The 57473-nt window shown below is 67.3% G+C and carries 51 protein-coding genes and 1 pseudogene (2 of these 52 running past the window's edge); 12 read left to right on the forward strand and 40 right to left on the reverse strand.

Annotated features, from left to right (window positions below; all coding sequences use genetic code 11):
- The 15 genes from ACZK4H_RS12135 to ACZK4H_RS12205 form a co-directional block, all read right to left on the reverse strand.
- On the reverse strand, positions 1-7644 hold the 5' portion of the coding sequence (locus ACZK4H_RS12135) for a filamentous haemagglutinin family protein (protein ID WP_099603969.1). 4740 nt of this gene lie to the left of the window's left edge; 7644 of the gene's 12384 nt are visible here — the first part of the coding sequence; it begins with the start codon at positions 7642-7644; the stop codon falls past the left edge of the window.
- A 202-nt stretch (positions 7645-7846) separates the two neighbouring features.
- A complete protein-coding gene (locus ACZK4H_RS12140) occupies positions 7847-9079 on the reverse strand; it encodes a substrate-binding domain-containing protein (protein WP_099553491.1) in 1233 nt (410 codons plus the stop codon).
- Positions 9080-9350: 271 nt separating this feature from the next.
- Positions 9351-10550 carry a type II secretion system inner membrane protein GspF gene (gene gspF, locus ACZK4H_RS12145; RefSeq protein ID WP_099553488.1) on the reverse strand — a complete coding sequence of 400 codons (1200 nt, stop codon included), beginning with the start codon at positions 10548-10550 and terminating at the stop codon, positions 9351-9353.
- A gap of 7 nt (positions 10551-10557) precedes the next feature.
- The gene (gene gspE, locus ACZK4H_RS12150) at positions 10558-11991 is read right to left on the reverse strand and encodes a type II secretion system ATPase GspE (protein ID WP_099553486.1); all 1434 of its coding nucleotides are present in this window, start codon (positions 11989-11991) and stop codon (positions 10558-10560) included.
- Positions 11988-14369, reverse strand: coding sequence for a type II secretion system secretin GspD (gspD, locus tag ACZK4H_RS12155; protein ID WP_099553484.1), 2382 nt, complete (start codon positions 14367-14369; stop codon positions 11988-11990). The genes gspE and gspD overlap by 4 nt, the downstream gene beginning before the upstream one ends.
- The gene (gene gspM, locus ACZK4H_RS12160; RefSeq protein WP_099553482.1) at positions 14366-14893 is read right to left on the reverse strand and encodes a type II secretion system protein GspM; all 528 of its coding nucleotides are present in this window, start codon (positions 14891-14893) and stop codon (positions 14366-14368) included. The genes gspD and gspM overlap by 4 nt, the downstream gene beginning before the upstream one ends.
- Complete coding sequence (gene gspL / locus ACZK4H_RS12165; RefSeq protein WP_099553480.1) at positions 14890-16053, reverse strand: type II secretion system protein GspL; 1164 nt, start codon at positions 16051-16053, stop codon at positions 14890-14892. The genes gspM and gspL overlap by 4 nt, the downstream gene beginning before the upstream one ends.
- Positions 16050-16955, reverse strand: a complete 906-nt coding sequence (gene gspK, locus ACZK4H_RS12170; RefSeq protein WP_478472976.1) for a type II secretion system minor pseudopilin GspK — start codon at positions 16953-16955, stop codon at positions 16050-16052. Before gspK ends, gspL begins: the two co-directional genes overlap by 4 nt.
- Before the next feature lie 9 nt (positions 16956-16964).
- Positions 16965-17402: a type II secretion system major pseudopilin GspG gene (gspG, locus tag ACZK4H_RS12175; RefSeq protein WP_005409890.1), complete on the reverse strand. Its 438-nt coding sequence runs from the start codon at positions 17400-17402 to the stop codon at positions 16965-16967.
- A gap of 57 nt (positions 17403-17459) precedes the next feature.
- Complete coding sequence (locus tag ACZK4H_RS12180; RefSeq protein WP_239503792.1) at positions 17460-18020, reverse strand: hypothetical protein; 561 nt, start codon at positions 18018-18020, stop codon at positions 17460-17462.
- Positions 18021-18164: 144 nt separating this feature from the next.
- Entirely contained in the window at positions 18165-18716 is a 552-nt protein-coding gene (locus ACZK4H_RS12185) for a hypothetical protein (protein WP_099553474.1), read from the reverse strand.
- A gap of 58 nt (positions 18717-18774) precedes the next feature.
- A complete protein-coding gene (locus ACZK4H_RS12190) occupies positions 18775-19755 on the reverse strand; it encodes a FecR family protein (protein ID WP_099553473.1) in 981 nt (326 codons plus the stop codon).
- Between the two features lie 69 nt (positions 19756-19824).
- Positions 19825-20355 carry an RNA polymerase sigma factor gene (locus tag ACZK4H_RS12195; protein ID WP_099553513.1) on the reverse strand — a complete coding sequence of 177 codons (531 nt, stop codon included), beginning with the start codon at positions 20353-20355 and terminating at the stop codon, positions 19825-19827.
- Positions 20356-20371: 16 nt separating this feature from the next.
- Positions 20372-21052 carry an STN domain-containing protein gene (locus tag ACZK4H_RS12200; protein WP_099553470.1) on the reverse strand — a complete coding sequence of 227 codons (681 nt, stop codon included), beginning with the start codon at positions 21050-21052 and terminating at the stop codon, positions 20372-20374.
- Positions 21053-21766: 714 nt separating this feature from the next.
- Positions 21767-22231: an Lrp/AsnC family transcriptional regulator gene (locus ACZK4H_RS12205; RefSeq protein WP_099553468.1), complete on the reverse strand. Its 465-nt coding sequence runs from the start codon at positions 22229-22231 to the stop codon at positions 21767-21769.
- 127 nt (positions 22232-22358) lie between these two features.
- Between ACZK4H_RS12205 and ACZK4H_RS12210 the strand changes: the two genes are divergently transcribed.
- From ACZK4H_RS12210 to ACZK4H_RS12225, 4 genes are all read left to right on the forward strand, one after another.
- Positions 22359-23090 carry an AzlC family ABC transporter permease gene (locus ACZK4H_RS12210; RefSeq protein ID WP_099553466.1) on the forward strand — a complete coding sequence of 244 codons (732 nt, stop codon included), beginning with the start codon at positions 22359-22361 and terminating at the stop codon, positions 23088-23090.
- Positions 23087-23401 (forward strand): AzlD family protein, encoded by a 315-nt coding sequence (locus ACZK4H_RS12215; protein ID WP_099604053.1) that lies wholly within the window; start codon positions 23087-23089, stop codon positions 23399-23401. Before ACZK4H_RS12210 ends, ACZK4H_RS12215 begins: the two co-directional genes overlap by 4 nt.
- Positions 23402-23553: 152 nt before the next feature.
- On the forward strand, positions 23554-23982 hold the full coding sequence (locus ACZK4H_RS12220) for a PAS domain-containing protein (protein WP_010485321.1): 429 nt from the start codon (positions 23554-23556) through the stop codon (positions 23980-23982).
- A complete protein-coding gene (locus ACZK4H_RS12225) occupies positions 23979-25508 on the forward strand; it encodes a diflavin oxidoreductase (protein WP_099553463.1) in 1530 nt (509 codons plus the stop codon). Before ACZK4H_RS12220 ends, ACZK4H_RS12225 begins: the two co-directional genes overlap by 4 nt.
- 87 nt (positions 25509-25595) lie before the next feature.
- Here the strand turns inward: ACZK4H_RS12225 and ACZK4H_RS12230 are convergent, their stop codons facing one another.
- Positions 25596-26402, reverse strand: coding sequence for a TOBE domain-containing protein (locus ACZK4H_RS12230; RefSeq protein WP_099553461.1), 807 nt, complete (start codon positions 26400-26402; stop codon positions 25596-25598).
- 183 nt (positions 26403-26585) lie between these two features.
- On the opposite strand from ACZK4H_RS12230, the gene ACZK4H_RS12235 reads away from it, so the two are divergent.
- Genes ACZK4H_RS12235 through ACZK4H_RS12260 form a run of 6 tightly spaced genes read left to right on the forward strand, consistent with a single transcriptional unit; the run spans position 26586 to position 32736 of the window.
- Positions 26586-28571 carry a TonB-dependent receptor plug domain-containing protein gene (locus ACZK4H_RS12235; RefSeq protein WP_099553459.1) on the forward strand — a complete coding sequence of 662 codons (1986 nt, stop codon included), beginning with the start codon at positions 26586-26588 and terminating at the stop codon, positions 28569-28571.
- Positions 28572-28573: 2 nt separating this feature from the next.
- Positions 28574-29116 carry a DUF2478 domain-containing protein gene (locus ACZK4H_RS12240; RefSeq protein ID WP_158230219.1) on the forward strand — a complete coding sequence of 181 codons (543 nt, stop codon included), beginning with the start codon at positions 28574-28576 and terminating at the stop codon, positions 29114-29116.
- Positions 29113-30150 carry an ABC transporter substrate-binding protein gene (locus tag ACZK4H_RS12245; RefSeq protein WP_099553454.1) on the forward strand — a complete coding sequence of 346 codons (1038 nt, stop codon included), beginning with the start codon at positions 29113-29115 and terminating at the stop codon, positions 30148-30150. The genes ACZK4H_RS12240 and ACZK4H_RS12245 overlap by 4 nt, the downstream gene beginning before the upstream one ends.
- Positions 30151-30152: 2 nt before the next feature.
- The gene (locus ACZK4H_RS12250; RefSeq protein WP_099553451.1) at positions 30153-31166 is read left to right on the forward strand and encodes a FecCD family ABC transporter permease; all 1014 of its coding nucleotides are present in this window, start codon (positions 30153-30155) and stop codon (positions 31164-31166) included.
- The gene (locus tag ACZK4H_RS12255) at positions 31163-31939 is read left to right on the forward strand and encodes an ABC transporter ATP-binding protein (RefSeq protein WP_099553449.1); all 777 of its coding nucleotides are present in this window, start codon (positions 31163-31165) and stop codon (positions 31937-31939) included. The genes ACZK4H_RS12250 and ACZK4H_RS12255 overlap by 4 nt, the downstream gene beginning before the upstream one ends.
- Positions 31936-32736 (forward strand): class I SAM-dependent methyltransferase, encoded by an 801-nt coding sequence (locus ACZK4H_RS12260; RefSeq protein ID WP_099553447.1) that lies wholly within the window; start codon positions 31936-31938, stop codon positions 32734-32736. The genes ACZK4H_RS12255 and ACZK4H_RS12260 overlap by 4 nt, the downstream gene beginning before the upstream one ends.
- A 76-nt stretch (positions 32737-32812) precedes the next feature.
- Here the strand turns inward: ACZK4H_RS12260 and ACZK4H_RS12265 are convergent, their stop codons facing one another.
- The 19 genes from ACZK4H_RS12265 to moaA all read right to left on the reverse strand — a co-directional run bounded on the left by ACZK4H_RS12265 (position 32813) and on the right by moaA (position 52646).
- Positions 32813-33481, reverse strand: a complete 669-nt coding sequence (locus tag ACZK4H_RS12265; protein WP_099553445.1) for a sulfate/molybdate ABC transporter ATP-binding protein — start codon at positions 33479-33481, stop codon at positions 32813-32815.
- Positions 33471-34154, reverse strand: a complete 684-nt coding sequence (gene modB, locus ACZK4H_RS12270) for a molybdate ABC transporter permease subunit (protein ID WP_005413347.1) — start codon at positions 34152-34154, stop codon at positions 33471-33473. Before modB ends, ACZK4H_RS12265 begins: the two co-directional genes overlap by 11 nt.
- A 3-nt stretch (positions 34155-34157) precedes the next feature.
- Positions 34158-34901, reverse strand: coding sequence for a molybdate ABC transporter substrate-binding protein (gene modA / locus ACZK4H_RS12275; protein ID WP_099553440.1), 744 nt, complete (start codon positions 34899-34901; stop codon positions 34158-34160).
- A gap of 19 nt (positions 34902-34920) precedes the next feature.
- On the reverse strand, positions 34921-35697 hold the full coding sequence (locus tag ACZK4H_RS12280) for a helix-turn-helix domain-containing protein (RefSeq protein WP_005416832.1): 777 nt from the start codon (positions 35695-35697) through the stop codon (positions 34921-34923).
- 11 nt (positions 35698-35708) lie between these two features.
- On the reverse strand, positions 35709-36923 hold the full coding sequence (locus ACZK4H_RS12285; protein WP_099553438.1) for an oxygen-independent coproporphyrinogen III oxidase: 1215 nt from the start codon (positions 36921-36923) through the stop codon (positions 35709-35711).
- Between the two features lie 142 nt (positions 36924-37065).
- Entirely contained in the window at positions 37066-38397 is a 1332-nt protein-coding gene (locus tag ACZK4H_RS12290) for an MFS transporter (protein ID WP_012480466.1), read from the reverse strand.
- 23 nt (positions 38398-38420) lie between these two features.
- Positions 38421-39320, reverse strand: a complete 900-nt coding sequence (locus ACZK4H_RS12295; RefSeq protein WP_099553436.1) for a peptidylprolyl isomerase — start codon at positions 39318-39320, stop codon at positions 38421-38423.
- A gap of 3 nt (positions 39321-39323) precedes the next feature.
- Complete coding sequence (gene narI, locus ACZK4H_RS12300; RefSeq protein WP_099553434.1) at positions 39324-40031, reverse strand: respiratory nitrate reductase subunit gamma; 708 nt, start codon at positions 40029-40031, stop codon at positions 39324-39326.
- Entirely contained in the window at positions 40028-40708 is a 681-nt protein-coding gene (gene narJ / locus ACZK4H_RS12305; RefSeq protein ID WP_099553432.1) for a nitrate reductase molybdenum cofactor assembly chaperone, read from the reverse strand. Before narJ ends, narI begins: the two co-directional genes overlap by 4 nt.
- Complete coding sequence (gene narH, locus ACZK4H_RS12310; protein ID WP_032959969.1) at positions 40708-42252, reverse strand: nitrate reductase subunit beta; 1545 nt, start codon at positions 42250-42252, stop codon at positions 40708-40710. Before narH ends, narJ begins: the two co-directional genes overlap by 1 nt.
- Positions 42252-45995 carry a nitrate reductase subunit alpha gene (locus ACZK4H_RS12315; RefSeq protein WP_099553430.1) on the reverse strand — a complete coding sequence of 1248 codons (3744 nt, stop codon included), beginning with the start codon at positions 45993-45995 and terminating at the stop codon, positions 42252-42254. Before ACZK4H_RS12315 ends, narH begins: the two co-directional genes overlap by 1 nt.
- A gap of 72 nt (positions 45996-46067) precedes the next feature.
- Positions 46068-47486, reverse strand: coding sequence for a NarK family nitrate/nitrite MFS transporter (locus ACZK4H_RS12320; protein ID WP_099604052.1), 1419 nt, complete (start codon positions 47484-47486; stop codon positions 46068-46070).
- Between the two features lie 145 nt (positions 47487-47631).
- Positions 47632-47997 carry a DUF7009 family protein gene (locus ACZK4H_RS12325; RefSeq protein WP_099553426.1) on the reverse strand — a complete coding sequence of 122 codons (366 nt, stop codon included), beginning with the start codon at positions 47995-47997 and terminating at the stop codon, positions 47632-47634.
- Positions 47994-48536: a molybdenum cofactor guanylyltransferase gene (gene mobA / locus ACZK4H_RS12330; protein ID WP_099553424.1), complete on the reverse strand. Its 543-nt coding sequence runs from the start codon at positions 48534-48536 to the stop codon at positions 47994-47996. Before mobA ends, ACZK4H_RS12325 begins: the two co-directional genes overlap by 4 nt.
- A 108-nt stretch (positions 48537-48644) precedes the next feature.
- A complete protein-coding gene (locus tag ACZK4H_RS12335) occupies positions 48645-49145 on the reverse strand; it encodes a molybdenum cofactor biosynthesis protein MoaE (protein WP_049444673.1) in 501 nt (166 codons plus the stop codon).
- A 3-nt stretch (positions 49146-49148) separates the two neighbouring features.
- Entirely contained in the window at positions 49149-49409 is a 261-nt protein-coding gene (locus tag ACZK4H_RS12340; protein WP_099553422.1) for a MoaD/ThiS family protein, read from the reverse strand.
- Complete coding sequence (locus ACZK4H_RS12345) at positions 49409-50662, reverse strand: molybdopterin molybdotransferase MoeA (RefSeq protein WP_099553420.1); 1254 nt, start codon at positions 50660-50662, stop codon at positions 49409-49411. The genes ACZK4H_RS12340 and ACZK4H_RS12345 overlap by 1 nt, the downstream gene beginning before the upstream one ends.
- Complete coding sequence (gene moaCB / locus ACZK4H_RS12350; RefSeq protein ID WP_099553417.1) at positions 50662-51657, reverse strand: bifunctional molybdenum cofactor biosynthesis protein MoaC/MoaB; 996 nt, start codon at positions 51655-51657, stop codon at positions 50662-50664. The genes ACZK4H_RS12345 and moaCB overlap by 1 nt, the downstream gene beginning before the upstream one ends.
- Positions 51658-51665: 8 nt before the next feature.
- Positions 51666-52646 carry a GTP 3',8-cyclase MoaA gene (moaA, locus tag ACZK4H_RS12355; RefSeq protein ID WP_099553415.1) on the reverse strand — a complete coding sequence of 327 codons (981 nt, stop codon included), beginning with the start codon at positions 52644-52646 and terminating at the stop codon, positions 51666-51668.
- A 194-nt stretch (positions 52647-52840) separates the two neighbouring features.
- Here moaA and ACZK4H_RS12360 point away from each other — a divergent pair, with 194 nt between their 5' ends.
- Positions 52841-53245 (forward strand): hypothetical protein, encoded by a 405-nt coding sequence (locus tag ACZK4H_RS12360; RefSeq protein ID WP_024958877.1) that lies wholly within the window; start codon positions 52841-52843, stop codon positions 53243-53245.
- On the opposite strand, the gene ACZK4H_RS12365 is transcribed toward ACZK4H_RS12360, so the two are convergent.
- Positions 53239-53568 carry a hypothetical protein gene (locus ACZK4H_RS12365; protein WP_005416862.1) on the reverse strand — a complete coding sequence of 110 codons (330 nt, stop codon included), beginning with the start codon at positions 53566-53568 and terminating at the stop codon, positions 53239-53241. The genes ACZK4H_RS12360 and ACZK4H_RS12365 overlap by 7 nt on opposite strands.
- A gap of 573 nt (positions 53569-54141) precedes the next feature.
- Between ACZK4H_RS12365 and ACZK4H_RS12370 the strand changes: the two genes are divergently transcribed.
- On the forward strand, positions 54142-54516 hold the full coding sequence (locus ACZK4H_RS12370; protein WP_099553413.1) for a hypothetical protein: 375 nt from the start codon (positions 54142-54144) through the stop codon (positions 54514-54516).
- Positions 54517-54551: 35 nt separating this feature from the next.
- Here ACZK4H_RS12370 and ACZK4H_RS12375 read toward each other — a convergent pair whose 3' ends face one another.
- The 4 genes and pseudogenes from ACZK4H_RS12375 to ACZK4H_RS12390 form a co-directional block, all read right to left on the reverse strand.
- The gene (locus ACZK4H_RS12375) at positions 54552-54896 is read right to left on the reverse strand and encodes a DUF6984 family protein (RefSeq protein WP_239503728.1); all 345 of its coding nucleotides are present in this window, start codon (positions 54894-54896) and stop codon (positions 54552-54554) included.
- 10 nt (positions 54897-54906) lie between these two features.
- The gene (locus ACZK4H_RS12380) at positions 54907-55296 is read right to left on the reverse strand and encodes a hypothetical protein (RefSeq protein WP_099553411.1); all 390 of its coding nucleotides are present in this window, start codon (positions 55294-55296) and stop codon (positions 54907-54909) included.
- 1415 nt (positions 55297-56711) lie between these two features.
- Positions 56712-57354: pseudogene (locus tag ACZK4H_RS12385) on the reverse strand (RHS repeat-associated core domain-containing protein); the annotation flags it as partial.
- A gap of 14 nt (positions 57355-57368) precedes the next feature.
- On the reverse strand, positions 57369-57473 hold the end of the coding sequence (locus tag ACZK4H_RS12390; protein ID WP_478472978.1) for a hypothetical protein. It continues 468 nt past the right edge of the window; only the last 105 of its 573 coding nucleotides appear in the window; its start codon lies off the right edge, out of view; it ends in the stop codon at positions 57369-57371.

Genomic DNA, 57473 nt, shown 5'->3' on the forward strand with positions numbered 1-57473 from the left:
CTTGCCCAGCGCTACGCCGCTTCCCGCACGCAGATCCATGCCTGCCGCGTTGCCCAGCACCAGTTCACCCTGCGTGGAGGTCAGTTCGATCATCGCCCGGTTCGGGCTGTCGATGATCTTGCCGTAGCTGTCCACGCGCAGGCCGCTGCCATGTGCGTCCAGCGTTCCGTCCACCCGCAGCCCATCCCGTGCGGAGAGACGGATGCTGCCCACCTGTTCGCCACTGGCGTCTATACGGCCATCCACCCGCAGGCTGCCACGATCGACACTGATGTCGACATTGCGCGCCTTCACTTCATCGCCCACCCGCAGATCGCCTTCGGCAAGCTGGAAGGTACGGCCACCGGTGACGCCACCTGCAGTCAGGCGCATGTTGAGGCCGGTGAAATCCTGCAGCTGGCGCGCGCGGATGACCGCCTCGCCAGCGTCGAACGGCACCATCGTGCCACCCGCATCGTATCGGCCACTGGCGCTGCCCAGCACGCTGCCGGCCAGGTCGACGCGGCCGCCCAGCTCGCCCAGCGCCGTCACTGTCAGGCGACCACCACGGTTGTCCCGTGCAGACAGGTCGATGCGCGAGGCCGCGTCGGTGTGGATGTCACCGGCGGCCGAAGACAGCAGTACGTCGCCACCCCAGCTGTACTTGTCCACGTCGAACAGGCTGACCCTGCGCCCAGCCAGGTCCAGCAGCGCATTGGCGCCCAGCATCAACCCGTTCTGCGCCACGGCGTCCAGCCGTCCGGACGCCAGCGCAATGCGGCTGTCCAGTACGATCCGGTCGGCCTTCAGACTCAGCTCCGCGCCCAGCGCATCGCTGCCCGGGGTTGCACCCGCACCCTGCACGCGCAGCGTTCCGCCACTGTGCACGGCCAGGCGCGCGGCCGCATCGCCGGTCAACAGCGGGGTGTTGATATCCAGCGCGCCGCCGCTGTACTGCCAGCCCTGCCCGGTGACGTAGCCACCCTGCGACTGGTAGACATCCAGGCTGCCCTTGGCGGAAAACACCATGCGCTCGGAGGCGCTCAGGTTCACCCCGGCAAAGCCAAGTACCTGGCGGTCGGCAGCCACTTCGGAACTCGGGCGGGTGAACGGCGCGCGCCCCAGGGTCAGCGTGCGGGTGACCATGTCCAGCTGGCCGCTGCCGAGGCGGCCCACCATGGCCTCGCCCGGCCCCTGTGCCTGGCTGCTGCCCGGCACCTGGTCGACCGCCAGGGTACCGTCCCACACCAGCGTGTCGGCGAAGATGCGCGCACGATCATCCGCGCTGCCATAGCCATGAATGGCCGGTGCACCCAGCACCAGGCTGCGCAGGCTGCTGCGCCCGGTGACCGCATCGCGCGTATCCAGATCGACGCTGCCGAACACATTGATGGAATCGCGGGCGGACAGGCTGAGCGTATCCATCGCCGGCGCGCCGATCGCCGTATTGCCGCGCAGCAGCTGCTGCAGCACCTGCTGGTTCATGGTCATGCCCTGCGGCAGGCCACCCGTCGCAGCTGCCGCAGCGATGGCCTCGGCCGTGCCCAGGTTCAGCGCAGACATGCCCAGGCCGAGTTGCCGCGTGCCATAGCTCACGCCGTCGCGGATGTTCAGCGCGCCATCGGTGGCGATGGTGATGCTGCCATCGGACACCAGACGAGCCTGACCGGTGCAGTCCTGCTGGCAACCTCCCAGGTCGATCGCAACCGGTCCTGCCGATGAAGAGTCTGACGTGGTAACAACGTTCAGGCGCCGATTGGAGACCGCCAGCAGACCACCTCGGGCGAAGTAAGGCTCGACCGTTTCGCCCGCCCGCGACACCGTCGCTGCGGACAGAGTGTCGATCGACGCGCCCTGTTCCAGCAGGATGCCGCTGCCCCCGAACGCAGCAGAAACCAGCACCTCCTGCGCGGCCAGCGTCACACCCGAGCGCAGCACCACACTCCTTGCATTGCCGGTAATCGAGCTGCTCGCCAGAGCGGCGCGGCTGAAACTGCCACCGATCAGCAACGTGGCAGGACGGAACGCATTCAGTGCTGCATCGGTGATGGTCGCGCCAGGGCCGGTGGCTGCCGCGCCGTCCTTTCCGATGACTTCCAGGTCCCTGCCTATCGCAGTGGTCAGGTTGACCGACAGGATGCCGTCGCGGCCCTGCGCGCTACCGGGATTGAACCGTGCAAGCCCGGCGAACGCGACGGCCGCCGTGCCGGTGCGTCCCGCGCCGTCACCCAGCACAAGATTGACATTGCCGGCGTCCAGCGGACGCCAACGCATCGGCTCGCCGCGCCGTTCCGCCGTTCCCTGTACGAAGGCGTTGTAGCTGGTTTCGTTGTAGCCCGAGTGGCGCCGTACCACCTCGGCCGGGGTCACCACCATGTCGGTCAGCAGTGGCGAGGTACTCCCCCCCAGGCCCTGGCCCTGATGCCCGGACAGCCGCCAGGAACCGGTTCCCGTCGACAGCGGCTGGCCCACGCCAGTCGCGCCGGTCGCGCCCACTTCCACCCGGAACGCGCCTGACTGCAGCGCATAGCTGGCCGGAAGCAGGGTGTAGGTCCCGGCCGGAAGGCCCGGCACGCCGGCCGGCACCGTGATCTGTTGACCGATGCGGGGGTCGGCCGTGCCATCGGCCATGCCCGCTGGTGCCGGTACCTGTGCCCGGCCCGGCATGATCGCGTACACGGCGCTGCCCGATTGGCTGAAGCCATAGCGTGGATTGGCATCGGCGAGCGCCGCACGCAGCACATCCACCGAACCACCACGGCCGGCAACGAAGGCGCCACCATTCAGTTCACCGCCGCCGGAAACATCCAGCACACTGCCCGGTGCAGCATCGACCACGTTGGCGGTGATCGTGACGCCAATCGGATTGCTGATGCCGCCGGGCCCCGACAGGTCGAAATCGGCGCCACTGAAGCGCCAGGTGACACCGTCGACCGTGCCGCCAAACGGCAGGCTCAGGCCCGCACCGCTGATCGAGGTCACACTGCCCGGCAGCAACTCCACCCGGCCGGCACTGCTCCGGCCCGACTGGCTGCCGCCGATCAGGATCTGGCCCCAGGGCGCCTGCACGGTGCCTCCCTGTTGCACTGTTGCGCCCAGCAGGGCAAGGCTGCCGAAGGCCGAGTCCGGCGGTGGCAGTGCGGCGCCGCCACTGTTGCTGATGCGTAGCACCGCATCCGGGTTGACCCAGCCAGAGAGGCGCGTACCAAGGTCGGTGGCCGACGCGCCGGCCATCAGCCGTCCGTTGGCACGCAGCGTGGGATACAGGCGTGCCGCGTGCACATCCATCGAGCCCGGCACCAGCACCGACGATTCCTGCGCGCGCACGGCACCGGGCGCCAGGAAGCGGATATCGCCGCTGCTGTGCAGGCTGGCCTGATCGAAACCGGCCAACCAGTTCACGTCACGGATATCGAGCAGGTCCGCCTGCACGGAGAGCGCGTGCCCTCGGCCGATGGCCATCGCCGCCACCCCGGGCAACGACAATCTGTCGGCACTCACCTGTGGGCCGGTGCCCTGCGCCAGGCGCAGATACGGTGCTGCCAGTGACACGCGGCTGCCCTGCGCCGCATCAGGCAGCAGGCCCAGCGCGTTGGCCTGGATGCCGTGCAGGCGCAGGCTCTGCCCCATGCGCAGGTCGACATCGCCGCTGGCACGGATATCACCCAGCAGCGACAGGTGTTCGAAACCACCGGCCTGGATCTGCTGCACGGACAGCGGCGCATGCCCGTACTCGAGCCGCCCACCCTGCCCGTTCCCTTCTGCCGTCCGCTGGCTGAGCAGGATCGCACGACTGGCCAGCAGGTCCTTCTTGTCCTTGTCGGCGTTCTCGCCGTAGACCCCGCCGACGAAGGCGACCCCCAGGGTGCCGCCACTGGCGCCCTTGCCACCGGCGCTGGCGTCCATCACGCCGTCCAGGTACAGGCCATTGGCCGAGCGCAGCACGATGCTGCCACCGTCACTGTCGACCTGCGTGCGGCCTTGTCCCTCTACGTCCAACGTGGTCGACGCACCTGCGGCCCGCAGGCGTGCACCCTGCTCCACCACCACGAACGCATCGGGCGCGCGCATGACGGCATTGGCGGCCTCCCAGTCCAACGGGCCACCGATCTCGATGCGGCCGCCGCCCTGCACCTTGCCCTGCAGCCGCCCGCGGGCGTCGGCCAATGCAACGGACGTACCGCGCACATCCAGCTCGGCGCCTTCGGCAATCCGCCAGGTGCGTCCATTGGGCTGGCCGGCGTACAACCCGATCGGGGTGAATGCCTCGTTCAAGGTGATGCGTCCACCCAGCGCACGAACGGTACCCCGCACGTCGATGCTGCTGTTGCCCAGCAACGCGACGGACTGGCCCGGATCGACCGCGACCAGCGCGCCTTTGCCGATCTGCACATCACCGCCCTCGGCATTGCGGCCCGAACGCAGGGTCACACTGGCACCTGCGCGCTGGCTGACCCGCCCGCTGATCGGGTCGGCTGTGTACAGCGGCGCATCCCAGGCCTCCAGTGCCTCTGCGGCACTGCCGGCCCGGCGCGCCGCATCGGTCATGCGCAACCCGGGTGCCGCCACCACCAGCTGAGTGCCATCGGCGACGGTCAGGCCCTGATGGCCATTGATGTCGTAGCTTCCGAAGCCACTGCTGAACAACGAGGCCTGCAGCTTCAGCGCCGCATCATCCGCCCCACCCTCGCCGATCTGCACGCGTCCGCCGCTGGCGAGACTGAAACTGCCACGACCACTGCCGCCACGGCCACTGAAGTGGCTACCCTCGCCAAGTACGACCCGGCCACTGCCATCAGCGCTGACCTTCGCGCTGCTGGCCGTCAGGCTTGCACTGCCGCCCTTGCCGATCTGCCCCTTGCCCTTGGCGTCGATCAAGCCGCCGGCGTCGGCCAGGATGGCGGCGCCGTCACCCAGCACCACGTCGTGGCTGTTCTGAAGCTCTACGCTGCCGCCGTCGATCCACGCCTGACGCGCACCTTCGCCGGGCTGGGTGAGGGCATTGCTCCAGCCCCCGCCCACGTCGATACGTACGCCTTCGCCGATCCGCACCGCGCTGCGGCCTTGGACCAATAGTGCCGTCGTCGTTGCCAGCACATCCAGCAGGTTGCCTGCGCGCACCTGGCCACCGGCGATGCGCACGTCGCCAGCGAAGTTCACCTGGCTGCCGAGCAAGGCAAGCTGGCCGCCGTCCTGCAACTGCAGCATGCCCTGCAGATCCACGGTTGCCGACGTCGCCAGGTCGAGCCGGCCCCATTGCTGTGCGCTCAGGCGCGAACCATCCAGCCACACCGTGTTGCGGCGTGCCTCGTCGATCGGCGCCTGCAGTGTCCAGTCGGTCGCGGTCGCCGCTGGCGTACCCACACGGATCTGCGAGTCGAACAGGCCAGTGCGGCCGGTGCTGTCATAGCGTCCCACCCACAGCTGCGCGTTGCGCGCCACGGCAGTCTGCGCCTGCGCGTAGCCGTCCAGCGCCTGATCGGGGCGACGCACCTGCTGCGCGCCCTGGAAGGTCTGGGTATCGACCTGGCCGTCCAGCACGGCCGTGGGTGCCGACACCAGCAGCCGGCCCGCATCACGGCCGACCGTGTAGCCATTGTCCACGCGCTGGTCGGGAGCAATGAGCGGGTTGCGGAATGACTCGGTGACACCCCAGCGTTCCTGCTTGACCTCGAAGCCCTTGTACAGACCGTCGTAGAGCATCTCCGCCGGCGCATCATCAAGGCGATACAGCTGCCCGTCGCGCCCGCGCAACCAGCTCTGCTGGATGGCGCCGGACTGCACGTCCAGGCTGCCGCCGGCCAGGTTGATGCGCGAACCAGCGTGGCTGACCACGTCCTTGCCTGCCAGCTGCACGGTGCCACCCTGGGCCGCCCATTCGCCGATTGAATGGCCCTGGTTGTCGAGGTAGCCACCCACCTCCAGCAGCCCGCCACCGGCATACCAGCGCTCGCCTTCATGGCCTCCCGTTCCCGCGGCCATGTGGGTCAGCAGGCGACGATCGATCCAGACCTCGCTGCTGATCAGCTTGCCGCTGTCACGGTTGTCCGGCGAATCGCGCAGTTCGTTGCCCTGCACTTTCACCTTGACGTTGTTGCTTTCCATCGCCACCTGCACGCCCACCGCGCCGGAGACATCGACGCGGGCGCCATCGCCGACATAGCTGCGCCGCGCCGCGTCCGCGATCACCTGGCCGCCGGTCGCCACCGCCAGCGAGCCGGCCTGGAAATCCACGTCGCCACCGGAGACAACCTCGATACGCGACTGGTCCCGACGGTCCTGCAGCCGCGACAGGTTGTCGAAGGTACCGCTGTTGCTCCTGCCGCGCAGCGCGTCCTGTTCAGCCGATTCCTTGATCACGGCGTCGCGCTGGCTGTTCAGCACCGTGCTCTTGCCATCGTCCTCGATCAGCACCGCGGTCGTGGAGCCCGTCGCCAGGGTGACGCTGCCCTTCGTATCGGAGGCCGAGTTCAGCAGATGCACGGTGCCGCGCTGATTCAAGGTGGTCGTGGCCACCGCCACGCCCGCCTGCTCGACCGCGCGCCCGGCCAGGGTGATATCGCCTTCGCGCGCCTGGATCAGGCCGCTGTTGCGCACGCTGCCGGCACTGCTGTCGGCAATGAAACGCGGCGCGACTTCGTTGCCTCGGGTAGTGGAGGCGGTGTTCTGCGCGGTGCCCACGCCGCGCCGGATCACGAAACTGTCACCGGCCGCCAGCTGGGCCTGGCCCTTGCGGGTCTCGATCTGGCCAGCGTTCTCCACGCTGTGGCCAGCCAGCAGCACGTAGCCGCCGCCACGGGTGGCGGTGGTGGGCTCGTGGGTACTGATGCGCGCGCCCTGCTCGACCATCACCTTGCCGAAGGCATCGGTCAGTGAGGCCGTGCTGGCATCGGCGCTGTACAGGCCGTTGTCGCGGAACTGCGCATCACTGATGCGTGTTGCCGCCGCGACCAGATTGCGCACGTTGACCTGGCTGTTGTTGCCGAACACCACGCCGTTGCGGTTGGCCACGAACACCGTGCCACTGGCCTTGAGCTGGCCGAGGATCTGGCTGGGCCGGGCGTTGGGATCATTGACCCGGTTCAGCACCGCCCAGTCGGGGTTCTGCAGGAAGTTCAGCGTGGTATTGCCGCCCACGTTGAAAGTCTCCCAGTTGAGGATCGCCTTGTCCGCGGTCTGCTCGATGCTGACCTGGACCCGGCCATCGGCCCCTTGCGACTGGATGGCTTCACGCGCGTTGATCCAGCCGCGCGTGAGTGGGTTCTCGTCCGCCTTCAGGCCGTCCTTGCCCAGGCCGTCGGCGATCACCAAGCCACCGTCGCGGCGCACCTGCCGGGCCTGCTCCTGCAGGCGCTGCTGCAGGGCGATCGCCTGCGCTGCGGTGCCGAGGTTGTCGATCGATTGCTGCAGCTTCTGCCGCGCCGCGTCCTGCTGCTGTGCCGGCAGCTGGAACTGGATCGGCACGCCATTGGGCATGCGCCCGCTCTGTGCCGCTGCCCCCTGGGCCGCACCGCGATCGGCGAACCATGCAGGGCTGAATGCCTGCTGCGCCTGGCTGGCCGGAGCAACGACAGAGCCCAACGCCACCGCAATGGCCCAAGCCATCGGGTGATTGCGGCGCAGCAGCGCGGCCGGACGAACAGCGGACGTGAGCGGGTGCGACATCGGGACCTCGGCAATCGGGTGGGCCGCGGCGGCGGCAGCAATCGGAAGGCACGTGCAACGCGTGCCCTGCCCTTGATAGACGGTCTACGTGACGTGAAGCCGACAGGAATCTGCGGTCCCCACAGGCGACTGACCAGGGAAACGAAGACGCCGGCCCAAAGGGCCGGCGTCGGGTCAAACAGATATCAGCAAGCGGTCGCGATTACAGCGGGCGACCGATGTTGGCGCAGGTGCTCGGGTTGTTCAGCGCTGCAGCGTTGCCGGCCAGCACGAAGCGGGCACGGATGGCTTCACGCCAGGTCTTGGTCAGCGGGATGAAGCCGTGGGCACGGACGGCGGCATCGTTGGTGCCGTTGGTGCCGGCGTTGTAGTGGTTCATCAGGAAACCACGCAGGCTGTTGGCAACCGCGGTGGCCTTGTAGCACTGGCCGAACACCAGGTTGGTGTAACCGGCGATCGGGTAGCCATTGGCCGGATTGCCGAACACCGGCACCCACTTGGCCGGGTCGCTGGCGTCGGCACCGGACGGCGGAGCTGCGGATTCCAGGGTAGCCTGCACGTCCACTTCGTTCGGCGAATAGCCCTTCACCTTGGCGACCTTGGTCGCATCGCTCAGGGCAGCCTGGCGAGCAGCTTCGGTGTTGTCGGCAGCCGGGATGGCGTCCGGGCTGACGTAGCCGATGCGGCCCACGGCAGCCTGCACGGTGCTGTACAGCGCGCTGCCGCCGGTGGCGCTGGCCGGGATGAAGTTGGCCGGCGCGGTGTTGTTGACGAACAGGTTCTTGAAGGTCGACTGCACCGCGAACTTCGGAGCGGCGGTTTCGCCCGTTGCCCAGGCAACCTGCTTCAGGGTGGTGCCTTCGACGTCGGCCTTGGTGCAGGCGGTGGTCAGGAAGCGGGTCAGCAGTTCGCTGGTGCCGCTGCTTTCGTCGCGGTAGACGACAACGAGGTCACCGCTACGGCCCGACCCGGCAATGTCTTCCCACTTGGTGATCTTGCCCGAGAACACGCCGCAGATCTGGGTCACGTTCAGGTTCAGGGCGCCACCGGCCTTGTTGAACGGAACGGTGACGGAGGTCGCGACCGACGGCACCTGGATCAGCGCGCCGTAACGGTTGGCATCGCCAGCAACGTTGTAGGTGGTGTTGTAGGTGGTCAGTTCGGTGCCGCTCAGCACCGAGTCGCTACCGGCGAAATGCACGGTGCCGGTCGCCTGGAACAGCGCCGAGTTGTTTTCAAGGAAGGCCTTCTTGCCGGTGCCCGAGCCGGTCACGGCGTAGCTGAAGCTGGCCGGCAGGATGCTGTCCGGCTTGCCCTTGTACAGGTCGGCCGGCAGCGAAGCGCCACCGCCGGTGACAGTCTGCGCCGAAGCGGCACCGGCGGTGGCCAGCAGCGCGGTGGCAACCAGCGCGGCCAGGGTCTTGTACTTGTTCATGATCTTCTCCTGAAGGGTTTACTGCGAAGGGAAACGCCAAGGGAGGAACGGTCACTACACGCCTGCTGCCGCCGAGGGCCTCCCAGCCCACTCTGCGGCGACGTGTCCATGCTGGTCCGTGCCGATGACAGGCCGCTTAAGAAACCTGTGGAAGATCGAAAAAAGGTATGGAGGATTGTGTGGAGAAATCCAGGTCTCAGTAGATCCACGCCATGCGTGGATGCGCCGCCCAGGGTGCGCGTCGGTTGATCCATCCACGCATGGCGTGGATCTACTGCACCAGCTGATTCATTTCCATGATCGGCATCAGCACCGCCAGCACGATCGTCAGCACTACGCCGCCCATCACCAGGATCATGGTCGGCTCCAGCAACGCAGTCAGTGCCATCGCGCGACGCTCGAGCTCGCGCGAGATCGTCTGTGCGGCGCGATCCAGCAGCGGTGCCAGCGAACCGGTCTTCTCGCCACTGGCCACCAGATGCACCAGGATCGGCGGATACACCTTCTGCACCTTCAGCGCAGAGCCAAGCGCGGCACCTTCGCGCACGCGCGCGGACACATCGTCGGCACAGCGCGCCAGCAGCGCATTGCCCAGGGTCTGCCGCGCCGCCTCCAGTGCACGCAGCAGCGGCACACCGGCATCCAGCAGGATCGCCAGTGTCGAGGCGAAGCGCGCACTGTTCACACCCAGCACGAATCGCCCGACCATCGGCACCCGCAGGAGCATCGCGTCCCATCGCAGGCGCAGCTCGGGCTTGCGCAGGGCCAACCGCCAGGCCACCACCAGCGCAGCGATACCGAGCCCCATCCACATGCCCCAGCTGCGCACGAACGCGCTGGCGGCCAGCATCACCTGCGTGAGCATCGGCAGCGTCTGGCGTGCCTGCACGAACGCGGTCACCACCTGCGGCACCACGTAGCTGAGCAGGAAGATCACGATCGCCACCGACACCAGGCTGATCGCCGCCGGGTAGATGAAGGCGGTCAGTACCTTGGCCTGCAGCGCATTGCGCTCTTCGATGTAGTCGGCCAGGCGCTCCATCACCCGTGCGAGGTCGCCGGAGTCTTCACCTGCACCCACCAGCGCCCGATAGATCGGTGGAAAATCGCGTGGCCGCGCTGCCAGCGCCACGGTCAGTCGCTGGCCGGCACGCACGTCGGCGCGTACCGCAGTGAGTGCCTGGGCCACGTGCGGGCGCTCGGCCTGCTCGATCACCGCGCTCAATGCGCCTTCCAACGGCAGGCTGGCAGCCAGCAGGCTGGCCAGCTGACGCGTGGCCCAGGCCAGCTCGCTGGCAGACAGCCGGCGGGCGCCCCAGCCACTGCCCGCACTGCGCGCCGCACTCACCTGCACCGGTGTCAGCCCGCGACCACGCAGCAGCTGGCGCGCACCGCGCGGGCTGTCAGCATCCAATTGGCCCTTCTCGATGCGGCCCTGCGCGTTGGCAGCCTGGTAGTCAAACAGTGCCATGCAGGCCTCAATCGTCGCCGGTGACGCGCAGGATCTCTTCCAGCGTGGTTACCCCGCTGTCGACCCAACGCTGGCCATCCTGCCGCAACGTCCGCATGCCGGCGCGCCGTGCGGCCTCGCGCAGCGCGGGCTCACCCTGCCCTTCATGGATCAACGCACGTACCCGGTCGTCGACCACGAACAGCTCATGGATGCCGGTTCGCCCCCGGTAGCCGCTGTTGGCGCAGGCTGCGCAGCCCACCGCGCGCCATACGGTGCGACCCTCGCCATCCACCTCGGCACGCCGGCACTGTGTACACAGCCGCCGAACCAGCCGCTGCGCCAGCACACCACGCAACGAGGACGCCAGCAGGAACGGCTCCACGCCCATGTCGGCCAGGCGGGTCACCGCCGAGATCGCATCGTTGGTATGCAGCGACGCCAGCACGCCATGCCCGGTCAGCGACGACTGCACGGCGATCTGTGCGGTTTCCAGGTCGCGGATCTCGCCGATCATGATGGTGTCCGGATCCTGGCGCAGGATCGCGCGCAGCGCGGTGCCAAAGCTCATGCCGATGCGCGCGTTGACCTGGATCTGGCCGATGCCGGCGAAGTCGTACTCCACCGGGTCTTCCACGGTGAGGATGTTGCTGGTGCTGCTGTCGAGCTGGCCCAGTGCGGCGTACAGCGACGTGGTCTTGCCGCTGCCGGTCGGCCCGGTGACCAGCACGATGCCGTGCGGCTGCCGGATCAATCCGGTGAACGTGGCCAGTGTGTCATCGGCCATGCCCAGGCGCTGCAGTTGCAGGCGACCGGCATCCTTTTCCAGCAAGCGCAGCACAGCACGCTCGCCATGCCCGGTCGGCACCGTGGAGACGCGGATATCCAGCGGCCTCCCGCCCACGCGGATCGCGATGCGCCCGTCCTGCGGCAGGCGCTTCTCGGCAATATCCAGGTGCGCCATGATCTTGATGCGCGATACCAGCGCGGCGTGCAGTGCGCGCCGTGGCTGCACCATGTCGCGCAGCGTGCCGTCCACCCGGTAGCGCACCACCGAATGAGTCTCGAACGGTTCGATGTGCAGGTCGCTGGCGCCATCGCGTGCAGCCTGTGCCAGCAGTGCATTGATCATGCGGATCACCGGTGCATCGTCCTGTGCATCCAGCAGATCGGTGACCTCCGGCATGTCCTGCATCAGCCGGTCCAGATCGACCTCGCTTTCGGCGGCACCGACCACGGCAGCGGCATCACCGCCGTCACGGTACTGCTCACCCAACCGCTGCTGCCAGGTCGCGGCATCCAGTGCCTGGAACGGCAGCGGTCCATGCCGGCGGCGCAGCTCGGCCACGGCCCACGCCGCGGTGTCGGCGGTGCCCAGCAACACGGGCTCGCCGCCCGCTTCGGACAGCATCACGCCATGGCTGCGCACCCAGGCGTACGGCAGCGGTGCGGCGGTGCTCACGGCCCGATCACCAGTTCCGGCGTGTAGCCCAGCCCGCGCAGCTGCTGCAGTGCCGGGTCCAGCGTTGCCGGATCGCGCGGCAATCGCACGCGCAGGCGCTGCCCACTCTCGCCCGGCGTCGCTTCGGCATAGGCCTGCAGGCCCAGTGCCCGCACCTGCGCCACGCCCTGGCTGGCACGCGCCGGGTCCAGTCCCTGTGCGAACTGCACCAGCTGGGCATCGCCCTCACCGGCCGGATACAACGCCGCCAGGCTGGTGTTCTGCAGCGGCTGGCCCTGTCCATCGCGCGCATTGCCCTGGCCGAGCACAGACAGATCCTGCGGCGGCAGCTGCGGTGCGGACAACGCCGGCAATGCCCAGCTCTGTACGGGCTGCGCGCCGGCCTGCGCGTTGCGCATGTAGTCATAGCGGTCGCGGGTCAGGCGCTGGCCGGCGGCGGGATCGCGCACCACGTGCGGGCGCAGGAACACCATCAGGTTGGTCTTGGAACGCTTGCGCGTATCACTGCGGAACAGCGCCCCCAGCACCGGAATCCTGCCCAGGCCCGGCACCGCGTCACGACCGTGGCTGACGTTGTCCTCCAGCAGGCCACCCAGGACCATGATCTGGCCATCGTCCAGCAGCACGCTGGTATCCAGTGCACGCTTGTTGGTGATGATGCCGGCGGCACTGTTGGCACTCTGCGCGTCGATGCTGCTGACTTCCTGGTAGATGTCCAGTTTCACCGTGCCACCTTCGGAAATCTGCGGGCGCACCCGCAGCTTCAGGCCCACGTCCTCGCGCACGATGGTCTGGAACGGATTGTTGCTGCCACCGCCACCGTCGGTCACGTAGCGGCCGCTGACGAACGGTACGGTCTGGCCGACCATGATGCTGGCCGCCTCGTTGTCCAGCGTCATCAGGTTCGGCGTGGACAGGATGTTGGCACCGCCCTTGCTCTGCAGTGCGTTGGCCAGCGCTTTCATGTTGAGGATCTGGCCGACACCGGGCAGGTTGATGGTGCCGTCGATCACGCCGATCTTCAGGCCGTCCTTGGGCAGCACGTCCAGGGTGGTGCGCGCGGTGGTGCTCAGCCCGCTGCCGCCGGTGGCCCCACCGAAGTGGGTGCCGCCGAAGGTTCGCCCGTTGCCCAGCATCCACTGCACGCCCAGCTCGGCCGCATCGGTCTGGTTGACCTCCACGATCAGGCTCTCGACCAGCACCTGCGCACGGCGCTGGTCGAGCTGGTCGATCACCCGCCGCAGGTTGCGGTACACCGGCTCCGGTGCCGAGATCAGCAGCGTGTTGGTGGCCACGTCCGCCTGTACCGAAATGCCGTTCTGGCTGAAGCCGGTGCTTCCCGCATCGATCGGGTCACGGCGGCTCGGGTCCAGACGCTGTGATTCCAGCGCATTGCCTCCGGTCTTGGCCTGCTGCGGCTGCGACGGCTGCGCGGGGGTGGAACGGTTGGCGTCGCCGGGCAGTGGTGTGATGCCTTCGTTGCTGCCCATTGCCGGTGCATCGCTCTGCCCGGCCACCACGCCTCGCAGCACACCGGCCAGCTGGTTGGCCTGGGCATTGCGCAGGTAGACCACATGCAGGTTGCCGGATTCATCCTGGGCACGGTCCAGCTTCTCCACCAGCTGCCGCGCCAGGCGGGTGCGCCCGGGGCTGCTCGACCGCAGCAGCACGCTGTTGCTGCGCGGGTCAGCCATCACCACCACCTTCTGGGTGGGCTCGGTGCCCTGCGCATCCAGCAGCGGCGCGACCATCGCCGCGACGTCAACGGCAATGCCCTGCTGCAGCTTCACCACGTCGGTGTCCATGCCGGCCGGTGTATCCACGCTGGCGATCACCCGCGCGATGCGCTCCAGGTTGTCGGCGTAGTCGGTGATCACCAGGGTGTTGTTGCCCGGATTGGCGGTGATCGGATTGTCGGGGCTGATCATCGGTCGCAGCACCGCCACCAGCGCGGCCGCGTTCTCGTAGCGCAGCGCGAAGGTGCGCGTGGCCACCTCACCGCCGGCACCACCGGTGCCGACGCGCCCTCCCAACAGCTTGGCATCGGCCTGCGGCACCACCCGGCTGACGCCGCCGTTCTCGACCACCGCGAAGCCACGCATGCGCAGTGCACCGAGCAGCAACTGGTAGGCCTGGGTACGACTGACCGGGCCATCGGAAACCACCGTCATCTTGCCGGTCACCCGTGGGTCGACCAGGAACTGGCGCCCGGTGAAGCGCGCGGCCATGCGCAGCACGCCGCCGATATCGGTATCCACCAGGTTCAACTGCACCGGCTCGTCGCGGGTGTCCTGCGCCAGTACCGGCGCCGGTGCGTGGGCCGTGCACACGATCAGGGCCAGTGCGGTACTGCAGGCAAGGCTGCGCATCGCCCTCATGGATGGGCACCCACGTTGAGCGCCATCACGATGTTTCCGGAAATCCGTGCCGCCGGCATGTTCGCATCCCCTGTGCGTGTCAGTTGCAGCTGCTTCAGTTCGATGGCCGGGTCGGCCAGCAGCGGCAGCAGCCAGTTCCATAGCGCGTCGGCGGGCACCGCCTGCACCTGCAGGTGCCAGCGCCCGTCGCGCGCTTCGATATGCAGGCCGTCGGCAAGGCCGGCGGTCCTGATGCCATCGCGCAGCCCGGCCAGTGTCGGGTGCTGGCCCTGCGCCTGCTGCTGGCGCTCGCGGGCGCGCAGCAGCGGTGCCAGTAGGCGGGACTGCGCCTGCAGCCGGGGTAGCTCGGCCTGCCAGTGCGTACGCTGCTTCAGCAGGGGCTCCAGCCACAACGACCACAGACCCGCCACCAGCAGCGCCACCACCATCACCCACAGCATCAGCCGGTCGCGCGGTGGCAGGCGTTGCCAGCGCAGCTGCAGGCCCGCCAGCCCCTCGCCCAGCCGTAGGGTGCGGGTCGTCACTGTCCAGCTCCGCTCACCCGCAGGTGTCCACCAGCTTCGCGCGCCAGTTGCAGGCCCTGTGCCTGCACCGCCTGCTGCCAGTGCTCAAGCCGCTGCGGATCGTCGGCCAATGCCTGGGCATCGGCATCCAGCTCCATGTCCAGCTGCCCGGGTTGGTAATGCAGGCTGCGCACCTGCCCTGCCAGCTCCGGGACCGCCTGCAGCGTGCTGGCAACCTGACGCTGCAGCACCGGCAATGGCGGCGCCGGCGGTGGCACTGCAAGTGCTCGCCTCGCCTGCAACACCGGGTCCACCACATCGGTGATCTCCGGGAAGCGCGCGCTGAACTGCCGTGCCATGTCCTGCTGCAGCGCTTCACCCTCGATCCGCCAACGCGAGACCTGCAGCTGCAGGCCGAGTGCAGCCAGCAGCACTGCTGCAAGTGCCAGGCCGATCGCCAGTCGCGGTGCTTGCCGGCCTGCGCCGGGCAGCGGCAATGACCAGCCTGGCAAGGGGCCACAGGCCTGCTGTTCATGCGTGACGGCGGTGGCCGGCAGGCTGTCCGGCCACGTCTGCGGCACACTATCGATCCACTGCACGGCCTGCACGCCGGCCTGTTGCAGGCGCACGGCCAGCGCCTGCATCACCGCACAGGCGTCACGTCCGCCATACCATTGAACGAAAGCCCGATCGCGCCCGCTGCGTACCAGCAGGTGCTCGCCGCTGACCTGCAGCGTGGCATGGCCGTCCTGCCAGGGCAGCAGCAGCGGCGTCGGATACAGTGCCTGCAGCCGCAGGGCACACGAAGCCAGCAGCTGCTGCGCCTGCACTATCGCCTGCTGGCCGAGCCAGGCCACCGGAACCGTGCCGTCTGCCGCCTGCGCACCGTGGGCCAGCGCCACCTCCTGCAGGTCATCCAGCAGCATCGCCTCCACCTCACCCTGCAGCGCCGACTGCAGGCGGCGCCCGGACAGCGGCGGCAGCTGCAGTTCCAGCAGGATCAGATCCTGGGGATCGAGGCAGGCCAGCACCCCGGCCTGTGGATGGCGGCGCCCCAGCACAGCCAACGCTTCGCGGCCGTGGGCCTGCATGCCCCCCTTGTGCAGCAGCGCCCACTCGACCTCGCTGTCGGCGCGCAGGTATTCCAGTGGCGGCAGGCGCACCCTCAGCTGCACGCTCATGCACCGATCCTCGTCCATACGCGCTGCACACGCACGCTGTCGTCGCGGTACTCGCGCCAGATCAGCGCGCGGAAGTCGACCGTACTGCCCTCGGCCTGCACCTGGCCGAGGGCGAGGAACCATTCGCTATGGATGCCAAGCGGCACTACGGCCATCTGTGCGTCGCTCAGTTGGAGTCGATGGGCGATGTCGCCGCGGTTCAGCAGCCATTGGCCGCCGTCACGTTCACCGAGCAGCGCCCGCAGGCGCGCCGGTTCTACACTGGGTACGACGGCCTGCAGCACGCTGATGTCACTGGTATTGGCATTGACCAGGGTCTGCGCCGGCAGCACCACGGTCCGCCGTGCCAGCGCCTGCAGTGCCACCGGATCGGCGCCGGGAAGGGCCTGCTCGATCATGGCGTCACGCGGCAGCGGCGCCTGCGCCTGGATGTCGCCATCGCGCAGGCGTGCCTGGATATGGTCCGCCGCGGAGGCACAGGCACCCTGCCCCAATCCCTGCCCGGTGCACAACGCAACGAAGGCGCGTCGCGCCTCCGGGTCCACCTGACCATGGGCCAGCAGATTGCGCAGGTTGAACATCGACTGGGCATCGACCAGCTGCAGCTGCACCGGTAACGGTGCCTGCAGCTGCAAAGGACGCGCCCAGCGCCCGCCACGCACCGTGGTCAACTGCTCGCGCACATCCTCTCGCAGCTGCTGCGCCGCACGCTCCAGCGTTGCGTCCACGGCCATGCGCACCTGTGCGCGCAGCTGGTCGCCACGCAGCGCACGCAGCTGGGCCGACTGCCGGGTCAGCAGTGCCGTGGCAATCACCGCCACCAGCGCCACCACCAGCAGGGCAACGATCACCGCCATGCCACGTTGACGGACACTCGAAACAGAACGCATCCGGGCTGACATCGGCCTGCCTCACAGCTGCCAGGAGCCGATGTCCGCGTTCCCGGCGTCGCCACCGGGCTTGCTGTCCGCACCCAGCGAGAACACATCGATGTCGCCGTGGGTGCCTGGTATCTGATACTGGTACGGATGGCCCCACGGGTCATTGGGCAGGCGATCCAGATAGGGCGTGACCGGCATCGCGCCACCGCCCTGCGGTGGCTTCACCAGTGCCTGCAGGCCCTGCTCGGCACTGGGATAGCGTCCGTTGTCCAGCTTGAACAGTTTCAACGCCTGCATCAATGCGGCGATGTCCTGGCGCGCCGCCACTACGCGCGCCTGGTCGGGACGGTCCATCAACCGCGGCACGATCAATGCGGCGAGGATGCCGATGATCACCACCACCACCATGATCTCGATCAGGCTGAAACCCTGCTGCCGAGCCCTGCGACCACGAACCTGCCTTGCCATTGTTCCGCCCTCGTCATCCTGGAAGAGACCGCTGCGCCATGGTCAGCGGTGCATGTGTCAGTACGATAAACATCCGCCGGAAATCCGCTGCGCGTGTGCCTGTGCAGGCGCAACACGTGCAGCCGGGGCACATGCAGACTCGAACAGGTGCTGCGGCACGCCGGCCAGCGCATCGTCGATGCAGCCGCGCAGCAACGGGTGCGCGCAGGCCTGCAGCAGGCGCACGCACTGCATCGGCGACCACGCTGTTCCATGATCCAGGCCGATGAACATCCGATAGGCCTGGTGATAGCGCAGGTCGTCGTACACGCGCTGGGCACTTTTCAGATCGCGCACGACCACCAGCAGGGCCGCGCGTTGCAGCAGCCGGGCATCGCCTGCGTCAAGCGGCAGCGCGCTCATGGCCGCCTCGGGCCAGGGCCGCAGCTGCAGGTCGAGGGCTCTTCGCAGCGCCACCAGTGGGTGCGCACTACCATCCAGTGCCGCCCAGCGCGCCGCATCCGCCCAGGCGTCACTGGACAGCACCCAGACCCAGGAGTGCCCGTAACGGTGCACATTCAATGGCGTATGCCGTGCCTGCTCCAGTGACTGGCTGAGGTGACGATCCAGCTCCAGCATGCTGATCCTGCGACTGTCTGCCATCGGCGCCGCCCGTGCTCCGCGACGCGTGGTGCGTCGTACTCTGGAGAAGACGTCAGCAAGGCAGGTGAAGCGACAGCGCGCATGCAGCTCTGTGCACTGCGTGGCGCTTCATCGGCAACGTCATCGCAGCGTCATCCGGCTGCAGGCTTCGCGCTCCAGTCGCGGCGCTTCGCCACCACAACGGCGTGCCAGTGTCGCCACGTCGCTGCGCGCGGCGAACGCGACCAGCGCATCGGTCATGTCCACGTCGTCGCCCCATGACGCCATCGCAACACGCAACGCAGGCAGTTGCCAGCCGTCCATCACGCCGTGGGTGCCCGCCACGAACCAGTGCCACAGCCGATGGTGCAGCACCTGCTCGTGCAGCTGCGCCAGATCGTCAAGGCCGTGCATCCCCGTCAACAACAGCGCACGCGCGAGGGCCGCAGGTGACAATGCACCGGCTTCAGACAGGGGGAGTGCCTGTTGCTGCAGGCGCAGCAGCATCGCCAACGGGTGCGACTGCGGATCAAAGTCCAGCAGCACTGCCTGTTGCTGCCACTGCGCATCGGACACCACGCACACCCATGGCGAGCCATAGCGATGCACCATCAAGGGCCGTCGCTGTGTGGTTTCCAGCAGCGCCGACAGATTGCGACGCAGATCCAGCACACCGATGGTCTCGTTGCGCATCCTTGGCTTCTCCTTGCTTGCAACAGCCCTGCACGGTGCGCACGGCCAGCGTCTTCATCTATCCAAGGACGGCAATGCCACCCGGAAACCGACGCAGATCCAGCGACATCGTCAGCCGCAGCTGCTCAAGCGCCGCATCCGGGTCATCGATGCGGAACCGGCCGCTGACCGGGGCACGCGCCAAGGCCGATTCGCCCAGCAATACCTTGCCGCGGCGGTAACGGTTGATCTCCTCGACCACCTCGCGCAGCGGTGCGCGACGGAACACCAGCATGCCTTCGGTCCAGGCACTCACTTCCGAGGCCACAGCCTCGGCCACCACGCCACTGAGGCGCTCGTCATAGCGGGTCTGCTGGCCCGCCTGCAGCTGCAGGCGGCCCTGCGGGTGCTCGATGCGGGCGCTGCCCTGCAGGCAGGTAACGCGCACCTGCCCCTGGGTGTTGCGTACGTCCAGGCGCACCGCGCCCTCATCGGCAATCACGCAGCCCGGGCCCGCGAACAACGCCAGGTGCAGGCCCGGCCGGGTCTCGATCGCGGCCTGGCCCTGCACCAGCTCGAAGCCTTCGCCCTGCGCGTCCGCGCGGCGGCGCAGGCTGCTCTGCGTATCCAGTTCGATCTTCAGCTGTGGCGAGGGCGCGATCTGCAGACGTTCACCGGTGCCGGTGTGGAAATCGGCCGCCATGGCTGTCACCGAAGGCCACAGCCCCAGCGGCGGGCGGATCGCCGCCACCACTGCCAGGCTGGCCGGGGCGGCAATCGCGGCACCGAGGAAGGCACGGCGACTCCAGCGCTGGGCTGGCGTCGGCGCGACCGGTTGGCGCGTGGCCGCGGGCAGCTGCTCGCCGGCCAGCCGTACCTGCTCCCATTGCCGGCGCGCACGGCCGAACGCTTCACGATGACGGGGATCGGCCTCGCACCACGCGCGGAACCTGCGCCCGTCTGCGGCGGTCGCCTCGCCCGAGGTCAGCCGCACCACCCACGCGTGGGCCTGACGCTCGACGGCATCCAGCGGGCGTTGCGGGCGATCGTCAGGATCCATGGGGGCTCATGCCGGACCCGCACGCTGCGGGGTTCTGCTCGGCGTCAAAGTGTAGACGGATGCCGTCGCTCAGAACCGCACCTGGCGCCCCTGCCCGCTGCGCTCGGCCAGGTAGTCCTGGGCCGCCTTCAGCTCACGCTGCACCAGCCGCAGCGACACGCCGAGATGCTCGGCCACGTCGCGCTGCTGCAGGCCATCGACGCGGATTGCCAGCAGGATGCGGCGCCGGCGCTCGGGCATGCGTTGCAGCAGGCCGACCATGTCTTGCAGCGCGAAGTCCAGTTCGGCCGCCTGCGCCGGGCCCGGTGCCGGGTCGGCCATGTCCATCAGCGTATCCACCTCCTCCAGGCTCAGCAGGCGGTGGTCTGCACGTTGGCGGTCGATCACGGTGTTCATCGCCATGCGCAGCAGGTAGGCCGCGGGGTTCTGCACGGCGTCCAGGCGGTCACGGCGCGCGCTCAGGCGCATCCAGGTGTCCTGCAGCGCGTCGCCGGCCAGCTCTTCCGAGCCCAGCTTGCGCACCAGCCGGCGCTTCAGCTCATCGTAGGCGCCCAGAAGGTGCTCCATCAGGTCAACTGCCCCAGCCGTACCGTTGCTCATGTTCGAATCCTTGAAGTCATGGAAGGGGCGCACGCCGGCCACAGTCGTGGTCGGTGCCGGAAGGACGGATCTGCAGTGTTACCGGCTGTGGCAGCGCGGCGGCCTCGGTCGCCAGCACCAGGCCCTGCATCGCCTGCAGCAGGCGTGCATCGCGGCGATCACTGCCACTGCCGGACAGCAGCTCGGGCCGGCTCACCTGACCCGCGCCGTCGATGCGGAAGCGCAGCGTCGCGGCATAGCGGCCGGGCGCGATCTCCGGGTCGTCACAGAACACCGCACGCAGGCGCTGCTGCAGCCCGCCGTAGCGACGCCGACGCTCGGTATCGGGAAGATCGACGCCAACAACGGGTTCGGCGACGGAGGACATGCCCCGGCGCAGCACCACGCGCTGCTCGCCGATAACCTCGGCCTCGATACCGGAGTCCTGCAAGAGCATCCGCAGTGCGGGCAGCGGCGGCAGGCTGGCGCGCAGCGCATGGCTGCTGCGGCCCGCGGCAAGATCGCCCGGGTACATCACCGACCACCCGCTGATGACGCTGAAGCGCTCGACCGCCTGTTCCAGCGGCTGCGCGGGGATGTCGTAGGCATGAACACCATCCTGCGCGGCAGCGGCAAAGGACAGCAGCAGCCATGCGGCGATGGCCACCTTCCAAGTTCTGACCGCATGGTGTCCATTCAGCCCCCTGACGTAGAACACATGACCCTCGGCAGCGACAGCAGCTGCAGTGGACGCGCACCACGACCGGAAGCCCGGCCCGCGCGCGACCAGCAAGCGGGCTCAAACCGTACCGGGGCCACATGTCATTGCGATGACCGCCGCCCGCGGCCTGGTGTCGAGCCAGGTTCCGGGGAGCCAGTCACGCATCAGGAATCAATGAATCGAACAGACCACGCTATCTACGCACGGGGGTCAGAGCCCGTTGCGAAGCAACGGGATCCGACCCCGAGCCGACCCAAACGTGTCGACCAAGGTCGACACCCACCAAGAGCAGCTCAAGCCGTTCCGGCAGATCGTGGAAATCTGTCGAAGGCGGCGTGGGTCCGGTTGCGGGGGCGTGAGCCGCATGGGCCCGAGGCATGCCTCGGGCGGGTTGGGCAGGACGCCCAACCCCGGTCTTGCCGTGTGCGCAGGAAAGCGCACACGAGCAAGCGGCGACCGACCTTACATGGGTGAGGGCGCTTTGCTTGCGAAGCACTGCTTCGCAAGCGCCCGAACGCACAGCCGCCAGCGGCTGGGCCGGGCCCCGGAGGGGGACTTGCAGCGTCCCCCGCAACCGGACCCACCCCGCCATCCCTCAGCAGGCCCGCTGTTGCTGTTGCTGTTGCTGTTGCTGTTGCTGTTGAGGTTGCCGGCCAGCGACCGGCACTACCCGCGGGTGCCGGGTGCAACCCGGCCGCAACCACCCATCCCTCAAAGCGGCAGCTGGGTCGTCTGCTTGATCCGCTGCATCGGAATCTCGGTCTTGGTGTTCTGCACCCCGGTAATCCGGTTCAGGTGCTGCATCTGGAACTGCCGGTAGGCATCAAGGTCGGCCACCGCCACCCGCAGCAGGAAATCGCAGTCACCGGCCATCAGATGGCATTCAAGTACTTCCGGGAAAGACTTGATGCTGTTGATGAAGTGGTTGGTGGTGTCCTCGTCCTGCCCGCGCAGCCACACCCGCACGAACACCGTGAAGCCCCGGCCCACCTTGGCCTCGTTCAACAAGGCCACATAGCGGTCGATGTAGCCGCCCTCCTCCAGCAGCCGCACCCGCCGCAGGCAGGCCGAGGGCGAAAGGCCCACCAGCCGGGCCAGCTCCAGGTTCTGCAGGCGACCGTCACGCTGCAGGGCATCGAGGATGCGCCGATCAAGGTTGTCGAGCTGGTACTGCATGGAATTTCACCAGTGGCGACATTGGCCGCATGTAATCTCAATATTCTCGGATTCAATGGCATCAACGCAACCCGATTTCGCGATCGGACCGCTAGCATGGGCCACCCCCACCTTGTTGTGCCGTTCGATGGACGCCCGTACCACCCTCCCCCTGCCCGACACCTGCGACACCGCGCCGCGTGCCGAATTCCTGCGCGGCCTGCGCGCCGCCGTGCCGGTGATGATCGGCTTCATCCCCTTCGCCCTGGTACTCGGCGCACAGGCGGCCCAGAAGGGTCTGAGCGTACTGGAAGTGCCGCTGATGACCGGCCTCAACTTCGCTGGCGGCTCGGAGTTCGCTGCCGTCGAACTGTGGACCTCGCCACCGCACATCGCACTGATCGTGGCCATCACCGCGCTGGTCAACAGCCGCCACCTGCTGATGGGCGCCAGCCTGGCCCCGCTGCTGCAGCACCTGCCGCGCCGCCGGGTGCTGCCGGCCTTGTTCTTCATGTGCGACGAAAGCTGGGCGATGGGCGTGGCCGATGCGCGCCGCCGTGCACTCGGCTTCAGCCTGGCCTACTACCTGGGCGTCTCGGCAGGCCTGTACACGGTCTGGGTGGCCTGCACCGCGCTGGGCGCGGTCGTCGGCCCGATGCTGGGCGACATCCACGCCTACGGCTTCGACATGGCCTTCCCCGCCGTGTTCCTGGTGCTGCTGCGTGGCATGTGGCAGGGCATGAAAGCCGCGCGTCCGTGGCTGGTCAGCCTGGTGGTGGCCGCTGCCACCTACCTGCTGGTGCCGGGTGCCTGGTACGTGGCGAGCGGCGCACTGGCCGGCCTGGCCGCGGCCTGGCTGCTGGCGGAGGACGCAGCATGATCTTCAATGGCCTGATCCACTGGACTTCGGTACTGACCATCGTGCTGATGGCCGGCGCCACCTACCTGACCCGCATCGTCGGCTTCCTCGCGCTGCGCAACCGCACGTTGAGCAAGCGCGCAGTGACGGTGATGGAAGCCGCGCCGGGCTGCGTGCTGATCTCGGTGATCGCCCCCGATTTCGTCGCCGACAAGCCCGCCGACCTGGCCGCGCTGGCGATCACCCTGCTGGCCGCCACGCGGCTGTCGATGCTGCCGACCGTGCTGATCGGCGTGGTCTCGGCGGGTGTGCTGCGCTATCTGATGGGCTGACGCGCTTCCGCCGGGCATGGCCACTGCGACACCCGGTCGCAGGCCGTCGCGTCACCCGCTTGATCAATGTCAAACCGCCCGCCGCCGCGCGGGCGTATTTCTATGCAGGACCCGAACACGCCGGCGTTACCGGCATCCACAAGGACCCTGCGATGAGCTACACCCCCGACAACGTCCAGCTTCTGAACGCCATGCAGAACGTCATGGTGATCTCCACCACCGACCTGCAGGGCAACATCACCTACGCCAACGACCTGTTCTGCACGCTCACCGGCTTCGCCCGCGAGGAACTGATCGGCCAGCCGCACAGCATCGTGCGCCATCCAGATGTGCCCAAGGCCGTCTACAAGGACATGTGGGACACCATCAAGGCCGGCAAGACCTGGACCGGCATCGTGCCCAACCTCGGCAAGGGCGGCGTGCTTTACGTGGTCGATACCACCGTGCAGCCACTGTTCGACGCCGACGGCAACATCACCTCCTACATCAGCATCCGCCGCGTGGTGAATGACCTGATGCAGAACTACGACCTGGTCGAGTTCAGCAAGGAAAAGTTCGACGACTTCTACGAGGCCGCGTGAACGCCCTCCCGACCAGTACGCCCTTCAGCCGCCTGCTGGTGGGTTTCGCGTCCGAGTCGGGCAATGCCCGCGCCCTGGCCCAGCGCCTGGGCGCGGACCTGCAGCCACATGGGCCGCAGGTGCTTCCATTCAACGACATCGACGTAGCCAGTCTCGGCCAAGGCGATGTGCTGCTGGCGATTTCCAGTTCGTTCGGCGATGGCGAACCGCCGGCCAATGGCGAGCAGTTCTTCGAAACGCTGCGCCAGACCCCGACGCTGAGCGGCCTGCGCTATGCAGTGTTCGGCCTCGGTGACACCGGCTACCCCAGCTTCTGCGGCTTCACCAAGGCGCTGGATGCGGCGCTGAGCGAGCGCCAGGCGCAGCCGCTGCTGCATCGCGTGGATGCCGACCTGGGCTACGAGCAGTTCTTCCAGCAATGGCAGCCGGTGCTCGGCCAGGTGCTGGATGGCGACCTCAGTGCCGGCCAGGACCTGCACCTGCAGGTGACCGCCTATGGCGAAGACAATGCCTTTGCCGCCTCCATTCTCGAACGCCGCCGCTTGAACAGCAGCGATCCCGCTGCCTGGCACCTGCAACTGGACATTGCCGGCAGTGGCATGGCCTACCGCGCGGGCGACACCCTGCACGTAGTACCCGAGAACGACCCTGCCCTGCTGCAGGCATTGGCCGCCTGGTATGGCGACACCGCCGCCGTGGCCGCCCTGCATGACCGCGAGCTGCGCCTGCTGAGCAAGGGCGTGCTGCGCGAACTGGCCAGGCTCGGTGGCAGCGAGGTACTGAAGGGCCTGTTGAAGGTCAGCCAGAAGCGCGAGCTGGAAGCCTACCTGCACGGCCTGGACCTGCTGGACGTGCTGCAGGACCACGCCACGCCGGACAGCGTGCAGCTGGCCCGGCTGCGCGAACTGCTGTCACCGCGGCTGCCCCGCGCCTATTCGATTGCCTCGCACCCGTGCGACGACCAGCTGAGCCTGTGCGTGCGCGAAGTGCGCTACACCCTGCGCGGCCGCGAGCGCTTCGGCACAGCCACCGGCAGCCTGCTGCATGGCGGCGACCATGCCCGTGTGTACTGCCGCTCCAACCCTGGCTTCCACCTGCCCGATACCGGGGAGGCACCGCTGCTGCTGGTCGGCACCGGCACCGGCATCGCGCCCTTGATGGGCCTGATGCAGGAGCTGCAGGCCAACGCCTGCGAGCGCGAAGTGCACCTGGTGTTCGGCGAGAAGCACCGCCAGCACGACTACCTGTATCGCGACCAGCTGCAGGACTGGCACACGCGTGGCGTGCTGGCCGGCCTGCATACCGCGTTCTCGCGCGATGGCGCCGAAAAGGTCTATGTGCAGCATGTGCTGCAGCAGCGCGCCAGCGAGGTGCGTGATGTGCTGGCCCGCGGCGGGCATCTGTACCTGTGCGGCAACAAGAGCCACCTGGAAGGCGCGGTACGCGAGGCCATCGATGCCATCGGTGGCGAAGGGCGTTGGGACGCGCTGCGAGGCGAAGGCCGTACGCACTGTGAGTTGTATTGACCTTTCCATGGGGTAGCGCCGGCCGCTGGCCGGCTGCGCTTCGCACCACGCGCTGCCGGCCAAGGGCCGGCACTCCCCAAGACCCCTCTACATCGGCACGCCCACGATCACGCTCGACGCCTTGAACAGCACCATCGCCGCGCCGCCCTCCTGCAGCTCCAGCGCTGCTGTACTGGCACGTGTGATCACCGCCACCACGCTGCAGCCATGGCCGATATCCACCACCACCTCGTCGTTCACCGCGCCCTCGGTGATCCGCTCCACCGTGCCGGCGAACTGGTTGCGTGCCGAGTAACGCGCCCCCTCACCCTGCGCCACGATCACCGACGAGGCCTTCACCAGCGCGTAGGCCGGCACGCCCACCGCCAGGCCCAGCGATTCCACGCTGCCATGGGTGATGGTGGCGACCAGCGCGAGGCCCGGCGCCACTTCAATCTGCACTTCATCGTTCACTGCGCCGGTGGCCAGCCCACTGACCCGGCCATGGAACTGGTTGCGTGCACTGGTGATCATGCCGATTCTCCGGATCAGGGCCAGATCCTCGTCCAGCCCAGGGGTGGCCTGCAGCGACTGCAGGAACGTACGGTGCGCGCGCTCGACCTCCTCGAACCGGGCGATCAGCTGGTGGCCGCGCTCGGTCAGTCGCGCACCGCCACCACCGCGGCCGCCCACACTGCGCGCGACCAGCGGCTCGCCGGCCGCGGTGTTCATCGCGTCCACTGCGTCCCAGGCGTTCTTGTAGGTCATGCCCATGCGCTTGGCGGCCTGGCTGATCGAGCCACAGGCGTCGATCAGGCCCAGCAGCGCGAAGCGTCCGCGGCCACCCAGGCTCTGACCGGCAATGCTCAGCCACAGGTTGCCCTGCAGCTCCAAAGGCGGTTCGGCCTCGCTCATCGTGCTCGTTTCCCTGCGTTTCGCGCGAACGGCCAGTGTACGGCGTCGCCCCCCTGCACCGGGCTTGATATGGATCAAGGTGGCCGCGCCGGCCAGCAACGAGAATCCCCGGGTCGGTCATCAAGTTGACCCCTGCCAACCGTTATATCATCTTGGATATAACGAACCCGAGGACTCGCGAGGATGCGTACCTGTCGTTTCGTTCTACCCCTGTCCGCCCTGCTGCTCCCGCTTGCCGCCACTGCGGCCGACGCCACCTCGCCGCCCCCGGTGTTCACCCTGGGCACGATCGACGTGCATGCCGAGCGCGGCACCTCGCCCACCGTCGCCGAACGCAGCCTCGATGCCGAACGCATCCAGCAGCTCGACCGCACTACGGTCGGTGATGCGGTCAGCGTATTGCCTGGCGTGAGCCTGGCGCGCAACTCGCGCAACGAGGACATGGTCTACCTGCGCGGCTTCGACGCACGCCAGGTGCCGGTATTCCTCGACGGCATCCCGCTGTACGTGCCCTATGACGGCTACGTGGACTTCGGCCGCTTCACCACCTTCGACCTCGCCGAGATCCAGGTCGCCAGCGGCGGTGCCTCGCTGCTGTACGGGCCGAACATCCTCGGCGGTGCGATCAACCTGATCAGTCGCCGTCCCGAGCGCCCACTGGAAGGCGATGTGCGGCTGGGCATCGCCGATGGCGGCGAGCGCAAGGCGGCGGTCAATATCGGTGGCCGTCGTGGCGACTGGTACTTCCAGCTCGGTGCGTCGATCCTGAAGGCCGATGAGTTCCCGCTGCCGAAAGGCTTCGTCGACTACAAGCGCGTGCCCACCGATACCGGCAAGGACCGCCGCAACGCCTCGCGCGACGACCGTCGCCTGTCGTTCAAGCTGGGCTATACCCCGCGCGAGGGCGACGAGTACGCGATCGGCTACGCGCGCCAGGACGGCGAGAAGGACAACCCGGTCTACACCGGCACCGCGCGCAGCGGCATCCGTTACTGGCGCTGGCCGTGGTGGGACAAGGACAGCCTGTACTTCATCGGCAACACCCGCCTGGGCGAGCACACCACGCTGCGCACCCGCGTCTACCGCGATACCTATGGCAACGGACTGGACGCCTACACCGACGGCACCTACCAGGTGGCGATGGACAACAGCAGCTTCCCCAGCATCTACGATGACCGCACCGTGGGCGGCTCGGTGACCCTGGCCACCACGGCGCTGCCGCGCCAGGAACTGCAGTTCGCGATCCACTACAAGGAAGACCAGCACAGCGAGCGCAACCCGCACTCGCCGACCAAGGACTTCCGGGATGTGACCACGTCCGTGGCGATCGAGGACCGCATCGCGCTGACCGACACCTCGCACCTGCGCGTGGGCATCGGCCATGACCGCCGCGACGCCAAGCGCGTGTACTTCTGGCCGACCGGCAGCACCGATGCCGCCAATGCAGTGCTGGAGTACGTGCAGCAACTGGCGCCGGACCAGCAGTGGTATGCAAGCGCCGCGCGGCGCACGCGTTTCCCGACCATCAAGGATCGCTACTCCGCGCGCATGGGCGCGGCGCTGCCCAACCCGGATCTGAAAGCCGAGCATGCCACCCACCTCGAAGTGGGCCTGCGTGGCCGCTGGTGGGAAGGCGGCCAGCTGCAGGCGGCGCTGTTCCAGAGCCGTATCGATGACCTGATCCAGAACGCGGTGGTGGCCTCGCGCGAATGCGGCGGCAGCACCTGCAACCAGGCGCAGAACATCGGCAAGGCCCGCCACCAGGGTGTCGAACTGGGCCTGCGCCAGCGCATCGGCGACGACTGGGACCTGCAGACCAGCTACACCTGGCTGCGCCGCACCAACCTGGAAGACCGCAGCGTGGCCCTGCTCGACAGCCCGCGCCAACGGCTGTTCATGGCGGTGGGCTGGCAGCTGCTGCCGCAGTTGAAGCTGCAGGCCACGCTGGAAGCCGAACAGGGCCGCAAGGTCAGCTACGCCGATGCGGCACGCCCGGTGCGCGACCTGCCCGGCTATGGCATCACCGGCTTCAAGGCCAGCTGGAGCCCGCGCGAGGCCTGGGATGTCGACCTCGGCGTACGCAACATCGGTGACAAATGGTACGAACTGGCCGACGGCTACCCGATGCCGGGCCGCACCTGGTTCGCCAATGCCAACTGGAGGTTCTGAGCATGAGCGCTATACAGCCGCCGCGCATCGCGGCCATCGTGCATGACCACAGCGGCGAACCCGATGGCTTGCTGGCCGCATTCGCCGCACGCCAGCTGGCCGCCGGCCACCGCGTGCGCGGGCTGGTACACCTGCCACACGAACCCACCGCCAGCGGCAGGAAGCGCATGGCACTGATGGACGTGACCGATCCTGGTTCGCGCTACCCGATCAGCCAGGCGCTGGGCCCGGCCTCCTGCGGCTGCAACCTGGATCCCGGTGGCATCGCCGATGCCAGCGTGGTGCTGCGCCGGGCCTTGCAGGACCATGCCGAGCTCGCCATCGCCAACCGCTTCGGCACGCTGGAATCGGAAGGCGGCGGCATGGCCGATGAGCTGCTGGCGCTGATGCTGGCCGGCATCCCGTTGTTGACCGCGGTGAAGCTGCCCTACCTCGACGCGTGGCGCCAGTTCACCGGCGGCATGGCCATCGAGCTGCCCGCCGAGGACGCGGCGCTGCAGGCCTGGTGGGATGCCTGCCGCAACACACCCGAGGCCGCAGCATGAGGCGGCGCGCCCTGCTGCAGGCGTTCGCACTGGCGCCGCTGCTGGTCGCCAGTGCCGAGCTGCTGGCGATGCCGGCGCAGCGCGTGTTGCGGCTGGGTGCGCCCAAGGCCACGCCCAAGCGCGTGTTCGCGGCTGGTCCGCCGGCTGCGGTACTGCTCGCTGCCGTGGCACCCGAACGCCTGCTGGGCTGGCCGATGAAGGTCTCGCCCGACGCACTGGCGCAGCTGCCGGCAGCTCTGCGCACGTTGCCGGTGGTCGGTCGCCTGGCCGGGCGCGGCAGCACGGTCAGTCTCGAGCGCCTGCTCGCGATGCAGCCAGATCTGGTGCTGGATGCCGGTGATTTCGATGCCAACTACCGCGACTCGGCCGAGCGGGTCTGGAAGCAGACCGCGATTCCCTTCGAACTGATTGCCGGACGCCTGCCCGATCATCCGGCGCAGCTGCGCCACGTTGGCCGGCTGCTGGGTGTTGCCGCACGCGGCGAAGCGCTGGCGCAGGCGGCCGAGGCGCAGCTGGCACTGGTGCGTGAGGTGCTGGCGACGCGTCCCTCTGCGACGCGGCCCACCGTGTACTACGGGCGTGGCAGCGACGGCCTGGAAAGCGGCCTGTCCGGCTCGATCAACACCGAAGTCATCGAATTCTGTGGCGGCCGCAACGTGGCCGCCAGCGCCGGGGCCGGTGGCCTCGCCCGCGTGTCGTTCGAACAATTGCTGGCCTGGGATCCGGACGTGATCCTGACCCAGGATGCCGGCTTCGCCGCGCATGCGGCACAGGATCCGCGCTGGCGCGCCCTGCGTGCCGTGCGCGAGCGTCGCCTGCACTGCGCACCGGTACTGCCGTTTGGATGGCTGGATGGTCCGCCCGGCGTCAACCGCCTGCCTGGTCTGCCGTGGCTGCTGTCCAGGCTGCATCCGGGTGCAGTGCCCGCATTGGCGCCTGCCGCGCTGCGCGCGCGCATCGGTGCGCTGCATCAACTGCTGTGGGGCCAACCCTTGCCCGCCACGCTGGCACACAGCCTGGATGCGAACGCCTGAGCATGCGCACGCTTCCACGTTGGGCCTGGCATGCCGGTGGCTGGAGCCTGCTGCTGGCGATGCTGCTGCTGGCGTTCTCGGTCGGCCAGTTCCCGGTGCGACCGGCGGCGCTGCTGCACGCCATCGGCTGGCAGCTGTTCGGCATCGGCGAACCCAGCCCGCCTGCGGTGCAGGCCGCGCTCTGGCATATCCGCCTGCCGCGCGTGCTGGCCGCCGTGCTGATCGGTGCGGTGCTGTCGGCGGCCGGTGCGGCCTACCAGGCCATGTTCCGCAATCCGCTGGTGTCGCCGGACATCCTCGGCGTCTCCGCCGGTGCCGGCCTTGGCGCTTCGCTGGGCCTGTTCCTCGGCCTGCCGATGCTGCTGGTGCAGGGCATCGCCTTCGCAGGCGGCCTCGGTGCGGTGGGCCTGGTCTGCCTGGTGGCTGCGCTGGTACGGCGGCACGATCCGGTGCTGGTCCTGGTACTGGCCGGCGTCGCAGTGTCCGCGCTGCTCGGTGCCGGCATCTCGCTGCTGAAGCTGCTGGCCGATCCGTACACGCAGCTGCCCTCGATCACTTTCTGGCTGCTGGGCGGCTTGAACGCGGTGGTCATCGACGACCTCAAGGTCACCGCGCCACTGCTGCTGATCGGGCTGTTGCCGCTGGTGCTGCTGCGCTGGCGGGTGAACCTGCTCGGCCTGGGTGATGAAGAGGCCAGCGCGCTGGGCGTGGCGGTCACCCCGCTGCGCTGGACGCTGATTGCCGCCGCCACGCTGTGCACTGCGGCGGCGGTGTCACTGGCCGGCATCATCGGCTGGGTCGGACTGGTGGTTCCGCATATCGCGCGGCTGCTGGTCGGCGCCGACTTCCGCCGCCTGCTGCCGGCCAGCCTGCTGCTCGGCGCCAGCTTCCTGCTCGCCGCCGATACGCTGGCGCGCACCCTGGCGCCAATCGAGCTGCCGCTCGGCATCCTCACTGCGTTCGTCGGTGTGCCGTGCTTTTTGCTGGTACTGGCGCGCAGCGAGCGTCGCCCATGAGCACCGCCACACTGCTGCTGGAAGCACGCAGCCTGGCCATCGGCCATGCCGGCGTGGCACTGGGCGCGCCGTTTGCGCTGTCGGTACAGCCTGGCGAGGTGCTGTGCCTGCTTGGCCCGAACGGCTGTGGCAAGACGACTCTGTTCCGTACACTGCTAGGCCTGCTGCCTGCGGTGCACGGCGAGGTGGACCTGCAGGGCTCGCCGCTACGCGCGCATGATCGCGCCGCCCGCGCCCGCCGTATGGGCTATGTGCCACAGGCCGCGCCGTTGCCCTTCCCCTGGCGCGTGCGCGAGGTGGTCGCCATGGGCCGCGCCGCGCACCTGGGCCTGCTGGCGGCACCGGGTCGCGCTGATGAAGCCATCGCCGATGACTGCCTGCGCGAACTGGGCCTGCAGGCGCTGGCCGACCGCACCGTCACCACGCTCAGCGGTGGTGAGCGCCAACTGGTGCTGATCGCACGCGCACTGGCGCAGCAGGCGCAGTTGCTGATCATGGACGAACCCACCGCCAGCCTCGACTTCGGCAACCAGCTGCGCATCCTCGATACCGTGCGCCGCCTGGCCGATCGTGGCATCGGTGTGCTGCTGTCCACCCATCAACCGCAGCACGCGCTGCAGGTGGCCGACCGCATTGCGTTGATGTCCGCCGGCAGCCTGCAGGCGCTCGGCCCTGCCCGCGAGGTCGCAACGCCCGAACGCCTCGCCACCCTGTATGGCGTCGATGCCGCACGCGTCGCCGCCGCCCTGCCCGCTTCCGGAACTTCTACATGAGTACACCGCTACCGACCCCGATCGACCACAGCGCACGCTATCGCCAACACCTGCAGGCCTGTGGCTTCCAGGCCAAGCCGGCCAGTACCTGGGACGCGCGTGCCGCACAGTCCAGCTGGAAGCGCCGTCACGACGACTACAGCGAGGCGTTCCTCGCCCGGCTTGATCTTTCCGGCGTGGCCACCGTGCTCGACGTGGGCTGCGGCCCCGGGCTGCTGAGCCTGCCGATCGCCACGCAGGTCGGTCATGTGCATGCGCTCGACTACAGCACCGGCATGCTCGACGGCCTGCGTGCCGCCATCGCCCGCGACGGCGTTTCCAACGTCACGCCGTGGGCGCTGTCGTGGACCGACGACTGGCACGACGTGCCGCGCTGTGATCTGGCCATTGCCTCGCGCTCGCTGATGGTGGCGGATCTGGAGGCCGCGCTGCGCAGGCTGGATGCGCACGCCCGCCAGCGTGCCTGCATCACCTTCGCCACCGGTCCTCGGGCCGGCGTGCCGGAGTTGGCCGAGCTGCTTGGCCGTGATTGGGTGCCGATGCCCGACCACCGCTACCCGATCAACATGCTGCTGGACATGGGACGCGAGCCGCAGCTGGACTACCTGCCCGAATCGGTGCGCGACGTCGCGCAGGATGCCGACGGCCTGGTGCGCCAGGCGGTGGAGCTGTTCGGTGCGTTGGATGCGGATGAGGAAGCACGCGTACGTGCATGGCATGCGCGCTCGCCACAGCATCGTTTCGGCATGGCGCCGACGCGGCGCTGGGCGTTCATCCAGTGGGCGACGAACGGCTGAACCGGTAGCGCCGGCCGCGGGCCGGCTGCCCCGGATTCCGTGGTTGCCGGCCAGCGGCCGGCACTACCATCACAGGTCAATTGCCAACGATGCGACCATCCACCACGCGCGCCACCTGCTGCCCAAACACGGCCACATCCTGCGGATCGTGGCTGATCAACAACAGCGGGATACCGGTCTTGTCCAGCACCGTCTCCAGCTCCTGGCGCAGGTGCTGGCGAAGATCATGGTCCAGCGCAGAGAACGGCTCATCCAACAGCAGAGCCTGCGGTTGCGTCACCAGGGCGCGCGCCAGTGCAGTGCGCTGGCGCTGGCCACCGGACACCTGGGAAGGCAGCAGATCGCCCACCGTGTCGATGCGGAATGCGTGCAACCACTGCTCCACCGCATCGAAGCGCTGGCCGATCCGCGGATTCAACCACCCCTTCTCCAGACCGAACGCCACGTTCTGGCGCACGCTCAGGTGCGGAAACAGCGCGTAATCCTGGAACACGTAGCCCAACCGGCGGCGCTGCGGCGGCAGATCCACACCGGTGGCCGCATCGAACAGGGTCTGTCCCTGCAGGCGCACATGGCCCTGGCCCGGCCGCAGCAGGCCGGCCACCGCCTTCAAGGTCAGGCTCTTGCCCGCGCCCGAGGGCCCGAACAGCACCACCTGGCGCTGCGTGCACTGCAGCGATACGTCCAACACGAAATCCTGGCCGGCCGCCTGCAGGCGACGCTGCACCTGCAGGTCAAGCCACATCACGCAGCTCCCGGCGACGTCCGCCCACCAGCCGTGCAGCCAGCAACAGAATCACGATGCAGACCACCGAGGTCAGGATCACCAGCGCATTGGCCTTGCCGTCCTGGCCGGCCTGCACCGCCTCGTAGATGGCGATCGACAACGTCTGCGTTCGGCCCGGAATGCTGCCCGCCACCATCAACGTCGCGCCGAACTCGCCCATCGCGCGTGCGAACGCCAGCAGCAGGCCGGCGAGGATGCCGCGCCAGGCCAGCGGCAACGTGATGCGGAAGAACACCGCTGCTTCGGACACTCCAAGCGTACGCGCGGCCTGCTCCAGCTGACCGTCCACTTCCTCGAACGCCGCGCGTGCCGGCTTGAACACGAGCGGCAGCGAAGCCACCGCCGCGGCGATCACCGCCGCCTGCCAGGTGAACACCAGGTTGATGCCGAACCAGGACTGCAGCCACGCGCCGATCGGGCCGTTGCGACCGATCAGCACCAGCAGGTAATAGCCCAGCACCGTCGGTGGCAGCACCATCGGCAGGGTCAGCAGCGAATCCAGCAACTCACGGCCGGGAAAGCGCCGCCGCGCCAGCAGCGCGCCCAGTGCCACGCCCAGCACCAGATTGATCGCGGTGGCCCAGCCGGCCACCTTCAGCGACAACCACAGTGCGCTCCAGTCGAGATCCATGCCTCAGGGCTTGCCGAACCCGTGCTTGGCCAGGATCGCCTGGCCCTGTGCCGAACGCACGAAGGCGGTGAATCGCTTTGCTTCGCCGGGCTGCGCGCTGGCCTTGGTCACCGCCAGCGGATACGCAATGCGCCCCGCCACCGGCACCGCGAAGGCACGGCGCACCCGGTCGGGCATCGCCTGTGCATCGGTGGCATAGACGAAGCCGGCGTCCACTTCGCCGCGCGCCACGTAATCCAGCGACTGGCGCACGTTCTGGGTGGTGATGGTCTTGCCCTGCACCGACGGCCACAGGCCCGCTGCTTCCAGCGCGCCCTTGGCATAGCGGCCGACCGGCACGCTGTCCGGGTTGCCCAGTGCGATGCGTTGCACGCCTGCACCGGCCAGGTCCTTCAAGGTACGTGGCGCAGCCTTGGCCTGCGGCGGCACCACCACCCACAGCGCATTCACTGCGAACACCTCGCGGGTACCGGCCGCCAGCAGGTCCTGCTGCTGGGCCTGGTCCATCGTGGCTTCGTCGGCCGACGCGAACACATCCACCGGCGCGCCGCGGCTGATCTGCTGCAGCAGTACGCCGGACGCGGCGAAGTTGAAGTCGACCTTGGTCCCCGGGTGCGCCTTCTCATAGGCGGCGCCCAGTTCGCGGAAGCTCTCGGTCAGGCTCGATGCCGCCGACACCGTCAGGTCGGCCGCCCACGCCGGCACCGTGGCCAGCAGTCCCAGCAACAACAGTCCAGCTCGCTTCATCGTCGGCTCCCGGCCAGGTTCAGTTCGGATCGGATTCGTCGGCCACCGCCAGCGCCGCCAGGCGCTCGGGCTGCAGCAGCAGGATCTCACGCTGCTTCACCGCGATGATTCCATCATCGCTCAGGCGACGCAGCACGCGGCTGGCGGTTTCCGGCGCCATCCGCAGGTAATTGGCGATCTCGGTACGCGCCATCGTCAGGTTGAAGCGCGTGGCGGAAAAACCACGCCGCGCGTAACGCTCGGACATGTCCAGCAGGAACGCGGCCATGCGCTCTTCAGTACGGTGGTTGGCGGCCAGGGTAGCGACCTTGCCGATCTCCGCACTGAGCAGGCTGAACAGCTTGGCCTGCAGCCCCGGCATGCGCGTGGCCAGCGAGCTCAGCTTGGGGAACGAGATGCGGCACAGGTGCACCGTATCCAGCGCCACCGCATTGCAGGGGAAGCGCGAACCGTGGATCGCATTCAGGCCGATCACTTCGCCCGGCAGGCTGAAGCCCAGCACCTGCTCGTTGCCCTGGCTGTCATCGACGAAGGTCTTGACCATGCCCGCGCGCACCGCAGCAATCGAATCGAACGATTCGCCGGCGCGGAAGATGTAGTCACCTGCATGGAACGGACCGACATGGTCGACCAGCACGTGCAGATCACCCAGTGCGGTCTTGTCGTAGCCCTGCGACATGCACGCGTCGGAAAACGCGCAGGTGCTGCAGAAGTGCAGCGCATCGCCGTCATCGGCGGCGGCGGGGTTCGGTGTGGCCTGGCCGAGGCGGCCGTGCGAAGGCGGATTCGAAGACATCGGGGCAAGACTCAAGCGATGGCGGCCGCCGGCCGGAAGCATGCGGCCATCATACGCCACAGCAGCCGCCCTTCTTCGGCCAGCTGCAGTACGCGCCCATCCCAGTGTGCCCAGCCGCGCGCCAGCAACGGTGCCAATGCCGGCAGCTGCTCGGCGAAGCATTCTTCGAACGGTTCATCGTTGCGCCATTCGAAGGCAGCCGCATCGAGCGCGTGATCGCAGGCGATGCTCTGCGCCACCTCGGCCGCCAGTCGCTCGTCTTCGGACAGGATCAATCCGGCAGACACGCCCATGTGCCCGGCCTGCAGCCGCGCACGCCATTCGCCCAGTTCGTCCTCCAGGCGGTAGAACACCTCGCCGATCTGGCTGCAGGCGGACAGGCCAAGCCCGATGAAATCGCTGCGGTCGCGGCGTGGCGCGCCGGCCAGGTCACAATGACGCTGGCCATCGCCCGGGCCATGCGGGTTGGGCAGGTCGCCGCGCTGATAGTGATCGCCACCGATCGGCTCGTAACCTGCTGCGCGCAGCAGGCGCCAGCTCTGCAGCCATCGTGCGGCCGAAGGATGTTCCGGCAGTGCACACGGCGCCGGCAACAGGATGCGCTCGGGCGCTTCGGCCAGCACCTCATGCAGTCGTTCGATGAAGCCGGTGTCCTCGCTGCCGGGCACCCGCAACTGGTAGTAGCGCGCGGTAAAGCCGACCTGTCGCGCCTGCGCCAGCAGGGTCGGCCCGGGTGCATCGGCGCGATCGATCACGTTCAAACGGGTGCAGCCCAACGCACGCAGCTGCGCCGGTGACAGCGCACTACCCGCGTCCAGACGCACCTCCACCTGTGGCCGCGCCACCGTGCGCAGGTGCTGCGGCACCGCATCCAGCAGCTGGCCCAGCTGCGGCGGCGGCAGCGTCTCGGCCAGCCCCAGCTGCAGTACCATCGCCACTACCTCGCGATCTTCAGCCAGCGCGCCGGCCTGCAGGCGCAGGGCCAGCAGCAGGGTGTCCAGATACGCCTGCGCTGGCGCATCGCGTCCACCACGACCAACCTGGAAGCCGAGCGTCAAGCCACGCGGGATCAGGTGCTCGTTGCTGGCGCGCACGGCGCCGCGCCACCCGCTTTCGCCAAAGCCGGTACTGAACTGGTCAGCCGGCGGAAACAGCACGTGCCCGGGCTGCCGCAGCAATGCCGCCTGCAGCGCAGTGTCCTCGCTCTCGTCAACGTGGAAGCTCATGGCAGACATCTTCGGGCGTTCCTCTTCGCGTGGCCCTGATTGAAATCAAGCGTGGCGCATCTGATGGTTCCTGCCGGCCAGCGGCCGGCACTACCCTTTCATCCACCACTCGGTAGTACCGGCCGTTGGCCGGCAGCACCCTTCACCCGCCACGCACCCGCTCGGCGGCAGCCGCATCGATGGCTTCGGGCAGATCGGTTTCGCGGTCGATCTGCGGGAAGTGGCGACGTTCCATGCGACGGATCGCGAAGTGCATCCATGCCAGCGCAGCCGCCACCAGCACGAACAGCAGCATGAAGCAGCTGCTCCAGATGCCCACTGCATCGTTCAACGCGCCGAACACGATCGGCAGGATGAAGCCACCCAGGCCACCGATCATGCCGACCACGCCGCCCACGGCACCCACGTGCTTCGGGTAGTACACCGGAATGTGCTTGTAGACCGCGGCCTTGCCCAGCGACATGAAGAAGCCAAGCACGAACACCAGCACGGTGAACATCACCACGCCGATGGCCAGATGGAAGTGGATCGGGCCATGGATACCCTTCACCACATACTCGGTATCCGGGTAGGCCAGCAGGAAGGTGCAGATGGCCGACACGCCGAAGGTCCAGTACATCACCCGGCGCGCGCCCATCCGGTCCGACATCCAGCCACCCACCACCCGGAACAGGCTGGCCGGGATCGAATAGCACGCCGCCAGCATGCCGGCATGGCCCACGTCCATGCCATAGGCGCCCACCAGGTAGTGCGGCAGCCACAACGCCAGCGCCACGAAGCCGCCAAACACGAAGAAGTAGTACAGCGAGAACCGCCAGACCTGCAGGTTCTTCAGCGGTGCCATCTGCTCGGCAAACGGCACCGGCTTCACGCCTTCGCGGCGGCGCTGCTCCAGCGACGGATCTTCCTTGCTGAAGAGGAAGAACAGCACCGCAGTGACAGCCAGCGCAACGGCCCAGACCTTGGCAACCATGGTCCAGCCGGCCGCCACCATCACCAGCGGCGCCAGCAGCTTGGTCACCGCCGAGCCGATGTTGCCGGCACCGAAGATGCCCAGTGCGGTGCCCTGCTTGCTGGCCGGGAACCACTTCGACACGTAGGCCACGCCCACCGAGAAGTTGCCGCCGGCGATGCCCACGCACAGCGCGGCAATCAGGAACTGGGTGTAGGTCTGCGCATAGGTCAGCATCCAGGTGGCCACTGCGCCACACAGCATCACCAGCACCATCACCTTGCGGCCACCGAACTGGTCGGACCAGATGCCGAGGAAGACGCGGCTGACCGAACCGGTCAGCACCGGCGTGGCGATCAACAGGCCGAACTGAGTGTCATTCAAGCCGAGCTGTTGACTGATCTGGATGCCGATGATCGAAAAGATCATCCACACCGCAAAGCACACGGTGAAGGCGAACGTGCTCAGCCACAGCGCACGTTGCTGCTGCCCGGCGCTGGCGGGGGCAAGGGCCTGGTTCATGAATTTTCCTCGTTCAAGGGGGTTCAGCCGATATCCGCTTCGGCTTCGATCTCATCCAGCCCGCGCACCGGGTAGCGCTCCTGCAGCTGCAGCAGGTAGGCCTGCACCTCGCGCTGCCGCACCTGCAATTCCAGGTAGTCACGCAGCTGCGGCAACACGGCCTCGAACGGCTGCGGCTGGCCTTCCTCGCGGGCATCGACGCAGACCACGTGGTAGCCCCAGCGCGATTCCACCGGGAAGCCGGCCAGGCCCTCGCGCAGGCGGAACACCTGTCGGTCGAACTCCGGCGTGGTCTGCCCACGCTGCAGCCAGCCCAGGTCACCGCCTTCGCTGCTGGATGGGCAGCGTGAATGGCGCAGGGCGAAATCGGCGAACAGGTGCGGCGACTCCTTCAGCAGCCCGACCAGCCGCTCACCCTCGGTACGTGCGGCGAAGCGCCCGGCCACGTCGTCGGCCGGCGCGGCCAGCAGGATATGGCGCAGACGCACGCGGTCGGGAGAGCGGAAGCGCTCCGGGTTCTGCTCGAAGTAGCGGCGGCAGTCTTCATCGGTCGGCACGCGGTCTTCGATCGCGTCTTCCAGCAGCTGCTGGATCAGCACTTCCTCGTCGCTTACCCGGTTGCCGTCCGGCGCCTGCAGCCCAAGCCGCTGCGCTTCCAGGCGCAGCAGCTCGCGTACCACCAGTGCACGTGCCGCCTCGGCCCGTGACTGTTCCGGGCGCATCGCCCGGTGGTGCTGCATCTCGCGGGCGATGTCAGCCTCGCTGATCGCGGTCTCGTCCACGAACAGCCGGCAGGGTGCCGGCTGACCGAGCGAGCGTGGCCCCTGCGCTGCCGCGTCATGGTGATGCGAATGCGCCTCGGCGGGAACCGGTGCGGCGGAGTCGATCACGGTGATCGGCAGGAATTTCGGCAGGCTGCCCATGGTTTACTCCCGCGGACCGTAGCGCAGCGTGGCCTGGCGGCGGCGCACCACCTGGTAGGGCCGCCACAGGTAGCTGATCGGAATGCTCCACACGTGCACCAGGCGGGTGAACGGCGCGATCAGGAACAGGGTCAGGCCCAGGAAGATATGCATCTTGTAGACCCAGCTGACGCCCTCGATGTAGTCAGCGGCACCGGCGCGGAAGGTCACGATGTGCTGCGCCCACTCGGCCAGCTGCACCATCACCCCGCCGTCCAGGTGGCCGGACGAGACGCGGATGCTGTACAGGCCCAGGCACAGCTGGGCGAACAGCAGCACCAGCACCAGGGTGTCACCGAAGCTGCCGGTAGCCCGCACGCGCGCGTTGAACAGGCGACGTACCAGCAGGATGCTGATGCCGATGAAGCACAGTGCGCCGAACACACCGCCGACCACCATCGCCAGCATCTGCTTCTGCGACGAGGTGATGAAGTGCTCGTACACCGCGTGCGGAGTCAGCAGGCCGACCAGGTGGCCACCGAGGATGGCCAGGATGCCGATGTGGAAGCAGTTGCTGCCGATCCGCATGCCCTTGTCCGACAGCATCTGGCTGGAGCCGGTGCGCCAGGTGTACATGGCCTTGTCATAGCGGGCCCAGCTGCCGATCAGCAGCACCGCCACGGCGATGTACGGGTAGTACTGGAAGGCGAATTGATGCAGGGAGTAACTCATGGCTGGACCTCTCGATGCGAAGGACGGGCCGGCGAACGCACGGGCGGCTTGCAGTCTTCGGCGGGGGCTTCGGCGCCGAAGCGCACCGCCTCCTCCTCCCACAAACGGTCCATGGCCTCGGCGGTATCGTCGCGGACTTCTTCGCTGGCACGCTGGCGCAGCGCATGCAGATCGGCCTTGCCGTCACCGGCTTCGACCAGAATCTCGAACAGCACCCGGTGCGGCAGCTCACGCTCGGCCGCACGTGCCGCCAGCATCCCGGCGATGTGGCCGATGTGGTGCAGCCACTCGCGGGCCTCGCTGCCGGGGCGATGGGCCAGGAACTCCAGTAGCAGCGGCAGGTAATCCGGCAGCTCGCGTGCATCCAGCTCGAAGCCGTTGCGGCGGTAGGTTTCGACCAGATCGACCATGGCCTGGCCACGGTCGCGCGACTCGCCATGGATGTGCTCGAACAGCAGCAGGCTCATCGAGCGGCCGCGGTCGAAACTGGCCAGCCATGCGGCCTGTGCGTCCAGCGCGTCGGTGGCCAGCAGCTGCTGCACGAAACTGCGCAGCTGCTGGCGGCGGGCGGCGTTCAGCGCCGGGTCGTCACAGGCGGCGAGCAGTTCCTCGCCGTGCTCCCACAGTTCTTCGCGGGGGTAGTCCAGCAACACCCCGACCAGCTTGAGCACGCTCATCACACCACCTCCTTGCGGCGGTGGTTCGGACCCTTGTCCACCACGAAAGTGGTGGTCTTGCGCTGGCCGAACAGGTCGGCCGGGCTGTCACCATTGCAGCCGTTGCCGAAGGTGAAGCCGCAGCCGCCGCGCTCGCCGAAGGCATCGTTGGCGTACTCGCGGTGGCCGGTCGGAATCACGAAACGGTCCTCGTAGTTGGCGATAGCCAGGTAGCGGTACATCTCTTCCACCTGGGCGATGCTCAGCCCGGTCTGTTCCAGCACCGCGGTGTCTTCCACGCCGTCCACGTTCTTGGCCCGACGCCAGGCGCGCATGGCCATCAGCCGCTCCAGCGCGCGCACCACCGGCGCCTCGTCACCGGCCGTCAGCAGGTTGGCCAGATAGCGCATCGGAATGCGCAGCGAAGCGACGTCCGGCAGCTCGCCGCTCATGCCCACGCGGCCACGCTCGGCAGCGGACTGGATCGGCGACAGCGGCGGCACGTACCAGACCATCGGCAGCGTGCGGTATTCCGGGTGCAGCGGCAGCGCCAGCTTCCAGTCGATCGCCAGCTTGTACACCGGCGACTGCTTGGCCGACTCCAGCCAGCTGTCCGGGATCCCCTCCTTGCGCGCGGCGGCGATCACCGCCGGGTCGTTCGGGTCCAGGAAGATGTCCAGGTGGGCCTGGTACAGGTCCTTCTCGGCGGCCACCGAAGCGGCCTCGGCGATGCGGTCGGCGTCGTACAGCATCACCCCCAGGTAGCGGATGCGGCCCACGCAGGTTTCCGAGCACACGGTCGGCTCACCCATCTCGATGCGCGGGTAGCAGAAGATGCACTTCTCCGACTTGCCGCTCTTCCAGTTGTAGTAGATCTTCTTGTACGGGCAGGCCGAAACGCACATGCGCCAGCCGCGGCACTTGTCCTGGTCGATCAGCACGATGCCGTCTTCCTCGCGCTTGTAGATCGCGCCCGAGGGGCACGCCGACACGCACGCCGGATTCAGGCAGTGCTCGCACAGGCGCGGCAGGTACATCATGAAAGTCTTCTCGAAGGCGCCGTAGATCTCCTTCTGCACCTGGTCGAAGTTGTAGTCGCGCGAGCGCTTGCTGAACTCCGAACCGAGGATTTCCTCCCAGTTCGGGCCCCACTCGATCTTCTGCATGCGCTCGCCACTGATCAGCGAACGCGGCCGCGCGGTGGGCTGGTGCTGGCTGTCCTTGGCGGTGTGCAGGTTCTGGTAGTCGAAATCGAATGGCTCGTAGTAGTCGTCGATCTGCGGCAGGTCCGGGTTGGCGAAGATCTTGGCCAGCATGCGCCAGCGGCCACCGGCACGCGGCACCAGCTTGCCGGCGCGGGTACGCACCCAGCCGCCGTTCCACTTGTCCTGGTTCTCCCATTCCTTCGGGTAGCCAATGCCCGGCTTGGTTTCCACGTTGTTGAACCAGGCGTACTCGACGCCCTCGCGCGAAGTCCAGACGTTCTTGCAGGTGATCGAGCAGGTATGGCAGCCGATGCACTTGTCCAGGTTCAGCACCATCGCGATCTGTGCGCGGACCTTCATCACACCACCTCCTTGGCGGCGGCCGGCACGGCCTCGCCATCTAGCCAATCCACCTTGTCCATCTTGCGCACGATCACGAATTCATCGCGGTTGGTGCCGCAGGTGCCGTAGTAGTTGAAGCCATAGGCCAGCTGCGCGTAGCCGCCGATCATGTGTGTGGGTTTGAGCACGATGCGGGTCACCGAGTTGTGGATGCCGCCGCGGGTGCCGGAGATCTCCGAGCCCGGCACGTTGATGATGCGTTCCTGAGCGTGGTACATCATCGCCATGCCCGGCATCACGCGCTGGCTGACCACCGCACGGGCGGCGATCGCACCGTTGACGTTGAACAGCTCGATCCAGTCGTTGTCGACGATGCCGGCGCTGCGCGCGTCGTCCTCGCTGATCCACACGATCGGGCCACCGCGCGACAGCGTCTGCATGATCAGGTTGTCGCTGTAGGTGCTGTGGATGCCCCACTTCTGGTGCGGGGTGATCCAGTTCAGCACGATCTCCTTGTTGCCGTTCGGGCGCTGGTTCAGCAGCGGCTCCACCGTGCGCGTGTTGACCGGCGGCCGGTAGCTCATGAACGCCTCGCCGAAATCGATCATCCACTCATGGTCCTGGTAGAACTGCTGGCGACCGGTCACCGTGCGCCACGGAATCAGCTCGTGCACATTGGTATAGCCAGCGTTGTAGCTGACGTTGTCGTCTTCCAGGCCCGACCAGATCGGCGAGGAAATGATCTTGCGCGGCTGTGCCTGGATGTCACGGAAGCGGATCGCCTCGTGCTCCTTGCCCACGGCCAGGTGGGTGTGCTCGCGGCCGGTGAAGGTGCCCAGCGATTCCCAGGCCTTCACCGCCACGTGGCCGTTGGTTTCCGGCGCCAGGTGCAGGATCACTTCGGCTGCGTCGATCGCGGTCGAGATGGCCGGGCGGCCTTGGCTTACGCCTTCTTCGTGCACGGTGTGGTTCAACTTGCCGAGGAACTCGACCTCGTGCTTCGTGTCCCAGCTCATTCCCTTGCCGCCGTTACCCTGCTTGTCCAGCAGTGGGCCGAGCGAGGTGAACTTGCGATACAGGTTCGGGTAGTCACGCTCCACCACCGTCATCGACGGCATGGTCTGGCCCGGAATGGCCTCGCACTCACCCTTCTTCCAGTCGGCCACGCCGAACGGCATGCCCAGTTCGTTGGGGGTGTCGTGCAGGGTCGGCACCAGCACCAGATCCTTCTCCACACCCAGCACGCCCGGCGCCATCTCGCTCACGGTGCGGGCCACCTCCTTGAAGATGTCCCAGTCGCTGCGCGATTCCCACGCGGGGTCCACCGCCTTCGACAGCGGGTGGATGAACGGGTGCATGTCCGAGGTGTTGAGGTCGTCCTTCTCGTACCAGGTGGCGGTCGGCAGCACGATGTCCGAGTACAGCGCGGTGGTGCACATGCGGAAGTCGAGCGTGACCAGCAGGTCCAGCTTGCCTTCCGGCGCCTCGTCGCGCCACTTCACCTCCTGCGGCTTCACTGCGCCCATTTCGCCCAGGTCCTTGCCCTGCAGGCCGTGGCGCGTACCCAGCAGGTGCCGCAGCATGTATTCGTGGCCCTTGCCCGACGAACCGAGCAGGTTCGAGCGCCAGATGAACATCATGCGCGGGTGGTTCTGGCTGGCGTCCGGGTCGGCGAAGGCGAAGTCCAGCGAGCCGTCCTTGAACTTGCCCAGCGCGTAGTCGGCCGGGGCTACGCCGGCCGCTTCGGCCTCGCGTACCAGCTGCAGCGGGTTGCGGTCCAGCTGCGGGGTGCTCGGCAGCCAGCCCATGCGCACCGCGCGCAGGTTCAGGTCGGCCAGGCTGCCGCCGTACTTGCTGGCATCGGCAAGCGGCGACAGCAGCTCGTCCACCTGCAGCTTCTCGTAGCGCCACTGCCCGGTGTTGAAGTAGAAGAACGAGGTGCCGTTCATGTGGCGCGGCGGCTTGCTCCAGTCCAGGCCGAACGCGAGCGGCTGCCAGCCGGTCTGCGGGCGCAGCTTTTCCTGGCCCACGTAATGCGCCCAGCCGCCACCGGTCTGGCCCACGCAGCCGCACATGATCAGCATGTTGATCAGGCCGCGGTAGTTCATGTCGTTGTGGAACCAGTGGTTCATGCCCGCGCCGACGATGATCATTGATCGGCCGTGGGTCTTGTCGGCGGTACGCGCGAACTCGCGGGCGATCTCGATCACCTCGGCGCGCGACACGCCGGTGATGCGCTCCTGCCACGCCGGCGTGCCCGGCACCATGTCATCGAAGCTCGATGCCACGTTGCCGCCGCCAAAGCCACGGTCAACGCCATACTGGGCCAGCAGCAGGTCGTAGACCGTGGCCACCAGCGTCTCGCCGCCATCGGCCGTGGCCAGCCGGCGCACCGGAATGTTGCGGTCCAGTACTTCTTCGGCCGGCGCAGCGGTCCAGCCATCGCTTTCAATGCCGCCGAAGTACGGGAAGCTCACCGCCTCGATGCCGTCGTTGGTGTCGGACAAGCTCAGGCGCAGGCGTGTGTCGGCGCCATTGCTGGCCTTTTCTTCGATGTTCCAGCGGCCCTTCTCACCCCAGCGGAAACCGATCGAGCCGTTGGGCACCACGATCTGGCCACTGTTCTCGTCGTAGGCCAGGGTCTTCCAGTCCGGGTTGTTGGCTTCACCCAGCCCGCCCAGCTCACTGGCACGCAGGAAGCGGCCCGCCACCAGGCGGCCATCGTCGCGGCGCTCCAGACGCACCAGCATCGGCATGTCCGAGTACTGGCGGCAGTAGTCCTGGAAATACTGCGAGGGCGAATCGACATGGAACTCGCGCAGGATCACATGGCCGAAGGCAAAGGCCAGCGCCGCGTCGGTGCCCTGCTTGGGGTGCAGCCAGTGGTCGGTCAGCTTGGCCAGCTCGGAATAGTCCGGGCAGATCGCCACCGTCTTGGTGCCGTTGTAGCGCGCCTCGGTGAAGAAGTGCGCATCGGGCGTACGCGTCTGCGGCACGTTCGAGCCCCAGGCGATGATGTAGCGACTGTTGTACCAGTCGGCCGATTCGGGCACGTCGGTCTGCTCGCCCCAGATCTGCGGCGAGGCCGGCGGCAGGTCGCAGTACCAGTCGTAGAAAGACAGGCAGGCGCCACCCAGCAGCGACAGGTATCGCGCACCGGCAGCGTAGGACACCATCGACATCGCCGGAATCGGCGAGAACCCGACCACGCGGTCCGGGCCGTACTGCTTCACCGTATACAGGTTGGAGCCGGCGATGATCTCGTTGGCCTCTTCCCATTGCAGGCGCACGAAGCCGCCCATGCCGCGGCGGGTCTTGTACGAGCGTGCCTTCTCCTTGTCCTCCACGATGCTTGCCCAGGCATCAACCGGGGCCTTGCTCTTGCGTGCTTCGCGCCACAGGCGCAGCAGCGTGCCGCGGATCAGCGGGTACTTCAGCCGGTTGGCGCTGTACAGGTACCAGGAATAGCTGGCGCCACGCGGGCAGCCACGCGGTTCATGGTTGGGCAGGTCCGGGCGCGTGCGCGGGTAGTCGGTCTGCTGGGTTTCCCAGGTGACCAGGCCGTTCTTGACGTAGATCTTCCAGCTGCAGGAGCCGGTGCAGTTCACGCCATGGGTGGACCGCACGATCTTGTCGTACTGCCAGCGGGCGCGGTAACTGTTTTCCCAGTCGCGGCCCTCGCTCTTGGCAAAACCATGGCCATCGGCAAAGGTCTGGGGGTCACGCTTGAAGAACTGCAAGCGATCGAGGAAATAACTCATCGGGGGTCTCCCTTTGCGGACATCGGCATCGTGGCTGTGTGTGTCATCTGGCTGCGGTGCGTTTTCATGTCGTCAGCAGGGTGTCTCGGCACCGCGCCGGTAGTACCACCACCAGGTCACGGCCAGGCAGGTGACATAGAAAACAACGAATCCGTACAGCGCCATGTCGGGGCTGCCGGTCAACGTAATGGACGAGCCGTAGCTCTTGGGAATGAAGAAACCGCCGTAGGCACCGATCGCACCGGAGAAACCGACCACTGCGGCCGACTCGATGCTGGCCTGGTGTGCGGCCGTGGCCTTGCCCTCGGCGTTGTCGTTGGCCGACCAGCGCTCATGCAGGGTGCGGAAGATCACCGGGATCATGCGGAAGGTGGTGCCGTTGCCGATGCCACTGAGCACGAACAGCGCCATGAAGCTGAGCAGGAAGCCGTAGAAGTTGCCACCCTGGCCATCGCTGGGCAGGAAGTGCAGCACGCCGAACACTGCCGCGATCATCAGCGCGAACACCCAGAAGGTCAGGCGTGCGCCACCCCAGCGATCGGCCATGCTGCCACCCACCGAACGCATCAGTGCGCCCAGCAGTGGGCCGATGAAGGCGTAGGCCAGCGGGTTCACGTCCGGGAACTGGCTCTTCACCAGCATCGGGAAGCCGGCCGAGAAACCGATGTAGGAACCGAAGGTGCCGATGTACAACCAGCACATCAGCCAGTTGTGCTTGCGGCGGAAGATCACCGCCTGCTCGGAGAACGAGGAGCGGGCGCTGGTCAGGTCGTTCATGCCGAACCAGGCCGCGATGGCGCACAGCGCGATGGCCGGCACCCAGATGAAGCCGGCGTTCTGCAGGAACAGCGGCGCCCCACCCTCCACCGCGGGCTGCGGTGCACCACCCAGCGCACCGAACACGCCCACGGTGATGACCAGCGGAATCACCGCCTGCGCCACCGACACGCCCACATTGCCCAGGCCGGCGTTCAGGCCCAGCGCCAGGCCCTGCTTCTGCTTGGGGTAGAAGAAGGAGATGTTGGACATCGACGACGAGAAGTTCGCGCCACCGAAACCACACAGGATCGAGATGGCCACGAACACCCAGTACGGCGTGGCCGGGTCCTGCACCGCAAAGCCGAGCCAGAGCGTCGGCGCCAGCAGCGACGCGGTGGACAGCGCGGTCCAGCGGCGGCCGCCGAAGATCGGAATCACGAACGAATAGAAGATGCGCAGGGTCGCGCCGGACAGGCTGGGCAGCGCCACCAGCCAGAACAGCTGGTCGGTACTGAAGTTGAAGCCGATCTTCGGCAGGCTGATCGACACCGCCGAGAACAGTACCCAGACCGAGAAGGCCAGCAGCAGCGAGGGGATCGAGATGACCAGGTTGCGGGTGGCGACCCGCTTGCCGGTGCGCTCCCAATAGCCGGGGTCCTCCGGCGTCCAGTCGCTGATGACGCGACCCGGACTGGCAGTGCTGCGGACAACAGGATCGCTACCGACGGTCATACATGGCTCCAAGGCTGTGGAATGACGTGGGTACTGCGTTTCAAGTTGTAACCCGTCGTCATGCAGCCATTAGGCCGTGCAGCACGGACGACGGGGTTGATCTGGATCAATCAGGGGCCGGTTTCCACCCTGCCCCTGACAAATGTCAAACCGATGAAGCGGTGCTGCGGCGGGTCACCCCGCGCTGGCGCACGCTGTCGCGCACGTCCACATCGAACTGCAGCTGAAGCTGGCTGCCATCTTCCAGGGCAATGTCGAATGGCAGGCCATCCCGGCACGGCAGCCGCGCCGCCAAGGCCTCGACTGCCGAGCGCGGCAGTACCAGGCGGCAGAAGGTGCCTCCGTCGAGCAGTACCGGTTGATCGCCGGCATGCAGCGACACCGCCATGCCCCAGCCTTCGATACCGCCGAAGCGGGTCATGTTCTCGACCGATTCACCGGCCAGCAGGCGCGCCAGCTCGGCCTCGTCCAGGCGAAGCCGTACCGATTGGTCCTGCAACTGCACTTTCATGACGCAACATCCTCCCATTGTTCGGGGGTATTGCAGTTGACCAGCCCGGCCTCGTCAACCGGCACCAGCGCCACGGTGTTCACGCCAAGACGACGCTGCAGGGCCTGCAGCGAGCGCGGGCCGTCCGGGTCATCCAGCATCGATCCAAGTACATTGCGACAAGCATCGTCTATATCCACCAGCATGGGCAGGGGGTGGCCCGCAAAGATCGTGCATGGACCGCGATGGCCGTCACGCAATTGCTCCAGCAATCGCGGCGGCAGCAGCGGCGTATCCACCGGCACCACCCAGGCAGGGCCATCGGGCATGCGCATCGCCACACTGTAGAGCCCGCCCAGCGGCCCGCAACGTGCCACGCGGTCCGGCACGCCGCCGAATGCCGGGTAATTTCCGCTGACCCAGACCTCGCGTGCGCCGGCCTGCATCAACAGGCCCCGCATGTGTTCCAGCAGGGTTCGACCCTGCCACGGCAGCAGTGCCTTGTCGCGGCCCATCCGGGTGGACAGGCCACCGGCCAGCACGATGCCGTTGATGCTCATCGCAGTAGAGCCACGCCATGCGTGGCTGCGCCGGCCGGATGCGTGGGAAAGGCCTCATCCACGCATGGCGTGGATCTACTGAACCCCGCGCCCCCCTGAAGGGCGGGGTCAATGCTGGTGATCGTGCGCATGGTCATGGGCATGAGCGGGTTCGCTGTCCGCATGGCACAGGCTGCAACCCTCGCTCCACTCGCTGTCGCCGTCCTCGTAATGCTCCTGCTTCCAGATCGGGCACTGGTGTTTCACCACCTCGATCAACTGCCGGCACGCGCGGAACGCTTCGTCGCGGTGCGGGCTGCCGGCGGCCACCACCACCGCCACATCGCCGATGCCCAACCGGCCCTTGGCGTGGGCCACATACAGCTTCAGCTTCGGACCGAACGTCGCCTCGACCTCGGCGGCCAGGCGCTTGAACTCGTTCAGCACCAGCGGCTCGAACAGGTCGTAGGTGATCCCGGTCACCGGCCGGCCGATGTTGACGTCACGCACCTTGCCGATGAACACGTCGATGCCGCCGAAGCCCGGATCGGAGACCGCAGCAATGCCCTCGGCCGGATCGATCGCCGCCTGCGCGCGGTCCACCACCTTTGCGATGATCTTCTCGCTCATCGCTCAGCCCCCGCTCACCGGCGGCAGGATCGCCACCCGGCCATCGTCGGGCAGCGCCTCGTGGTCGCGCAGCACGCGTTGCTGGTCGGCGAACGCCGAGTAGTCCAGCAGGCCGGCGCGGAAACCCGGCCAACGCAGCGGCAGCAGTTCGCGCAGCGCCTGGCGCAGATCGGCCACGGTGTCACCGGCCACATCCACGGCAATCTCACGGCTGGCATCCAGGTCGGAAAACGCACCGAACAACTGCAGATTCACTTGTTTCATCATGACTCCTGGCTCACCAGCTGCACCGGTTCGTGGTGACCCCAGCCCTGCACGCGCACGTAGGTGCCAGCGCTGGCCAGGTCTCCCTCGGCCTCCAGCACCACCCAGGCGTTGGCCTGCAGCATGGACATCAAACGGAACGACTCCTGCCCGGACAGCACGCGCGCACTCAGGCGCCCCTGCCCGTCCATTTCCACCCGCGCACGCGCGTGGAAGCGCAGGCCCGGCGGCTTGCGCACGTCGGCCTGCAGCGGCAGCTGCAACATGAGCTCCGGCGCCAGCCCCAACAGGCGGCGCAGCACCGGCTCGACGAAGAAACGCTGACCCACGGCCGCCGACACCGGGTTGCCCGGCAGCCCGAAGTACAGCGCGCCATTGGGCAGCACCGCGAACAGCAGCGGCTTGCCTGGGCGGATCGCCACCTTGTGGAACACGATGCGCGCACCACGGCCGCGCAGCGCATCGGGAACGAAATCGTAGCGCCCGGCCGACACTGCCCCCGTACTGATCAGCACCTGCGCGCCAGCGGCCAGCGCTTCATCCAGCACCGCATTGAACGCGGCCACGTCGTCGCCCACCGTGCCCTGCCAGACCACCTCGGCACCGGCGGCCTGCAGGCGGCCGACCAGATACGGCCGGTTGCTGTCACGGATCTGCCCGGATTCCAGCGTCTGCGCCGCTTCGGTCACCAGCTCCTTGCCGGTGGCGATCACCGCCGCCTTCGGCCGTGCCACCACCGCCACCTGGCCCACGCCGATGGCATGCAGCAGCGTGCGCGCATTGATATCCAGCACCTGCCCGGCCTGCAGCACGCGCTCGCCTTCGCTCACGTCCTGGCTGCGCAGGCGCACGTGCTGGCCCGGCTTCACCGATGCCTTCAGGGCGATGCGGGTCGGGCGTCCCTCCTCGCTGGCGAGGATGTCCACGTTCTCGACCGGAACCACTGTGTCCAGCCCGGACGGCATGCGCGCACCGGTCATGATTTCCCAGGCACCCTCGCCGCCCTCGGCGCCGGCATCGCCGGCCGCCTGCCAGCCCTGCACCGCGAATTCGGTACCGGCCTCGAACGTCGCGCCGTTGGCGCGCAGCGCGAAGCCGTCCATCGCCGAATTGTCGAACGGCGGCAACGACTGCCCGCTGTGGATGTCACTGGCCAGGGTACGGCCGCCGGCCTCATGCAGCGGCAGGCGCTCGGCCGGCAGCGGCGTGGCCGCGTCCAGCAGGTGCTGCAAGGCTTCGCTGTAGGCAATCATCAGTGGCCACCACCCTCGACCATCGCCAGGGCGTGGCCCAGTACCGGCGCCAGGATATCCAGGCACTGCGCCGCCGCCTTCGGGCTGCCAGGCAATGCGAACACCAGCATGTTGCCCAGCTGCACCACCTCGGCGCGGCTCAGCCAGGCCATCGGCGTGTGCTGTGCACTCAGTGCCCGCACCATCTGCGCCAGGCCATGCACCGGCCGCGCGTCCAGGGAACGCAGCGCCTCCGGTGTCAGGTCACGCGGGCCCAGCCCGGTACCACCGGTACACAGGCACAGGCGCACGCCCTCGGCGGCCAGGGCCTGCAGGCGGCCCGCCAATGGTTCGATGCCATCAGGCAACACCTCGGCGGCCACCACCTCGCCGCCCAGCCTTTTCAGGCCGGTCACCAGGGTCGGGCCGGACACATCCTCATAGGTGCCTTCGCTGGCACGATCACTCAGCGTGATCACCGCGCAGGCCGCGCCCTGCAGGCCCTTCGGTGCACGCGGCTTGAAACGCGCGCGCTCGGCATCGTCCATGCCGTCGGGGTGCAGCCAGACACCGCGCTTGCCGCCTTCCTTGAACAGCAGGCGGATGCCTTCGATGCGCAGCGCCGGTTCCACCGGCTTGCTCAGGTCGTACAGGGTCAACAGCGCCGCGTTGACGCCGGCCAGTGCCTCCATCTCCACGCCGGTGCGTGCCTCGCTGGCGCACTCGCACCACACGCGGATCGCCTGCCGTTCCGGCACCGGCGCGCAGAACACCTGCACCAGTTCCAGCGGCAGCGGGTGGCACAGCGGCATCAGCATCGAGGCCATCTTGGCGCCCTGCAGGCCGGCAATCTCCGCCATCACCAGCGCATCGCCCTTGGGCAGGCGGCGCTCGACGATCAGCGGATAGGCCACCGGACCGGCATGCAGCTCGCCCACCGCCACCGCACGGCGGCGGGTGATGCGCTTGTCGCGGACATCGGCCATATGGAAGGCCGCATTCAATTCCCCACTCATCGTGTTGCTCATCCTCCGATGGAGGCCAGGTGCGGGGTCAGCCCGGTCTGGCCCTGGTGCAGTCCATGCCCGGCCGCTTTCAGGCCTAGCTGTGTGGTGATACGTGCCAGCAGCGCGTCGTGGTCATCGTCGCTCTGCAGCAGCGGGCGCAGCGGCACGCCGAACTCGCCGAACAGGCACAGCCGCAGGTCGCCCTTGGCGGTCACCCGCAGGCGGTTGCAGCCCTTGCAGAAGTCACGCGAATACGGGGCGATGATGCCGATGCTGCCGCGATGGTCGGGGTGGCCGAACTCGCGTGCCGGGCCGGCATCGGCGGCGCGCGGCCGCTCGTGCCAGCCAGCGGCCAGCAGCTGCTCGATCACCAGATCGGCGCGCAGGTGGTGGCGCTGGAAATAGGCTTCGTTGTCGCCGGTGCGCATCAGTTCGATGAAGCGCACGCTGAAGGGGCGGTCACGCAGGTAGTCCATCCACTGCGGCAGCTCGTCGTCGTTCAGGCCACGCAGCAGCACCGCGTTGAGCTTGATCGCCGGCAGGCCCAGCGCCTGCGCCAGGGCCAGGCCCTGTTCGATCTCCGGCAGGCGGTCGTGCCCGGTGATGGTCTTGAAGCGTTCGCGCTGCAGGCTGTCCATGCTCACGTTCAGCGCGGTCAGGCCAGCCCGGTGCCACCCCGGCAGGCGCCGCGGCAGCAGCGTGCCGTTGGTGGTGATGGCCACCTTGCGGATGCCCGGCACCGCCGCAACCGTGGCGATGATCTCGTCCAGGTCCTTGCGCAGGCTGGGCTCACCGCCGGTCAGGCGGATCTTGCTCATGCCCAGCGCGGCAAACGCACGCACCAGGCGCGAGATTTCATCCACCTGCAGGAAGCGCGGGCGGCCATCGGCCTGGTAACCGTCGGGCAGGCAGTAGCTGCAACGGAAGTTGCAGGCTTCGGTCAACGACAGGCGCAGGTACGGAAAGCTGCGTCCGAAACCGTCGGTGAGTTGGCTCATGGCTGGTCCACCTTGTTGCTCCACCGTTTTGCCTGTGCCCGGAACGGCCCGGATACCCTCGCCTGCTGGAACGATTGCCAGAGTACGCGGCCTTCAGTTCCATGGGCATGACTTAAATCAATCGCGTTCGGCCCCGCGCGGCAGGCGTTGTGGCAGCATGCGGCTTTCCGTGCAGCGGGCGTGTGACAACCCTCATGATGATGAACGATTTCCAGCAACTGCTGCATGCCGCCGGCGAGCAGGCTGAACCGCAACGCCTGCTGTTCGTATTCGTGCGCGCCGAGCTGCCCGAATCGCCCACCAGCGACCAGCGCGACCGGCATGACCGCCGCGAGGGCGGCACCCTGTCGCCGGTGCTGTGCGTGGACAAGCTGCCGGCCGAGGTGCCCAGCTTCCAGGCGCTGGCGGCCGAGTCGACCACCACCGGCATCGACTGGGACCTGGTGTTCGTGGCGGCGCTGGATGGCAGAGGCGGTTTCGCACCCAACAGCGACGAAGCCGCGCGCCCGCTGAAGCTGATGGTCAACGCCATCCATGACGGTCAGATCGGCCGCTTCGCCGCCTTCGACCGTGGCGGCGAGCCCGTTCAGTTCTATTGAGCCACCAGCTGCAGGGTCAGGAAGAAGATCACCAGCACGGTGTTCAGCCCCCAGGCCACGGTCAACCCGCGCGCGGCCACGCCCAGGTTGGGGTTGTGCGCGGTGGGCGCCGCCCGCCAGACCGCCGGGATGATCCAACCGGTATAGAGCAGCAGCACGGCAAATACCCCCAACAGCAGCGTGGTGCGCTGGTTGGCCAGCGCCCAGAGGGCTACCGCCCACAGAATGTTGCTGGGAATGACGCCCTGCAGCCAGAACACACTCCAGAGGCGGGAACGGCCCTGGGTGTCGGGGGTTGGGTGCAGCGAAGCGGTCGCGGTCATAAGTCTCCCTCTGATTAGGAAACGTGCTGAACAAGCCTGCGCTTGGTGGCTGGGAACGTCAACCCGAGTCGCACATCACGCTTTGACGCCTGTAGAGGCCAGCCATGTACAACTCAGCCCCCTCCCCGCAGAGCCTGTCGCCATCACCCCTCCCTGCTTGTTCCCTAACGCCCCCCAACCTCGACACCTGTCGCAGATTGCACGGTGCGGGTGGACCGCCGCGCCAGCCAGCGCTGGCAGTGCTTAACAGCGTGGGAGAATACCGAAAGCGTCTCCAATCGAGTGATGTTTGCAACTCTTCTGATTGGCATTGCACAGCGCCAGGGGCTCAGATGGCGTGCCACCGGAAAAGGGTGGCCGGGCTTCGAACACCCGAGTTGATGTTGATGTATGCGCTTGCCAGTCGGCGCCACCTTAGCGTGGCGCCGGCTGGCAATCCGTCTGCCGGCTATGGCGGGCGGTGCGTGGGGGCCTTCGGGCCCGCCGGACTGACATCAACCCGGTGTTCGAACCACGCACCGTCCGCCACTTTTATGGGTGGCGGCTACCGATTGCCCTGCACGGAGCCTTGCCATGAACGAATCGGACTTCCCGCATCTGCACGCCTACCGCAGCACCGCCCGCGACGACGGTTCGCCACAGGCTGCGCCCGCAGTGGATAGGAACACCTTCATTGCCAACCTCAACCGTATCGGCTCCGGTGCGGCGGCCGACGGACAACCCTGGCCGGAGCGTCACCAGCTGCCTGGGCGCTGCCTGGCCCTGGCCGATGCAGGTTGCGCGTTGAGCGGGTTGCGGGTGGTGCTGGAAATGCTGCTGGCGGCGGAACGAACCCGGCAGAACGGCGAGCCGGAAGAGTACGTGGGCGACCGGGTGATGGAGGGGTTGGTCATGGCCTGCCAGTCGTTGTGCGCGCAGGCGGTGGGGCGGTTGCAGCCCGAAGGGTGAACGCGATGCGCCACGCCCTTCGGCGAGGACCGCTTTCAGCAGGTGTCAGTGCTCGCTGAAAGCCTCCTCAGATCGACCCCGATGATCGGTGAGAAGTCCACTTTGCACAGCTCCAGCTCGAAGAGCTGATCGTGATTGTCCAGGCACAGGGTGACTCTCACCGGCACGCCGTCGGCATCGGCAAGCATTGCAGTGGCAATGTCGCTTCCGAAGACCTGGGTCGTGCTGGACAGGAACACCACGCCTCCGAATCCGACGACCTCCACGTCCTCCACCTGGGCGAGCGCCAGATCCTTCAACAACCGTTCGGACAGCTCGGTCGTCTCCGGCAGCAGCCTATGGATGAGGGAGACCTCGTCGGGGGTGAGGAATCTGGGCACGGAATGTCCTTCAGGGCACTGCATCCGCCATCGGCTGATTCTCGATCCGCCATGTCCTGGCGTAGATCAGAATGACGCTTCCGGTCGAGCTGGTCTCGATACGAAAACACTTCAGACCGGACAGCGGATAGCCGACCGCCTTCCAACGATCAAGAAGATCAGCGAGTCCCGGCTCGTCATCGTCCACCATGGCGAACTCAATTCCCTCGTCACCCAGTACGCCGAAGTTCATGAGAGCCGAGCACCCGTAGGCTTCCGAGAAGCAAACGGTTGCCTGCCGGCCGTCCGGCCAGCGCACCTGAACCTTTACCTCATCGCATACGCCTGGATTGCTTCTGTCAATGTCGATAGCCAGCAACGTGGCGTCACACCATTCGAACGCGTTGAAATCCTCATTCATCTACGGGAACCTCTCAGACGTATACAGCTGGACGACCGAAACGTGACACCGCCGCCATTTGCTATGGCGGGCATAAGTGCTCCTGCGGGCCTTGTGGAACGGCCAGGATCTCGGCACGACGGTCGGCATCAGAGAATCGCTCGTTCCGGCAGACTGTCGGCCTAAGTAGTCATCAAACCCCGACACGGAAACAGCCAGCACTCGGCAGAGCAGCATGGTGGGATAGAGAGTCCTCTGACTGGCGACGAAGGCGTACCTCACGTGGACTCTTTGGCAAAGAACGCCGCCGCCCCTTTTTTAGGATTTCACACTCCATCCGTAGCAAGGAACGACAGAATCGGTAGCAACGGGCGCGGCCTCGCGGAAACCGCCACGTCCATGCGCCTCAGTCTCGCCGCGCATGGCCAGCCCGCTACGGATTCCTGACCCGCCACAAACAGCCCAAGCCTCGCCCCGGCAGTCGGCATCAAGGGGTGAAAGGCTCAGACCTGTAGTCACACCCATTGATGTCGCGAAACACTACTGAGTATTCCTTATGTTCATCTGCCTGCCCGGGAACGAAGAGACCGTTTGCATCAAACAATACTACCTGCGGCTTGCCGCGACTGACACGCAGACTCCGGGTGGGGCCAGCAACCTCCTCAAGGATCGGGTTGAAAATCTTCCAACTTGGGCTTCCCTTCGGTCTCTGCTCGGTGACCGCGCTCCGGGCAGCGACATGACCGTCGGGACCGTCGAGCGCAATCCGGATTGCGGGACCAGACATATGCGTCACCTCGAATCTACCAACCCAGGATTCGGCAACTGAAGCCGATTCGACATACCTTATCTGGGCCTCACTGCAGACCTTGTGACCATCAAGTGTGGAACATGCCGCACTACTCAGTGCGATCGCTAGGAAAAGCGCGACGTTCTTCAATTCACCGCCCCCTGATTATCAATCGATGCTTGCCACTATCATCCCACTGTTGCCTTGACCTGATCACCGCAGGAAGAATGCTCTCCGACAAATGGCTCTGCATTGCGGCAGCACTTTGCACCTCACATTCCTGCGCGCTCTGATACCGGTTTGCGCCAATATTAGCTTCGAATCGCTCTGCGGCCGCTCTTGCATTTTCGGCCCAGCCCTGCAGGTCTCCGACATGATCCATTTCGTCACGCATCGTCGAACGCCTGATGGCAGGAGAATCATATCGGTCGCGCATCAGCACAGTGGGGGTGGGGCCAACGGCATATTCTTCAAGATAGTGGCCCGCAGCATCGCAATTGCACTTAGGGCTGATAGTCCATTCCATGGTCGTCCGAGCAAGCGTATTGGCCCTGAATTCAGATGTCGGTGCGCCCGGGTACGTCGCAGTCATGTCGCCATTTCGAGTTCCCCTCTTCCATGCAACCGGATTCAACTCCCAATCCAGCAACCCAAATGGATCCATCGAAGCGACCGGCCTCGCACTCGCATAGAGATACAACAAAATGCCGCCATTCAATCCCAACGGATCGCCCTGAGAATACCGCCCGACCTCAGGGTCATACTCTCGCTGCGAGTTGTAGAAGAAGCCGCTCGCATCGGTCGCCTGCTGCCCCGGGAAACGGAGGGCCAATAGAAAGGACAGGCCATCACCATCTGGATCCGCACTCGGAATCTGGTTGCCGAACACCTCGCTCTTGTTGCTCCACTCCCAGATCGAGACATTCCGTACCGGATCGATCACCACGCGCGGTGTACCCAGATGGTCCGGCTGGACATAGGCCAGCTCCGGCACACCTGTGCTTGGCACATTGATGAGTGCCACCGGGTAGTTGTCCAGCCAGATCGCCTGCTGCTGAGCCTCGCCCGTCGCCGAATAATTGCCCAGCCACTTCCCTGCCTCGCCATAGAGCGTAATCTGCGCTGCACCACCGGCCGGCTTGCGCAGCACGCGCTCACCACGATGGTTGTACGCGTAGCTCTCCAGTGTGGCGTTACCCTGCTTCACCACGTTCATGCGGTTAGTATCGCTGCAGGTAAACGATCTGCTGCCAGAGCGTGGCATTCCCTGCTGCGTCAGGGCTGCGCGCAGCGAGACGATTCGCTACCGTCCGCTGCCCCAGGAGCTGCCGCCGACCAATCGAGCCATCTGAACAGACCACGTCTCCAGAAGATGCTGCGCGCCCGATTCACCACCATTCTTCAGTAC

The sequence above is a fragment of the Stenotrophomonas sp. 78350_Sma genome (assembly GCF_056482105.1).

Bases quoted from the DNA above. Each gene is read 5' to 3' on its own strand.
- ACZK4H_RS12265 (WP_099553445.1), bottom strand. From the start codon at position 33,481: ATGTGGCTTGACCTGCAGGTGCAGCGTCGCCTGCAGGCGGCCGGCCAG.
- ACZK4H_RS12180 (WP_239503792.1), bottom strand. From the start codon at position 18,020: ATGCTGGAGCTGGATCGTCACCTCAGCCAGTCACTGGAGCAGGCACGG.
- ACZK4H_RS12215 (WP_099604053.1), top strand. From the start codon at position 23,087: ATGATCTTCAATGGCCTGATCCACTGGACTTCGGTACTGACCATCGTG.
- ACZK4H_RS12220 (WP_010485321.1), top strand. From the start codon at position 23,554: ATGAGCTACACCCCCGACAACGTCCAGCTTCTGAACGCCATGCAGAAC.
- ACZK4H_RS12280 (WP_005416832.1), bottom strand. From the start codon at position 35,697: ATGTCTTCGAATCCGCCTTCGCACGGCCGCCTCGGCCAGGCCACACCG.
- ACZK4H_RS12320 (WP_099604052.1), bottom strand. From the start codon at position 47,486: ATGACCGTCGGTAGCGATCCTGTTGTCCGCAGCACTGCCAGTCCGGGT.
- mobA (WP_099553424.1), bottom strand. From the start codon at position 48,536: ATGAGCATCAACGGCATCGTGCTGGCCGGTGGCCTGTCCACCCGGATG.
- ACZK4H_RS12240 (WP_158230219.1), top strand. From the start codon at position 28,574: ATGAGCGCTATACAGCCGCCGCGCATCGCGGCCATCGTGCATGACCAC.
- moaCB (WP_099553417.1), bottom strand. From the start codon at position 51,657: ATGAGTGGGGAATTGAATGCGGCCTTCCATATGGCCGATGTCCGCGAC.
- ACZK4H_RS12315 (WP_099553430.1), bottom strand. From the start codon at position 45,995: ATGAGTTATTTCCTCGATCGCTTGCAGTTCTTCAAGCGTGACCCCCAG.
- ACZK4H_RS12295 (WP_099553436.1), bottom strand. From the start codon at position 39,320: ATGGGCAGCCTGCCGAAATTCCTGCCGATCACCGTGATCGACTCCGCC.
- ACZK4H_RS12205 (WP_099553468.1), bottom strand. From the start codon at position 22,231: ATGCAGTACCAGCTCGACAACCTTGATCGGCGCATCCTCGATGCCCTG.
- ACZK4H_RS12340 (WP_099553422.1), bottom strand. From the start codon at position 49,409: ATGAAACAAGTGAATCTGCAGTTGTTCGGTGCGTTTTCCGACCTGGAT.
- ACZK4H_RS12360 (WP_024958877.1), top strand. From the start codon at position 52,841: ATGATGATGAACGATTTCCAGCAACTGCTGCATGCCGCCGGCGAGCAG.
- ACZK4H_RS12255 (WP_099553449.1), top strand. From the start codon at position 31,163: ATGAGCACCGCCACACTGCTGCTGGAAGCACGCAGCCTGGCCATCGGC.
- gspL (WP_099553480.1), bottom strand. From the start codon at position 16,053: ATGAGCGTGCAGCTGAGGGTGCGCCTGCCGCCACTGGAATACCTGCGC.
- ACZK4H_RS12235 (WP_099553459.1), top strand. From the start codon at position 26,586: ATGCGTACCTGTCGTTTCGTTCTACCCCTGTCCGCCCTGCTGCTCCCG.
- ACZK4H_RS12345 (WP_099553420.1), bottom strand. From the start codon at position 50,662: ATGATTGCCTACAGCGAAGCCTTGCAGCACCTGCTGGACGCGGCCACG.
- ACZK4H_RS12210 (WP_099553466.1), top strand. From the start codon at position 22,359: ATGGACGCCCGTACCACCCTCCCCCTGCCCGACACCTGCGACACCGCG.
- ACZK4H_RS12250 (WP_099553451.1), top strand. From the start codon at position 30,153: ATGCGCACGCTTCCACGTTGGGCCTGGCATGCCGGTGGCTGGAGCCTG.
- ACZK4H_RS12370 (WP_099553413.1), top strand. From the start codon at position 54,142: ATGAACGAATCGGACTTCCCGCATCTGCACGCCTACCGCAGCACCGCC.
- ACZK4H_RS12140 (WP_099553491.1), bottom strand. From the start codon at position 9,079: ATGAACAAGTACAAGACCCTGGCCGCGCTGGTTGCCACCGCGCTGCTG.
- ACZK4H_RS12195 (WP_099553513.1), bottom strand. From the start codon at position 20,355: ATGAGCAACGGTACGGCTGGGGCAGTTGACCTGATGGAGCACCTTCTG.
- ACZK4H_RS12190 (WP_099553473.1), bottom strand. From the start codon at position 19,755: ATGGATCCTGACGATCGCCCGCAACGCCCGCTGGATGCCGTCGAGCGT.
- modA (WP_099553440.1), bottom strand. From the start codon at position 34,901: ATGAAGCGAGCTGGACTGTTGTTGCTGGGACTGCTGGCCACGGTGCCG.
- moaA (WP_099553415.1), bottom strand. From the start codon at position 52,646: ATGAGCCAACTCACCGACGGTTTCGGACGCAGCTTTCCGTACCTGCGC.
- ACZK4H_RS12290 (WP_012480466.1), bottom strand. From the start codon at position 38,397: ATGAACCAGGCCCTTGCCCCCGCCAGCGCCGGGCAGCAGCAACGTGCG.
- narI (WP_099553434.1), bottom strand. From the start codon at position 40,031: ATGAGTTACTCCCTGCATCAATTCGCCTTCCAGTACTACCCGTACATC.
- gspG (WP_005409890.1), bottom strand. From the start codon at position 17,402: ATGGCAAGGCAGGTTCGTGGTCGCAGGGCTCGGCAGCAGGGTTTCAGC.
- ACZK4H_RS12245 (WP_099553454.1), top strand. From the start codon at position 29,113: ATGAGGCGGCGCGCCCTGCTGCAGGCGTTCGCACTGGCGCCGCTGCTG.
- gspF (WP_099553488.1), bottom strand. From the start codon at position 10,550: ATGGCACTGTTTGACTACCAGGCTGCCAACGCGCAGGGCCGCATCGAG.
- ACZK4H_RS12230 (WP_099553461.1), bottom strand. From the start codon at position 26,402: ATGAGCGAGGCCGAACCGCCTTTGGAGCTGCAGGGCAACCTGTGGCTG.
- ACZK4H_RS12285 (WP_099553438.1), bottom strand. From the start codon at position 36,923: ATGAGCTTCCACGTTGACGAGAGCGAGGACACTGCGCTGCAGGCGGCA.
- gspK (WP_478472976.1), bottom strand. From the start codon at position 16,955: ATGTCAGCCCGGATGCGTTCTGTTTCGAGTGTCCGTCAACGTGGCATG.
- narJ (WP_099553432.1), bottom strand. From the start codon at position 40,708: ATGAGCGTGCTCAAGCTGGTCGGGGTGTTGCTGGACTACCCCCGCGAA.
- ACZK4H_RS12260 (WP_099553447.1), top strand. From the start codon at position 31,936: ATGAGTACACCGCTACCGACCCCGATCGACCACAGCGCACGCTATCGC.
- gspD (WP_099553484.1), bottom strand. From the start codon at position 14,369: ATGAGGGCGATGCGCAGCCTTGCCTGCAGTACCGCACTGGCCCTGATC.
- ACZK4H_RS12325 (WP_099553426.1), bottom strand. From the start codon at position 47,997: ATGAAAGTGCAGTTGCAGGACCAATCGGTACGGCTTCGCCTGGACGAG.
- ACZK4H_RS12365 (WP_005416862.1), bottom strand. From the start codon at position 53,568: ATGACCGCGACCGCTTCGCTGCACCCAACCCCCGACACCCAGGGCCGT.
- ACZK4H_RS12335 (WP_049444673.1), bottom strand. From the start codon at position 49,145: ATGAGCGAGAAGATCATCGCAAAGGTGGTGGACCGCGCGCAGGCGGCG.
- narH (WP_032959969.1), bottom strand. From the start codon at position 42,252: ATGAAGGTCCGCGCACAGATCGCGATGGTGCTGAACCTGGACAAGTGC.
- modB (WP_005413347.1), bottom strand. From the start codon at position 34,154: ATGGATCTCGACTGGAGCGCACTGTGGTTGTCGCTGAAGGTGGCCGGC.
- ACZK4H_RS12380 (WP_099553411.1), bottom strand. From the start codon at position 55,296: ATGAATGAGGATTTCAACGCGTTCGAATGGTGTGACGCCACGTTGCTG.
- ACZK4H_RS12185 (WP_099553474.1), bottom strand. From the start codon at position 18,716: ATGCGCAACGAGACCATCGGTGTGCTGGATCTGCGTCGCAATCTGTCG.